General features: G+C 71.2%; 49 protein-coding genes and 1 pseudogene (1 of these 50 running past the window's edge). 36 read left to right on the top strand and 14 right to left on the bottom strand.

Translation table 11 applies throughout. The features are described from left to right. The 3 genes from IE134_RS18495 to IE134_RS18485 all read left to right on the top strand — a co-directional run. Window positions 1-885: the final stretch of an ABC transporter permease/substrate binding protein gene (locus tag IE134_RS18495; RefSeq protein ID WP_030712304.1), read on the top strand. The gene continues 1737 nt to the left of window position 1, outside the view; 885 of the gene's 2622 nt are visible here — the last part of the coding sequence; the start codon falls outside the window, past its left edge; the stop codon is at window positions 883-885. Window positions 886-1049: 164 nt separating this feature from the next. Beyond that, window positions 1050-1595 carry a helix-turn-helix domain-containing protein gene (locus IE134_RS18490; RefSeq protein WP_030712306.1) on the top strand — a complete coding sequence of 182 codons (546 nt, stop codon included), beginning with the start codon at window positions 1050-1052 and terminating at the stop codon, window positions 1593-1595. Window positions 1596-1618: 23 nt separating this feature from the next. Next, window positions 1619-2329: a helical backbone metal receptor gene (locus IE134_RS18485; protein WP_030712308.1), complete on the top strand. Its 711-nt coding sequence runs from the start codon at window positions 1619-1621 to the stop codon at window positions 2327-2329. Here IE134_RS18485 and IE134_RS18480 read toward each other — a convergent pair. Continuing rightward, the gene (locus tag IE134_RS18480; RefSeq protein WP_098020378.1) at window positions 2268-3443 is read right to left on the bottom strand and encodes a TDT family transporter; all 1176 of its coding nucleotides are present in this window, start codon (window positions 3441-3443) and stop codon (window positions 2268-2270) included. The genes IE134_RS18485 and IE134_RS18480 overlap by 62 nt on opposite strands. 70 nt (window positions 3444-3513) lie before the next feature. Between IE134_RS18480 and IE134_RS18475 the strand changes: the two genes are divergently transcribed. Both IE134_RS18475 and IE134_RS18470 read left to right on the top strand, forming a co-directional pair. Further along, complete coding sequence (locus IE134_RS18475; protein WP_030712313.1) at window positions 3514-4449, top strand: LysR family transcriptional regulator; 936 nt, start codon at window positions 3514-3516, stop codon at window positions 4447-4449. Window positions 4450-4497: 48 nt separating this feature from the next. Then, window positions 4498-5567: pseudogene (locus tag IE134_RS18470) on the top strand (DUF2510 domain-containing protein). A gap of 27 nt (window positions 5568-5594) precedes the next feature. Here IE134_RS18470 and IE134_RS18465 read toward each other — a convergent pair. After that, window positions 5595-6797, bottom strand: coding sequence for an amino acid deaminase/aldolase (locus IE134_RS18465; RefSeq protein WP_098020380.1), 1203 nt, complete (start codon window positions 6795-6797; stop codon window positions 5595-5597). A gap of 812 nt (window positions 6798-7609) precedes the next feature. On the opposite strand from IE134_RS18465, the gene IE134_RS18460 reads away from it, so the two are divergent. From IE134_RS18460 to IE134_RS18445, 4 genes are all read left to right on the top strand, one after another. Beyond that, window positions 7610-8479 (top strand): hypothetical protein, encoded by an 870-nt coding sequence (locus IE134_RS18460; RefSeq protein ID WP_097887777.1) that lies wholly within the window; start codon window positions 7610-7612, stop codon window positions 8477-8479. Then, window positions 8476-9657, top strand: coding sequence for a type VII secretion-associated serine protease mycosin (gene mycP / locus IE134_RS18455; RefSeq protein WP_189431104.1), 1182 nt, complete (start codon window positions 8476-8478; stop codon window positions 9655-9657). Before IE134_RS18460 ends, mycP begins: the two co-directional genes overlap by 4 nt. 103 nt (window positions 9658-9760) lie before the next feature. Beyond that, a complete protein-coding gene (locus IE134_RS18450) occupies window positions 9761-10489 on the top strand; it encodes an SseB family protein (RefSeq protein WP_030712332.1) in 729 nt (242 codons plus the stop codon). 118 nt (window positions 10490-10607) lie between these two features. Continuing rightward, window positions 10608-11321 (top strand): MIP family channel protein, encoded by a 714-nt coding sequence (locus IE134_RS18445; RefSeq protein WP_030712335.1) that lies wholly within the window; start codon window positions 10608-10610, stop codon window positions 11319-11321. A gap of 90 nt (window positions 11322-11411) precedes the next feature. Here IE134_RS18445 and IE134_RS18440 read toward each other — a convergent pair whose 3' ends face one another. Beyond that, window positions 11412-11774, bottom strand: coding sequence for a DUF1844 domain-containing protein (locus IE134_RS18440; protein ID WP_010057174.1), 363 nt, complete (start codon window positions 11772-11774; stop codon window positions 11412-11414). 333 nt (window positions 11775-12107) lie between these two features. Here IE134_RS18440 and infC point away from each other — a divergent pair, with 333 nt between their 5' ends. From infC to IE134_RS18395, 9 genes are all read left to right on the top strand, one after another. Next, window positions 12108-12824, top strand: coding sequence for a translation initiation factor IF-3 (infC, locus tag IE134_RS18435; RefSeq protein WP_073779549.1), 717 nt, complete (start codon window positions 12108-12110; stop codon window positions 12822-12824). A 121-nt stretch (window positions 12825-12945) separates the two neighbouring features. Continuing rightward, window positions 12946-13140: a 50S ribosomal protein L35 gene (gene rpmI / locus IE134_RS18430; RefSeq protein ID WP_003970213.1), complete on the top strand. Its 195-nt coding sequence runs from the start codon at window positions 12946-12948 to the stop codon at window positions 13138-13140. Window positions 13141-13247: 107 nt separating this feature from the next. Next, window positions 13248-13631 carry a 50S ribosomal protein L20 gene (rplT, locus tag IE134_RS18425; RefSeq protein WP_003970214.1) on the top strand — a complete coding sequence of 128 codons (384 nt, stop codon included), beginning with the start codon at window positions 13248-13250 and terminating at the stop codon, window positions 13629-13631. Window positions 13632-13745: 114 nt separating this feature from the next. Further along, complete coding sequence (locus IE134_RS18420; protein WP_010057188.1) at window positions 13746-14591, top strand: TrmH family RNA methyltransferase; 846 nt, start codon at window positions 13746-13748, stop codon at window positions 14589-14591. 170 nt (window positions 14592-14761) lie between these two features. Further along, window positions 14762-15919, top strand: coding sequence for a sensor histidine kinase (locus tag IE134_RS18415; protein WP_030712340.1), 1158 nt, complete (start codon window positions 14762-14764; stop codon window positions 15917-15919). 115 nt (window positions 15920-16034) lie between these two features. Continuing rightward, a complete protein-coding gene (gene pheS, locus IE134_RS18410; RefSeq protein WP_030632315.1) occupies window positions 16035-17174 on the top strand; it encodes a phenylalanine--tRNA ligase subunit alpha in 1140 nt (379 codons plus the stop codon). Continuing rightward, a complete protein-coding gene (pheT, locus tag IE134_RS18405; protein ID WP_030712345.1) occupies window positions 17174-19687 on the top strand; it encodes a phenylalanine--tRNA ligase subunit beta in 2514 nt (837 codons plus the stop codon). The genes pheS and pheT overlap by 1 nt, the downstream gene beginning before the upstream one ends. A gap of 416 nt (window positions 19688-20103) precedes the next feature. Further along, window positions 20104-21456, top strand: coding sequence for an NsdA family TPR-like regulatory protein (locus tag IE134_RS18400; protein ID WP_030712349.1), 1353 nt, complete (start codon window positions 20104-20106; stop codon window positions 21454-21456). A gap of 86 nt (window positions 21457-21542) precedes the next feature. Further along, window positions 21543-22073 carry an NUDIX domain-containing protein gene (locus IE134_RS18395; RefSeq protein WP_030712352.1) on the top strand — a complete coding sequence of 177 codons (531 nt, stop codon included), beginning with the start codon at window positions 21543-21545 and terminating at the stop codon, window positions 22071-22073. Window positions 22074-22179: 106 nt separating this feature from the next. On the opposite strand, the gene IE134_RS18390 is transcribed toward IE134_RS18395, so the two are convergent. Further along, on the bottom strand, window positions 22180-23040 hold the full coding sequence (locus IE134_RS18390; RefSeq protein ID WP_189431101.1) for a 3-hydroxybutyryl-CoA dehydrogenase: 861 nt from the start codon (window positions 23038-23040) through the stop codon (window positions 22180-22182). Window positions 23041-23241: 201 nt separating this feature from the next. Here IE134_RS18390 and IE134_RS18385 point away from each other — a divergent pair, with 201 nt between their 5' ends. Further along, window positions 23242-24546, top strand: a complete 1305-nt coding sequence (locus IE134_RS18385; protein ID WP_229823645.1) for a glycoside hydrolase family 10-like protein — start codon at window positions 23242-23244, stop codon at window positions 24544-24546. A 106-nt stretch (window positions 24547-24652) separates the two neighbouring features. On the opposite strand, the gene IE134_RS18380 is transcribed toward IE134_RS18385, so the two are convergent. Together IE134_RS18380 and IE134_RS18375 are read right to left on the bottom strand one after the other, a co-directional pair. Further along, window positions 24653-24862, bottom strand: a complete 210-nt coding sequence (locus IE134_RS18380) for a DUF1918 domain-containing protein (RefSeq protein WP_030712361.1) — start codon at window positions 24860-24862, stop codon at window positions 24653-24655. Between the two features lie 47 nt (window positions 24863-24909). After that, window positions 24910-25809, bottom strand: coding sequence for a DMT family transporter (locus IE134_RS18375; RefSeq protein WP_373296807.1), 900 nt, complete (start codon window positions 25807-25809; stop codon window positions 24910-24912). A 142-nt stretch (window positions 25810-25951) separates the two neighbouring features. Here IE134_RS18375 and IE134_RS18370 point away from each other — a divergent pair, with 142 nt between their 5' ends. From IE134_RS18370 to IE134_RS18345, 6 genes are all read left to right on the top strand, one after another. Beyond that, window positions 25952-27406: an aminotransferase-like domain-containing protein gene (locus tag IE134_RS18370; RefSeq protein ID WP_030712364.1), complete on the top strand. Its 1455-nt coding sequence runs from the start codon at window positions 25952-25954 to the stop codon at window positions 27404-27406. A gap of 61 nt (window positions 27407-27467) precedes the next feature. Next, on the top strand, window positions 27468-28043 hold the full coding sequence (locus IE134_RS18365; protein ID WP_030712365.1) for a histidine phosphatase family protein: 576 nt from the start codon (window positions 27468-27470) through the stop codon (window positions 28041-28043). A 130-nt stretch (window positions 28044-28173) separates the two neighbouring features. Then, on the top strand, window positions 28174-29343 hold the full coding sequence (locus tag IE134_RS18360) for an EstA family serine hydrolase (protein WP_030712367.1): 1170 nt from the start codon (window positions 28174-28176) through the stop codon (window positions 29341-29343). A 75-nt stretch (window positions 29344-29418) separates the two neighbouring features. Further along, window positions 29419-29916, top strand: coding sequence for a peptidylprolyl isomerase (locus IE134_RS18355; protein ID WP_030712369.1), 498 nt, complete (start codon window positions 29419-29421; stop codon window positions 29914-29916). A gap of 347 nt (window positions 29917-30263) precedes the next feature. Then, a complete protein-coding gene (locus IE134_RS18350; RefSeq protein WP_189431095.1) occupies window positions 30264-31373 on the top strand; it encodes a DUF3644 domain-containing protein in 1110 nt (369 codons plus the stop codon). Window positions 31374-32182: 809 nt separating this feature from the next. Then, window positions 32183-36634: an NACHT domain-containing protein gene (locus IE134_RS18345; RefSeq protein WP_229823643.1), complete on the top strand. Its 4452-nt coding sequence runs from the start codon at window positions 32183-32185 to the stop codon at window positions 36632-36634. Between the two features lie 394 nt (window positions 36635-37028). Here the strand turns inward: IE134_RS18345 and IE134_RS34220 are convergent, their stop codons facing one another. Together IE134_RS34220 and IE134_RS18335 are read right to left on the bottom strand one after the other, a co-directional pair. Next, window positions 37029-37406 (bottom strand): hypothetical protein, encoded by a 378-nt coding sequence (locus IE134_RS34220; protein WP_229823641.1) that lies wholly within the window; start codon window positions 37404-37406, stop codon window positions 37029-37031. A gap of 213 nt (window positions 37407-37619) precedes the next feature. Beyond that, window positions 37620-38021 (bottom strand): DUF5997 family protein, encoded by a 402-nt coding sequence (locus tag IE134_RS18335; RefSeq protein ID WP_032788046.1) that lies wholly within the window; start codon window positions 38019-38021, stop codon window positions 37620-37622. A gap of 58 nt (window positions 38022-38079) precedes the next feature. On the opposite strand from IE134_RS18335, the gene IE134_RS18330 reads away from it, so the two are divergent. Then, on the top strand, window positions 38080-38868 hold the full coding sequence (locus IE134_RS18330) for a LysR family substrate-binding domain-containing protein (protein ID WP_189431092.1): 789 nt from the start codon (window positions 38080-38082) through the stop codon (window positions 38866-38868). Window positions 38869-39027: 159 nt separating this feature from the next. Beyond that, window positions 39028-40419: a hypothetical protein gene (locus IE134_RS18325; RefSeq protein WP_189431089.1), complete on the top strand. Its 1392-nt coding sequence runs from the start codon at window positions 39028-39030 to the stop codon at window positions 40417-40419. Here the strand turns inward: IE134_RS18325 and IE134_RS18320 are convergent. The 3 genes from IE134_RS18320 to IE134_RS18310 all read right to left on the bottom strand — a co-directional run bounded on the left by IE134_RS18320 (window position 40330) and on the right by IE134_RS18310 (window position 42691). Beyond that, a complete protein-coding gene (locus IE134_RS18320) occupies window positions 40330-41325 on the bottom strand; it encodes a MerR family transcriptional regulator (protein WP_030712383.1) in 996 nt (331 codons plus the stop codon). The two genes, IE134_RS18325 and IE134_RS18320, sit on opposite strands and share 90 nt — an antisense overlap. A gap of 3 nt (window positions 41326-41328) precedes the next feature. Then, a complete protein-coding gene (locus IE134_RS18315; protein WP_189431133.1) occupies window positions 41329-42006 on the bottom strand; it encodes a HEAT repeat domain-containing protein in 678 nt (225 codons plus the stop codon). 76 nt (window positions 42007-42082) lie between these two features. After that, a complete protein-coding gene (locus IE134_RS18310; RefSeq protein WP_126932263.1) occupies window positions 42083-42691 on the bottom strand; it encodes a GOLPH3/VPS74 family protein in 609 nt (202 codons plus the stop codon). A 223-nt stretch (window positions 42692-42914) separates the two neighbouring features. Between IE134_RS18310 and IE134_RS18305 the strand changes: the two genes are divergently transcribed. The 6 genes from IE134_RS18305 (at window position 42915) to IE134_RS18280 (ending at window position 49243) form a co-directional block, all read left to right on the top strand. Beyond that, a complete protein-coding gene (locus IE134_RS18305) occupies window positions 42915-44273 on the top strand; it encodes a HEAT repeat domain-containing protein (RefSeq protein ID WP_189431086.1) in 1359 nt (452 codons plus the stop codon). An 82-nt stretch (window positions 44274-44355) separates the two neighbouring features. Next, on the top strand, window positions 44356-45384 hold the full coding sequence (gene argC, locus IE134_RS18300) for an N-acetyl-gamma-glutamyl-phosphate reductase (protein ID WP_030712392.1): 1029 nt from the start codon (window positions 44356-44358) through the stop codon (window positions 45382-45384). Then, complete coding sequence (gene argJ / locus IE134_RS18295; protein WP_097974908.1) at window positions 45381-46535, top strand: bifunctional glutamate N-acetyltransferase/amino-acid acetyltransferase ArgJ; 1155 nt, start codon at window positions 45381-45383, stop codon at window positions 46533-46535. The genes argC and argJ overlap by 4 nt, the downstream gene beginning before the upstream one ends. Further along, window positions 46532-47461 (top strand): acetylglutamate kinase, encoded by a 930-nt coding sequence (gene argB / locus IE134_RS18290; RefSeq protein WP_075267256.1) that lies wholly within the window; start codon window positions 46532-46534, stop codon window positions 47459-47461. The genes argJ and argB overlap by 4 nt, the downstream gene beginning before the upstream one ends. Continuing rightward, window positions 47458-48681, top strand: coding sequence for an acetylornithine transaminase (locus IE134_RS18285; RefSeq protein ID WP_189431084.1), 1224 nt, complete (start codon window positions 47458-47460; stop codon window positions 48679-48681). The genes argB and IE134_RS18285 overlap by 4 nt, the downstream gene beginning before the upstream one ends. A 25-nt stretch (window positions 48682-48706) precedes the next feature. Continuing rightward, window positions 48707-49243 (top strand): arginine repressor, encoded by a 537-nt coding sequence (locus IE134_RS18280; protein ID WP_030712406.1) that lies wholly within the window; start codon window positions 48707-48709, stop codon window positions 49241-49243. A gap of 10 nt (window positions 49244-49253) precedes the next feature. Here the strand turns inward: IE134_RS18280 and IE134_RS18275 are convergent, their stop codons facing one another. Continuing rightward, window positions 49254-49958, bottom strand: a complete 705-nt coding sequence (locus tag IE134_RS18275; RefSeq protein WP_030712409.1) for a L,D-transpeptidase family protein — start codon at window positions 49956-49958, stop codon at window positions 49254-49256. 108 nt (window positions 49959-50066) lie between these two features. After that, a complete protein-coding gene (locus tag IE134_RS18270) occupies window positions 50067-51434 on the bottom strand; it encodes a hypothetical protein (RefSeq protein WP_189431081.1) in 1368 nt (455 codons plus the stop codon). Window positions 51435-51613: 179 nt separating this feature from the next. Between IE134_RS18270 and IE134_RS18265 the strand changes: the two genes are divergently transcribed. The 3 genes from IE134_RS18265 (at window position 51614) to IE134_RS18255 (ending at window position 55445) form a co-directional block, all read left to right on the top strand. Continuing rightward, window positions 51614-52810, top strand: a complete 1197-nt coding sequence (locus IE134_RS18265) for an argininosuccinate synthase (RefSeq protein ID WP_032788021.1) — start codon at window positions 51614-51616, stop codon at window positions 52808-52810. Window positions 52811-52943: 133 nt separating this feature from the next. After that, the gene (gene argH / locus IE134_RS18260) at window positions 52944-54371 is read left to right on the top strand and encodes an argininosuccinate lyase (RefSeq protein ID WP_098020515.1); all 1428 of its coding nucleotides are present in this window, start codon (window positions 52944-52946) and stop codon (window positions 54369-54371) included. Between the two features lie 102 nt (window positions 54372-54473). Continuing rightward, window positions 54474-55445, top strand: a complete 972-nt coding sequence (locus IE134_RS18255; RefSeq protein ID WP_030712423.1) for an aldo/keto reductase — start codon at window positions 54474-54476, stop codon at window positions 55443-55445. A 55-nt stretch (window positions 55446-55500) separates the two neighbouring features. Here IE134_RS18255 and helR read toward each other — a convergent pair whose 3' ends face one another. Beyond that, complete coding sequence (gene helR / locus IE134_RS18250; RefSeq protein ID WP_189431078.1) at window positions 55501-57666, bottom strand: RNA polymerase recycling motor ATPase HelR; 2166 nt, start codon at window positions 57664-57666, stop codon at window positions 55501-55503. Window positions 57667-57671 lie beyond the last annotated feature (5 nt).

The raw sequence follows: 57671 nt of genomic DNA, 5'->3' as shown, positions 1-57671 counted from the left end.
GCCGTCCGCACCTGGCTGAAGGACAACTCCGGCGTCGTCGACACGTGGGCCCCCGCCCCGAAGGCCGCCCAGGCCGTGAGCGGTGACGACGAGCGCAAGCGCCCGGTCGAGGTCGCCTGGTTCCCCTGGGAGGAGGACATCGCCGCCACGTACCTGTGGAAGGCGGTCCTGGAGGAGCGCGGCTACAAGATCAACCTCAAGCAGTTCGAGATCGGCCCGATGTACGCGGCGATGTCGCGCGGCCAGATCGACGTCCAGTTCGACGGCTGGCTGCCGTACACCCAGAAGAATTACTGGGACAAGTACAAGGACAAGCTGACGGACATCGGCTCCTGGTACGGGCCGACCTCCGTGGAGGTCGCGGTCCCCGACTACGTCAAGGACGTCAAGTCGCTGGAGGACCTGAAGGGCAAGGGCTCCGACTTCAAGGGGCGGATCGTCGGCATCGAGCCCGGCACCGCCGTCATGGAGAACCTCAAGGAGAACGTCCTGCCGAAGTACGGCCTGGACGGCGAGTACGAGGTCGTCGACTCCTCCACGCCCGGCATGCTGGCCGAGCTGAAGCGCGCGTACGCCAAGAAGGAGCCCATCGCCGTCCTGCTGTGGACCCCGCACTGGTCGTACAACGAGTACAAGCTCACCAAGCTGAAGGACCCGCAGAAGGTGTTCGGTGAGGGCGACCGGCTGCACACCATCGCCTCCAAGGAGTTCCCGGAGCAGTACCCGCAGCTGACCAAGTGGTTCAAGGACTTCAAGCTCACCGAGAAGCAGCTCGGCGGCCTGGAGAACGAGATCCAGAAGCGCGGAGCGGGCCGCGAGGAGGAAGCCGTGAAGGCCTGGATGGACGACAACCCGGGCATCGCGGACACCATGGCGCCCCAGTAGGGCCCACGGGCACAAAGACACAGGTAGGAAAGGGGTGGCCCCGCCTTCGGACGGGGCCACCCCTTTCCGGCTCCCCGCAGGTCGTTTTCCGGACGTCGTGCGCAACCATGTGCGTAAGGTGCTGGCAACCGCGAGGATGGGCGGGTGCGGGAGGGAGCTCGGACATGGACGACAAGGACACACCGCGCGTGGGCGCCGCGGTCCGGCGTCGACGCCGGACCCTCGGCCTCACGCTGGCCGCGGTCGCCGAGCGCAGCGGGCTCTCCGTGCCCTTCCTCAGCCAGATCGAGAACGAACGGGCCCGCCCCAGCGCCCGCTCCCTCGACCGGGTCGCCGAAGCGCTGGAGACCACCACCAAGAAGCTCCACGCCGCCGCCGACTCCGCCCGCGCCGTGGACGTCGTCCGGGGCGAGGAGGGCGAGGGCGTACGCCGCCTGGTGCGCGGCCGCCATCAGCTCAGCGCCCTGGAGTTCTCGGGCGAACCGGACCTGGGACGCGAGTTCCAGCACCGCAACGACGAGCTGATGTACGTCGTCGCGGGCGCCGTCGACGTCGAGGCGGAGGGCCAGGTGCACCGGCTGGAGGGCGGCGACACCCTGTTCCTCTCCGGCGGGGTCCGCCACCGCTGGCGCGCCACCGTGCCCGACACCAAGCTCCTCGTCGTCTCGGTGGCCGAGCACATCGACGCCACCTTCGACTCCCGCCGCTGAGCGTCCTGGCGGCTGGAGTGCCCGTGCGCGTCGTCTCGCTGGTCCCCTCGCTCACCGAGGCCGTCGCCGTGAGTGCCCCCGGGCTGCTCGTCGGCGTCACCGACTGGTGCACCCACCCCGCGGACCTCGCCGCCGCCCGGATCGGCGGCACGAAGAACCCGGACGTGGCCGCGATCGCCGCCCTCGCCCCCGACCTCTTGATCGCCAACGAGGAGGAGAACCGGGCCCCCGACCTCGACGCGCTCCGCGCCGCCGGGCTCGACGTCCTGGTCACCGAGGTCCGCACCCTGGACCAGGCCCTCGCCGAACTCCACCGCGTCCTCGTCGACGGCTGCGGGATCGCCCGGCCCCGCTGGCTGGACGAGGCGGAGGCCGCCTGGGCCGCCCTGCCCGCGCCCTCCGGAAACCCGCGCCCCGCCGTCGTACCGATCTGGCGCAGGCCCTGGATGGTGCTCGGCCACGACACCTTCGCCGGGGACCTCCTCGCCCGCCTCGGCGTCCGCAACGTGTACGCCGACCACCCCGAGCGCTACCCCCGCATCCCCGTCGACGAGCTGAACGCCTCCGGGGCCGAGCTGGTCGTGCTGCCCGACGAGCCCTACCGCTTCACCGCCGACGACGGGCCCGAGGCCTTCCCCGCCCTGCCCGCCGCACTCGTCGACGGGCGGCTGCTCACCTGGTACGGGCCGTCGCTGGCCGAGGCGGCACGGGTGCTGCCGTCAGCGCTCCGCTGACCACGCCGCCCACCGTCCGCGTCCCGGCCGCCGCCCACGCCACGACCAGGAACACGTACAGCGCCACCGCGAGCCAGGTCAGCGCGTCCAGGCCGGTGTGCCGGGCCAGACCGGCCGCCCCCGTCACACACGTACCGACGGGGAAGGTGAACGCCCACCACGTCATCGCGAACCCCATCCCGTTCCGCGCGGCCCGCACCACCATCGCGGCCGCCAGGGCCAGCCACAGCAGTGCGAAGCCCATCACCGGCACCCCGTACAGCACCGCGAACGCACCGAACGCCGAGGCGTAAGGGGCCGCCACCGCACCCGGGGCGACATCGGCCAGCTGGTTGACGGCGGTCGTCGACTGGCCGAGCGGCCCCAGCACCAGAAACAGCGTCGGGGTGAGCGCGAGCGGCAGCGGACCGTGGTGGACCAGCCGGGAGAAGACCAGCGGCAGCACCACCAGCGTGGCCAGCAGCGACAGGCCGAACATCGCGTAGCAGGCCAGCAGCAGCGCCTCGCGCCCCTGCCCGGGCCCCAGGTGCGGCACCAGCAGCGCGCCCTGCGAGGCCGACACCATCGGGGCGACCAGCGGCAGCAGCCAGACCGGCGACGCGGTCCCGGGCGCGGGACGGTGGCGTACGACCATCAGATACGGCACCACGACGGCGGCCACCAGACCGATCACCGTGCCCGCCGCGAACAGCACCACGTCCACCGCGAGCGCCGCCCGCGCGCCCACCACGTCCACGCCCACCGTCAGGGTGGCCCCGCCGACGGCCATCAGCGCCATCGACAGACAGCCGTAGAACGGGGCGACCGCCGGGTCCAGGAGGTGGGCGCGGGCCTGGTCGCGGTGGTGGATCCAGTGCCCGGCCCGCGCGGCGATGACGGCCAGGAGCAGCACGGCCGACAGCGCCCACACCAGCGCGCAGGCCGTGCGCAGTCCGGGAACGTCCACCGGGAGCGCCGCGCCGGCGGACGCGACGATCGCGGTGCCCATCACGCTCGCGTACCAGTTCGGGCCGATGTGCCGCAGGGACGGCAGCCGCGCCGGAACCGCCGTCCGGGGGAGCGCGGCGTCGGAGAACGGCTGAAGAGGTGCCCGGGTCTGCGGAAAGATGGCCATGCCACGATTCTTCGCGGGTGTCTCCCCACCCACCAGAGACCACATTCCTATGAGGTCATAAGCTGACTTTATGACCGGCGATGAACCCCAGACACCCCCCACCCCCCTCGCCCACCGGGTTCCCGACCTCGGGGCGCTGGAACTGCTGCTCGCCGTCGCCCGGCACGGCAGCCTGGGCCGGGCCGCCCGGGACGTCGGCATCACCCAGCCCGCGGCCTCCAGCCGCGTCCGGTCCATGGAGCGGCAGCTCGGCGTCACCCTGCTGGACCGGTCCCCGCGCGGCTCCCGGCTCACCGACGCGGGCGCGCTGGTCACCGACTGGGCGCGCCGGGTCGTCGAGGCTGCCGAGGCCTTCGACGCGGGCACGCAGGCCCTGCGCGACCGCCGCGACTCCCGGCTGCGGGTCGCCGCCAGCATGACGATCGCCGAATACCTGCTGCCGGGCTGGCTGATCGCCCTGCGCGGGGAGCGCCCCGACACCGCGGTCTCGCTCCTCGTCGGCAATTCGGCCGCCGTCGCCCGCCGCCTGGTCACCGGCGAGGCCGACCTCGGCTTCGTCGAGGGCCTGTCGATACCGGAGGGCCTCGACGGCACCGTCATCGCCCACGACCGCCTCGTCGTCACGGTCGCCCCCACCCACCCCTGGGCCCGCCGCCGCACCCCGCTGCTGCCCGGCGAACTCGCCGCCACCCCGCTGATCCTGCGCGAACACGGCTCCGGCACCCGCCAGGTCCTGGACGCGGCGCTCGCCGTGCACGGCGGCCTCGCCCAGCCGCTGCTGGAACTCTCCTCCACCACGGCGGTCAAGGGCGCGGCCGAGAGCGGCGCGGGCCCCTGCGTCCTGAGCGAACTGGCCCTGGGCGAGGAGCTGTCCTCCCGCCGCCTGGTCAAGGTCCCGGTCGCGGGCGTACGGCTGCGCCGCCAGCTGCGCGCCGTCTGGCCCGGGGGCCACCGCCCCACCGGCCCGGCCCGCGATCTGCTGTCCCTGACCGGTCGCGACAGCTGAACCCGGGACTCCCGTGACCGTGTCGGAGGCGGACTTTAGAGTGTGGGCATGAGCTACGCGACGCCGCCCGGCTGGTATCCGGACACGGGCGCACCCGGCCTGGAGCGCTGGTGGGACGGCACGGCCTGACCGCGCACACCCGCCCACTCGCCGCCGAGGGGTCCGCACCGCACCAGCCGCCCGCACCGGCGCAGTCCGGCGCGGCGGGGTTCGGCCCGGGGGAGTTCGGACCGGCCGGGTTCGGCCCGGCGGAGGGCGCTCCGGCGCAGCCCGGCGCGGGGGAGTTCGGTCCGGCCGGGTTCGGTCCGCCGTCGCTTCCGCTCCCGCACCAGCGCGGCCCGCACGACGGAGCCGGGGGCGGCAACCGGACGAAGATCCTGGCGGTCACGCTCTCCGGGGTGCTGGTCCTGGGCGCGGCCGTCACCGGCGCGATCCTGCTCGGCCGCGACGGGGGCGGGACGCCGGCGGCCCCGGCGACGACCACCTCGACGTCGGCCCCCGTCACCACCCCCACGGCCCCCGCCACGGCCTCCGACGAGCCCGACCCGGACGAGAACCCGGCCGTCCTCGTCGACCAGCTCAACGGGGTCACGGTGCCGGTGCCCCAGGGCTGGGAGAAGCCGAAGACCAGCTCGTCCGACGTCCCCACCATCCGCACCGTCCAGTCCTACGACTGCCCCGGCGGCACGTCGTTCTGCTACCACGGCACGGTCACCACCCACACCGCCCGAAGCGCCGAGACCGACCCCAAGTCCCTGGCCGAGACCGATATCGTCACCGCCGCCGACCTGGCCTACGAGGAGGACCGCCTCGGTCGCCGCAACCACGGCGGCATCACCGCGCACAAGGTGCTCAAGGCCGGGCAGCTGTCCGTCGCCGGACGCGCCGGCTATCTCGTGCGCTGGCAGGTCACCACCGGCAAGGGGCCCGGCGGATACGTGCAGTCCGTCGCCTTCCCCTCGTCCGTGGGCAGCGGCACCCCCGTGCTCGTCCGGCTCGCCTTCGACGCGGACGTCGCCGAGCTGCCGCTCTCGCTGATGGACACGATCACCCGGGGCATCCGCCCGCTCGGCGACAGCGCGACGAACGGCGGCGTGGGCGCGTCGATCAGCCCCTGAGCCCGCCGAACCCGCGCGTGCCCCCGGTCAGAGGAAGGTCTGCCCCTCACCCCGGTACGTCGGAACGCTCGCCGTGACCCGGTCGCCCTCGATCAGGTGCAGCGTGTCGAAGCGCTCGCACAGCTCCCCGGCCTTGGCGTGCCGGAACCAGACCTTGTCCCCGATCAGCAGATCGTCGGCGGGGGAGCCCAGCAGCGGCGTCTGCACCTCGCCCGCGCCCTCCTGCGGGTCGTAGCGCAGCCCTTCCGGCAGATACGGCACCGGCGAACGGTCCGCGCCGGCCGCACCGGACGCCGGATAGCCGCCCCCGAGGACCGTCACCACGCCCACGCCCGGCCGGCGCACCACGGGCTGCGCGAACAGGGCCGCGGGCCGGGCGGTGAACGACGTGTAGTTGTCGAACAGCCGGGGCACGTACAGCCCCGAACCGGCGGCGATCTCCGTGACCGCGCTCTCCGCCGCCGTGTGCTGCACGCTGCCCGTGCCGCCGCCGTTGACGAACTCCAGCTCCGGCGCGACCGCCCGGACCGCCCGCACCACCTCGGCCCGGCGCACCGCCAGCTCCTTGCGGGCGGCGGCCTGCATCAGCCGGATCGCCCGGGACCGCAGCGGCCGCCCGGCGACCGCGTCCCCCACCCCGGCCACATGGCCCTCGTACGCCATCAGACCCACCAGCCGGAAGCCCGGCCTGCGCGCCACCGAGCGGGCCAGTTCGGCGAGCTGGGCGGGGGAGCGCAGCGGCGAACGCAGCGCCCCGATCCGCACCCGGCCGCCCAGCATCCGCAGCGAGGTGTCCAGCTCCAGGCAGACCCGGATCTCCTCGCGCCCACCGGCCCGGGAGGCGTCGATCAGCTCCAGCTGGGAGTGGTCGTCCACCATCACGGTCACGGCCGCGGCCAGCTTCGGATCGGCGGCCAGCTCGGCGAAGGCGCCCCGGTCGGCCGACGGATAGGCCAGCAGTACGTCGTCGAACCCGGCCCGCGCCAGCCACAGCGACTCCGCCAGCGTGTACGACATGATCCCGGCGAACCCGGGCCGCGCGATCACCCGCTCCAGCAGGGCCCGGCACCGCACCGACTTGCTCGCCACCCGGACCGGCTTCCCCGCCGCCCGCCGCACCAGATCGTCGGCGTTGGCGTCGAACGCCTCCAGATCCACGATCGCGATCGGGGCGTCGAGATGGGCGGTGGCCCGGTTGTAACGGGTCCGGTCAGCGGCGCGGGCAGTCATGGCCGCAGCTTGCCAGAGAGCCGCTACGGCTGGGTAGGGGGACGATCGGGACAGATCCTCCACCGGCGGGGAGTCCCGTTCCCCGCGGCCCGCCCGCAGCCCGTAGAGTGACCTGCACGCGAGCACCAACGGGCCTGTCAGCGGCGGTGATCCGTGGTCGGTACGAGGATGTGTCAGCAGGGGGCCGGATGAGTACCGAAGCGCAGCGCGCCTCCGTCCCGCCCCGCCCGACCACCCCGCCCGCGAAGCCCCCGACACCACCCCGGCCCGTCACGCCTCCGGCGGCTTCGGCCCCGGTGCCCCCGGCCCCCGCCTCGTCGGCCCCTCCCGTTTCCGCGACCTCGGCCCCGTCGGCTCCCGCTTCCGCGCCCCCTGCCGGTTCGGTCCCGCAGGGAACGTCCGCGCCGGCGGCCCCGGCCCGGCGGCCCTCGCCCCCCGGCCCGACGACCCCGGCAGGGCAGTCCCGCCCGTCGGCCTCCGCCCAGGCGGCTCCCACCGCCCCGTCGGCCGCATCGGACCGCTCCGGCCCACCGGCGGCCTTCACCCAGCAAGGCGCATCGCGCCGACAGACGGCTCCCACGCCCGCCCCGCCCGCCGCGCAGAGCCCGGCGCCCGCCGCGAGCCCCGCCTCCTCCGCGCGTACCGCGAACCCGGCACCCGCGCCGCACCCCGGCCCGCCCGCCGCACGCCCGGCTCCCGCCGCGAGCCCGGCCCCGCCCCCCGCGCACCCCGCCCCGCCCGCCACCGGCCCCAACCCGGGCACCCCCACCCCGCCCCCCGTCACCCGCCGCAGGCCCGTCGGGGCCGTCGATCTGACGCCCGCGCCGGGGGCCGTTCCGCCGCCCCCCGGTGGCTACCGGACGCCCGTTCGCTACGGCTTTCCGGAGACGCCCGTCGAGACCACCACCCGGCTGCGCCCCGTCCGGCCCCGGCAGCGGTGGCGTACGGCAGCGGCCGCTGCCTGCGTCGTGCTCGGGCTCGGGCTCATCGGTGGGGCCGCCACCGGTGCCTGGCTGACCGGTGACTCCTCGGCCGGGACCGCCAAGAGCCCGTACACCGCAGCCCGTGCCGCCTGGCACAGCGTCCCCGTCGACACGCTGTTCCCGCGCACCCTGAAGGGCCGGGGCGCGGGCCCCGGCGGCACCCACCGCACCTGGAACCGGGTCGCCGTCGCCGCCGACAGCACCTGCAAGGACGGGCTCGACCCGCTGCTCCTGACCACGCTCCGGTCCGTCGGCTGCGAGCGGATGGTGCGCGCCACCTACACCGACGCCACCCGCTCCGCCGTCACCACCGTCGGCCTCGTCTTCACCGAGGCCGACGCCTCCGGCATGCAGGCCCTGCGCACCCGGTTCACCGAGCAGAAGCTCGGCGCGCGCAAGGACCTCATGCCCCGCACGTACGCCCCCGAGGGCACCCCCGCGGCCTCCTTCGGCAACGGGCAGCGCGCGAGCTGGACGGTCAACCCGCTCACCGAGATCCCGGTCGTCGTCCTCTCCGTCTCCGGCTTCGCGGACGGCCGCGCCGTCGCCGAACCGCAGCCCGCCGCCGACGCCATGGCCTCCGGCGCCGGGACGGACATCGCCCAGGCCGGGCTCGGCCACGAGGCGAAGGGCGTCGCGGACCGCGTGGAGCGCGGACTGCGCACAGCCGTCGCCGAACTCACGGAGCAGCCCGGATGACCCGACGACCCCGCCGCGCACTCGCCGCGGTCTGCGCCGCCGCCGTCCTCGCCCTCACCGCCGCCGCGCCCGCCCACGCCGACGCCATCCGTGACCAGCAGTGGGCCCTGGACGCCCTGCACACGGACCGGGCCTGGCAGACCACCCGGGGCGGCGGCGTCACCGTCGCCGTCCTGGACACCGGGGTCGACGACGCCCACCCCGACCTCACCGGCCAGGTCCTCCCCGGCAAGGACCTCGTCGGCTTCGGCGCCGCCCGCGGCGACTCCTCCTGGGCCCTGCACGGCACCGCCATGGCCGGCATCATCGCCGGACGCGGCAACGGCCCCGGCTCCACCGACGGCATCCTCGGCATCGCCCCCGAAGCCCGGATCCTGCCGGTCCGGGTCATCCTCGAATCCAAGGACCCGGCCCGCGCCAAGGCCCGCAAGTCCCGGGGCGCCGCCCTCGCCGACGGCATCCGCTGGGCCGCCGACAACGGCGCCGACGTCATCAACCTCTCCCTGGGCGACGACAGCAAGTCCGCCCACCCCGACCCCGGCGAGGACGCGGCCATCCAGTACGCCCTGTCCAAGGGCGTCCCCGTGGTCGCGTCGGCGGGCAACGGCGGCGAGAAGGGAGACCGGATCTCCTACCCCGCCGCCTACCCGGGCGTGATCGCGGTCGCCGCCGTCGACGAGTACGGCACCCACGCCTCCTTCTCCACCCGCCGCTGGTACGCCACCGTCAGCGCCCCCGGCGTCGACATCGTGGTCGCCAACCCCGACGGGCACTACTACATCGAGTGGGGCACCTCCGCCGCCGCCGCGTTCGTCTCCGGCACGGTCGCCCTCGTCCGGGCCGCCCACCCCGGCCTCTCCCCGGCCCAGATCAAGAAGCTCCTCGCCGACACCGCCCGCGACGCCCCCGCCCAGGGCCGCGACGACGCCCGCGGCTACGGCATCGTCGACCCTGCGGAGGCCATCGAGGCGGGCGCCCGGCTGCGCCCCGCGGACCTGGACGCCAAGGCCGCACCGGCCGGGCACCGGGACCGGTACTTCGGCGCGGGCCCGACCCCGCCCCGTACCGCCGACGGGACGGCCAACTGGGCCGCCCCGCTCGCCGGCGGCCTCGGCGCGGCGCTGCTGGCGGCCGCCGTCGTCCTGTGGCGCGGCCGGAACGCCCCCGCCCGCCGCTGAGCACACTCACCCCTTCGGCGTACGCCGGCCCCGGCAGCCGCTGAACACCGACGCCGCGACACCTGCGAGCAGGCCCCCGGACGCCAGGCACTACCCTCGTCCCGTGGAGCTCAAGAACATTCCGGACCCCGGTTTCTCCGACGACGACGGCTCGGCGTCCCCGGCCCTGACCAGCGCGCTCGACGCCTGGTCCCGGGACCGCAGCGCCGTCGGCCCGGTCCTCACGGCCCTGCGGGACGCCCGGCTCCTCGTGCCCGTCGTCGCCGTCCTCGGCGAGGTCGAGGAGGACGAGAACGGTCTGCGGCGCGAGAAGACCAGCGACATGGCCGTCCCCACCCTCAAGGCGGGCGACCGGCGCGCGCTCCCCGCCTTCACCTCCACCGCCTCGCTGGCGCTCTGGGACCCCGAGGCGCGCCCCGTCGCCGTACCGCTGCACCAGGCCCTCCAGGCCGCCGCCCACGAGAAGGCCGACACCGTCGTGCTGGACCTCGCCGGGCCCGTCGCCTTCGAGCTGAGCGGGCAGGCACTCCTGGCCCTGGCCGAGAACCGCACCACCACCGACCCGCTCCAGGACCCCGCCGTCATCGAGGCCGTCCGGGAGACCGTGGCCGCCGACCCCGCCGTCGTACGCGCCCATCTCGGCCCCGGCACCGCGGACGGCACCCTCGCGCTCGTCCTCGCGCCGGACGCGGTGCCCGCCGAAGCGGCCCGCCGCATCGCGCAGGCCCTCTCCGCCAGTGAGGTGCTGCGGGCCCGGCTGGTCAGCGGCCTGGACCTCGCCCTCCTCCCCGCCGGGACGGCCATGCCGGGGGAGCCGCTCTTCGCCCGCTGATCGCCCCCTGCTCGTCGGGCCTGCACCGGCCCGACGAGCGCGAACCGCCCGCCGCCGTGAGAATTGTCGGGAAAATCGGAGGAATCCGACCTACCGGACGACATCGCGAGGTGGTTCCATGCAGAAGCGGATCGTGGCGTCAGAGTTTCTCGGCACTTTGCTGCTGGTGTTCTTCGCCGTGGGGTCCGCGGTGGTCGCCGTCGAATACCTCGGTACGGTGGGCATCGCCCTCACCTTCGGCTTCACCCTCCTCGCGCTGGCCTACGCGCTCGGCCCGATCTCCGGCTGCCACGTCAACCCGGCGGTGACGCTGGGCATGCTCATGGCCGGCCGCATCGACCTCCGTACGGCCGTCGAGCGCTGGGTGGCCCAGTTCCTCGGCGCGATCGTCGGAGCCGCCCTGCTGTTCCTGCTGGCGAAGCAGATCCCCGGTCTGGAGACCAGCGGAGAGTTCGGCACGAACGGCTACGACGACCGGTCGGCCGTCGGCATCAACATCGGCGGTGCGTTCCTCGCCGAGGTCGTGCTGACGTTCCTGCTCGTCTACGTGGTCCTGGCGGTGACCCACAAGGTCGCGGTCACCGGCTTCGACGGGCTGCCCATCGGCCTGGCGCTCGCGGCGATCCACCTGGTGGGCATCCCGCTGACCGGCACCTCGGTCAACCCGGCGCGCAGCTTCGGCCCGGCGCTCTTCGCGGGCGGCGCGGCCCTCTCCCAGCTCTGGCTGTTCATCGTCGCGCCGCTGGTCGGCGGAGCGATCGCGGCCTACGTCCACCGGCTCACCCACCCCTTCCCGAACGTCCTGCCCGAGGAGACCGAGGACGCCATCTGAGGCTTGCGAACGGTCCCGGCGCACGCGCGCGGGAGCCCGCCGCCCCACGGGGGGACGGCGGGCTCCCTGGCGTACGGGGGAGAGGTGCGACTAGCCGTAGACGGGACCGGTGTACTTCTCCCCGGGGCCGTGGCCGGGCTCGTCCGGCACCAGCGAGGCCTCACGGAAGGCGAGCTGGAGCGACTTCAGGCCGTCGCGCAGCGGCGAGGCGTGGAAGGTGCTGATCTCCGTGGCGCTCGCGTCCAGCAGTCCGGCCAGCGCCTGGACCAGCTTGCGGGCCTCGTCCAGGTCCTTGTGCTGCTCGCCCTCCTCGGTGAGGCCGAGCTTCACGGCGGCCGCGCTCATCAGGTTGACGGCGACCGTCACGATCACCTCGACCGCGGGGACCTCCGCGATGTCGCGGGCCATGTCGTCGAAGCCGGGGTTCTCACTGCTGGGGGTCGCGTCGCTCATGCCCACACGATAAGGCCAGGCCACCGCCCTCCCGTCCGCGGGCGTCCCTCCGGCCTCCGTGGTGCGGGCCCCGGGGATCGTGCGGTAGTCTGGAGGAACGACCGGCCGGACACCTATGTGCCCGGCCCACAAGTGGAGGCTCCGATCTCCCACCTGGCTGTCCGTTCAGGACGGCGGGTCACCGGTCAGGCGGCGACCATCGTTCCGTACGGACGATGGGCCCGCCCGATAGCCCCGCGGTTCACCGCGGCGGTGTTCCGGTAGTTCCTGGAGCCTCGCCTTGTGTCCCGTCCGGGGCATTTTTGCGGTTCCGGCGCGGTTGGTCTTGACGTTATAAGACGTTACGCGGCTGTCCGCCAGGCGGTCGCGTGGTGCTACCGAGGAGGATCCATCAGCGCCGAGCCCCGCATCAACGACCGGATTCGCGTTCCCGAGGTCCGACTTGTCGGTCCCAGCGGCGAGCAGGTCGGGATTGTTCCGCTTGCCAAGGCCCTGGAACTCGCACAGGAGTACGACCTCGACCTGGTCGAGGTGGCGGCGACAGCCCGTCCGCCCGTGTGCAAGCTCATGGACTACGGGAAGTTCAAGTACGAGTCGGCCATGAAGGCCCGTGAGGCGCGCAAGAACCAGGCGCACACGGTCATCAAGGAGATGAAGCTCCGGCCGAAGATCGACCCGCACGACTATGACACCAAGAAGGGTCACGTCGTCCGGTTCCTCAAGCAGGGCGACAAGGTCAAGATCACGATCATGTTCCGTGGTCGTGAGCAGTCCCGTCCCGAGCTGGGCTTCCGACTGCTCCAGCGTCTCGCTTCGGACGTCGAGGACCTGGGCTTCATCGAGTCCAACCCGAAGCAGGACGGCCGGAACATGATCATGGTTCTGGGCCCGCACAAGAAGAAGACCGAAGCCATGGCCGAAGCCCGTGAGGCCCAGGCCGCCCGCAAGGCGGAGCGTCAGGGCACGACCGACGCACCGTCCGAGGGCGAGACCGCCGAGGCTCCGGCCGACGCGGCCGAGGCTCCGGCCGAGACACCTTCCGAGGCGTGACCTTCGGGGGCCGCCACCCAGGCGCCCCCGGGTCATCCCGGAATCCCATAGAGATCTGACGCCCCTGCAGTCCGGTGCTCCGCACCGTGAGGGGCGCCACTGACGAGGAGAGAACGGCGCGATGCCGAAGAACAAGACGCACAGCGGTGCCAGCAAGCGCTTCAAGATCACCGGCTCCGGCAAGGTGCTCCGCGAGAGGGCCGGCAAGCGCCACCTGCTCGAGCACAAGTCGTCCAAGAAGACCCGCTCGCTGACCGGCACGGTCGTCGTGGCTCCGGCCGACGCCAAGAAGATCAAGAAGCTTCTCGGCAAGTGAGGCCCGGCCTCCGGCTCGCCCCGGAGGCACGACCTCGATCACACCGGGACCAATTCGTTTCCGGGCCGTGTGAAGACACCCGCGGCCCCGCTACAAGGAGTTAACAAGTGGCACGCGTCAAGCGGGCAGTCAACGCCCACAAGAAGCGCCGGGCAATCCTCGAAGCCGCCAGCGGCTACCGCGGTCAGCGCTCGCGTCTGTACCGCAAGGCCAAGGAGCAGGTCACCCACTCCCTGGTCTACAACTACAACGACCGCAAGAAGCGCAAGGGCGACTTCCGTCAGCTGTGGATCCAGCGCATCAACGCCGCTGCCCGCCAGAACGGCATGACCTACAACCGCCTCATCCAGGGTCTGAAGGCCGCCAACATCGAGGTGGACCGCAAGATCCTGGCCGAGCTCGCGGTCAACGACGCCAACGCGTTCGCCGCCCTCGTCGAGGTCGCCCAGAAGGCCCTCCCGAGCGACGTCAACGCCCCGAAGGCCGCCTGATCCAGGCCCCACCTTCCAGGTACGTGAACCGGACCCGCAGGCGCACGCCGCCTGCGGGTCCGGTGCGTTGCCGCTGACCCCCACCGCCGTACGCAGAGAGGCTCGCCGCCGACCATGGGCACCCCCGAACTGATCTCCCCGCGCTCCCCGCGCGTCGCCGCCGCCCGCCGGCTGGCCCGCCGCAACTTCCGGGGCAAGGAGCGCAGGTTCATCGCCGAGGGGCCCCAGGCCGTACGCGAGGCCGCCGCCCACCGCGGCGGGGACGGTGAGCCGACCCTCATCGAGCTGTTCGCCACCCCCGAGGCCGCCGACCGGTACGCCGACATCGTCGAGGCCGCCCACACGGCGGGCGCCCGGGTCCACCTGGCCGACACCGACGTCCTCGCCGACGTCTCCCAGACCGTCACCCCGCAGGGCCTCATCGGCGTCTGCCGCTTCCTGGACTCCCCGTTCCAGGAGATCCTGGACGCCCGGCCCACCCTGGTGGCCGTTCTGGCCAACGTCCGCGACCCCGGGAACGCCGGTACGGTACTGCGCTGCGCGGACGCCGCGGGCGCCGACGCGGTGATCCTGACAGACGCCTCCGTCGACCTCTACAACCCCAAGTCCGTACGCGCCTCGGTCGGTTCGCTCTTCCACCTCCCCGTCGCCGTCGGCGTCCCCGTCGACCAGGCCGTCCAGGGCCTGCGCGACGCCGGGGTGCGGATCCTCGCCGCCGACGGGGCGGGGGCCGACGACCTGGACGACGAGCTGGACGCGGGCACCATGGGCGGTCCCACCGCCTGGGTCTTCGGCAACGAGGCCTGGGGGCTCCCCGAGGAGACCCGCGCGCTCGCCGACGCCGTCGTCCGCGTCCCCATCCATGGCAAGGCGGAGAGCCTGAACCTCGCCACCGCCGCCGCCGTCTGCCTCTACGCCTCCGCCCGCGCGCAGCGTCCGCGGCGCGCCCCCGACGCGTAACCCAGCGCCGTCCTCACGGTCCCACCACCCGATCCCGGCCATTCCCGCGCCCCCTCCCACCGGCGCACTCCCCTCCGCGCCCCCACAGGGTGTCGCCGGTTCACCGACGGCTAGTAGGGTGACGAACTCGGGGGCCCACTGCACCGGTTCGAGAGGTGGGGTACGGGAAGATGGCTGTCGGCATGAGCTCGCCGCGACCGGCGCGCACCACCGCCGTGCGCGCCGCGGCCGAGGAGCCGGCCGGTCCTGCGGCCGGTCCGGACTCCATCGGAGCGGGCCTCGACCCGGACGACCTTCCCGACGGTCTCGTCGTCGCCGACGAGCGCGGACACGTCATCTGCTTCAACACCGCCGCCGCCCGGATCACCGCCACCCCCCGCGCCGACGCGATCGGCCGGCCGCTGGACGCCGTCCTTCCGCTGGAGGACATCAAGGGCAAGCGCTGGTGGCCGCTGACCGACCCGTACGGCGGTCTCGCCACCCGCAACGGCCAGCCCGAGCGCAATCTGCTGCTGCCCGGCGGCCGCGAGGTGCTGGTCTCCGCCCGTTACGTACGCGAGCACCCGACCGGGCCGGTGCGCCGGGTCGTGGTCTGCCTGCGGGGGACCGAGGCCCGTCGGCGTACCGAACGCAGCCACGCCGAACTGATCGCGACCGTCGCCCATGAGCTGCGCTCCCCGCTGACCTCCGTCAAAGGGTTCACCGCCACGCTGCTCGCCAAGTGGGAGAGGTTCACCGACGACCAGAAGCGGCTGATGCTGGAGACCGTCGACGCCGACGCCGGCCGGGTCACCCGGCTCATCGCCGAACTGCTCGACATCTCCCGCATCGACTCCGGGCGCCTGGAGCTGCGCCGCCAACCCGTCGACATCTCCGCCGCCGTGGCCCGGCACATCCAGGCGCTCATCACCGGCGGCCAGGCCGCCGAACGCTTCCTCGTCCGCACCCGAGGACCGCTCCCCGACCTGTGGGCCGACCCGGACAAGGTCGACCAGGTCCTCGGCAACCTCCTGGAAAACGCGGTGCGCCACGGCGAGGGAACCGTCACCATTGAGATCGCCCCGGCACCCGCGCCGGGCGCCGACGACGAGATGGGAACGGCTGTCACCGTGAGCGACGAAGGGCCCGGCATCCCCGAGGAGTCGATGAGCCGCGTCTTCACCCGCTTCTGGCGGGGCAGCAAGCGCGGCGGCACGGGCCTGGGCCTCTACATCGTCAAGGGCATCGTCGAAGCCCACGGCGGCACCATCACCGTCGACCGGGGACCCGGCGGCGGAGCCGAGTTCCGATTTATTCTGCCCGTGAGCATGCCCGCCTACCTGGTGTGAGCGGCCCACGGGCGCCCCGACCGTCCTGCGGCCCGTAGACTCGACCTTTGGCACCTTTGCGTCCAGCGGTCTCCGGCCGGGTCGCGCCATCAGCCAATCGGAAGCACGGGAAGAGATGTCGGCACCGAACAAGTCGTACGACCCAGTCGAGGTCGAGGCACTGAAACCGGAAGAGATCGAGCGCCTGCGGGACGAGGCGTTCGCCGCCTTCGCCGCCGCCGGTGACCTCGACGCGCTCGCCCAGGCGAAGACCGCGCACACCGGTGGTACCTCGCCGCTGTCCCTCGCCAACCGCGAGATCGGCGCCCTGCCCCCGCAGGCCAAGGCCGAGGCGGGCAAGCGCGTGGGCCAGGCCCGCGGCGCCGTCTCCAAGGCGCTGGCCGCCCGCCAGGCCGAGCTGGAGGCCGAGCGCGACGCCCGGGTGCTCGTCGAGGAGGCCGTGGACGTCACGCTGCCCTACGACCGCACCCCGGCCGGCGCCCGCCACCCGCTGACGACGATCATGGAGCGCGTCGCGGACGTCTTCGTGGCCATGGGCTACGAGATCGCCGAGGGCCCCGAGGTCGAGGCGGAGTGGTTCAACTTCGACGCCCTGAACTTCGTGCCCGACCACCCGGCCCGGCAGATGCAGGACACCTTCTTCGTCCAGGGCACCACGCCCGACGGCAAGGCCACCGAGGGCGACGAGTCCGGCGTCGTGCTGCGTACGCACACCTCCCCGGTCCAGGCGCGCTCGCTCCTGGAGCGCAAGCCCCCCGTCTACGTGGTCTGCCCCGGCCGGGTCTACCGCACCGACGAGCTGGACGCCACGCACACCCCGGTCTTCCACCAGATCGAGCTGCTCGCCGTCGACGAGGGCCTCACCATGGCCGACCTCAAGGGCACCCTCGACCACATGGTCCAGGCGCTCTTCGGGCCGGACATGAAGACCCGGCTGCGGCCGAACTTCTTCCCGTTCACCGAGCCGTCCGCCGAGATGGACATGGTCTGCTACGTCTGCCGCGGCGAGTCCGTCGGCAACCCCGACCGCCCCTGCCGCACCTGCGGCAGCGAGGGCTGGATCGAGCTGGGCGGCTGCGGCATGGTCAACCCCAAGGTGCTCACCGCCTGCGGCGTCGACCCCCAGAAGTACAGCGGATTCGCCTTCGGGTTCGGCATCGAACGGATGCTGATGTTCCGCCACAACGTCGAAGACATGCGAGACATGGTCGAGGGTGACGTCCGGTTCACCCGGCCGTTCGGGATGGAGATCTGATGCGCGTCCCGCTTTCCTGGCTGCGGGAGTACGTCGACCTGCCGGAGACGGAGACCGGCCGTGACGTCCAGGCCAAGCTCGTCTCCGTCGGTCTGGAGGTCGAGACCGTCGAGCAGATCGGCGCGGGCCTCAAGGGCCCCCTGGTCGTCGGACAGGTCCTGACCATCGAGGAGCTGGAGGGCTTCAAGAAGCCCATCCGCTTCTGCACCGTCGACGTCGGCACCGCCAACGGCACCGGCGAACCGCAGGAGATCGTCTGCGGCGCCCGTAACTTCTCCGTCGGCGACAAGGTCGTCGTGGTCCTCCCGGGCGCCGTCCTGCCCGGCGACTTCGCGATCGCCGCGCGCAAGACGTACGGCAAGACCTCGCACGGCATGATCTGCTCCACCGACGAGCTCGGCATGGGCGACGACGGCACGCACGGCATCATCGTGCTGCCGCCGGAGCACGAGGTCGGCACCGACGCCATCGAGCTGCTCCAGCTCGTCGACGAGGTCCTTGACATCGCCGTCACCCCGGACCGGGGCTACTGCCTCTCGATGCGCGGGGTCGCCCGCGAGACCGCGACCGCCTACGGGCTGCCGCTGCGCGACCCGGCGCTGCTGGACGTGCCCGCGCCGAACGCGTACGGCTACCCGGTCCAGATCTCCGACCCGATCGGCTGCGACCGCTTCACCGCCCGCACCGTCACCGGTCTCCAGCCCGAGGCCCGCTCCCCGATCTGGATGCAGCGCCGCCTCCAGAAGGCCGGGATGCGGTCGATCTCGCTGGCCGTCGACATCACCAACTACGTGATGCTGGAGCTCGGCCAGCCGCTGCACGCCTACGACCGCAACCGGGTCGACGGGCCGATCGGCGTGCGCCGCGCCACCCAGGGCGAGAAGCTCACCACCCTGGACGGCACCGTGCGCGTGCTGGACGCCGAGGACCTGGTCATCACCGACAACCGCGGCCCCATCGGCCTCGCGGGCGTCATGGGCGGCGCCAACACCGAGATCGCCGACGCGGACGGCGAGCACGCCCTCACCACCGAGGTCGTCATCGAGGCCGCGCACTTCGACGCGATCTCGATCGCCCGCACCGCGCGCCGCCACAAGCTGTCCTCCGAGGCGTCCAAGCGCTTCGAGCGCGGCGTCGACCCGCAGGCCGCCGCAGCGGCGGCGCAGCGCACGGTGGACCTGCTGGTCCTCCTCGCGGGCGGCACCGCCGAGGCAGGGGTCACCGAGATCACCTCGCCGCACGCACCGCGCACCATCGCGATGCCGGCGAACCACCCGGACAAGGTGGCCGGTGTGGAGTACGGCCGCGAGACCGTCGTCCGCCGCCTCCAGGAGGTCGGCTGCGACGTCTACGGGCAGGACGAGCTGATCGTCACCGTCCCGTCCTGGCGGCCCGACCTGAACGAGCCGAACGACCTGGCCGAAGAGGTCATCCGCCTGGAGGGCTACGAGAACCTGCCCTCCACGCTGCCCACGCCCCCCTCCGGGCGCGGTCTCACCGACCGGCAGCGGCTGCACCGCCGCATCGGCCGGGTGCTGGCCGGAGCCGGTTACGTCGAGGCGCTGAGCTACCCGTTCATCGGTGACGCGGTCCTCGACCAGCTCGGCCTGGAGGCGGACGACGCCCGCCGCCGCACGGTCAAGCTGGTCAACCCGCTCTCCGACGAGGAGCCGGCGCTGCGCACCACGCTGCTGCCGGGCCTCCTCGGCGCACTGCGGCGCAATGACGGCCGCGGCAGCCATGACCTGGCGCTCTTCGAGACCGGTCTCGTCTTCCGGCCCACGGGTGAGGAGACAGCGGCCGTCCGGCTGCCCGTCGACCGCCGTCCCACCGACGAGGAGATCGCCGGTCTCGACGCGGCCCTGCCGCGTCAGCCGCGCCGCGCCGCCGTCGTCCTCGCGGGCGCCCGCGAGCAGGCCGGCTGGTGGGGCAAGGGCACCCCGGCGACCTGGGCGGACGCGATCGAGGCCGCCCGGTCCATCGCGGCCGAGGCGGGCGTCGAGGTCATCGTCCGCGCCGACCAGCACGCCCCGTGGCACCCGGGCCGCTGCGCCGCGCTGTACGTCAACGTGAACGGTGAGGAGACCCTCTTCGGACACGCGGGCGAACTGCACCCGCGCGTGATCAAGGCGCTCCACCTGCCCGAGCGGACCTGCGCCGCCGAGGTCGAGCTGGACGTCCTGGAACAGGCCGTCGACGGAGCGCTCCAGGCGCCCCGGATCTCCACCTTCCCGGTGGCGACCCAGGACGTCGCGCTCGTCGTCGCCGGGGACGTCCCGGCCGCCGACGTGGAGCGGGCGCTGCGCGAGGGCGCGGGTGAACTCCTCGAATCGCTGCGGCTGTTCGACGTCTTCACCGGCGAGCAGATCGGCGGGGGCAACAAGTCCCTGGCGTACGCGCTGCGCTTCCGCGCCGCCGACCGCACGCTGACCGTCGAGGAGGCCTCGGCCGCCCGCGACAGCGCGGTGGCCCTGGCCGCCGAGCGTACGGGCGCGGTGCTGCGCGGGGCGTAACACCCCCTGGGCGTTGAGAAGGGGCGTATCCGGCCACCGGATACGCCCCTTCTCCGTCCCGCCGATCTGCGGAGGGACCACACGCCGGATCCGGAGCGGGAACCGGGAGGAAACGCGGTTCCGGCCGCCGTTCCGCAGCCACCCTCCTTCGTCGTCGGTCAGTGGGCCGTGCGGTCCGGGCGCCGTCCGCACTGCCTCGGAGTGTCGGGCAGGTAGCAGTGCGGACGGCGCGGGTGCGGGTCGTAGGCCGTTACGAGGGGGAGCCGACGACCCGGCCGCCTCTTGCGAGGGAGTTCATTCAACCGAGCCCCGGACCCGCGCGGCAGAGCGCACAGCAGGAGGGTTCGGGCATTCCGTTCACACCCCGTGTGAATCGTGCTCCACTAGGCTCATTGCGACACGCACCTGGGGGGACGATGGAGCCCAATGTCCTGCTCGAATCGTTGATCGAGGAGTCCGGTGTCTCCCGGGCGGGCCTCGCCGGTCACGTCAACCGGGCGGGCCGGTCCCGCGGGCTGAGCCTGCGGTACGAACACACCGCCGTCTCCCGCTGGCTCAAGGGCCAGCGCCCGCGCGGCCAGGTGCCCGACCTCATCTGCGAGGTACTGGGCGGACGGCTCGGCCGGCCCGTCGGGCTCGACGACATCGGGATGGGCGCCTCGGCGGCATCGGGCGGGACGGACACCGGATCCGGGAGCGCCTCCCTCTCCGGCTTCGTCGAGCGGGCCACCGCGCTGTGGCGCTCCGACGAACAGCAGCGCCCGCATCTGGCCACCGTCCCCGCCGTCACGGGGACCTCGGCGGTGATGCCGGTCTGGGAGTGGGAGAACCCCCCGGAGGACACCGACGTCTCCCGTCCCGGTCCCGGGCGGGTGAGCGCCTCCGACATAGCGATGCTCAAGGCGGCCCGCGACCACTACGAGCAGATGTACCGCAAGACGGGCGGCATCGCGACCAGGTCCCGGATCGTCCGCTTCCTCAACGCCGAGGCAGCCCCGCTGCTGCGCGGCGGCCACAGCGACGCGCTCGGCCGGAGCCTGCACCGGGCGACGGCGGGCCTGGTCGCGGTGGCGGGCATCTGCGCCTACGACTCCGACGCCCACGGCCTCGCCCAGCGCTACTTCCACCAGGCGCTGCGGCTCGCCAAGTCCAGCGGGGACCGGGGGCTCGGCGGCTATGTGATCGCCCTGCTGGTCACCCAGTCGCTGTTCCTCGGCGACCACCGCCGCTCCATCGCCTTCGCGGAGGCCGCGCTGCGGGCCGCCGGCGGCCACATCACCCCGGCCCTCGCCGCCGATCTGCACGCCATGCAGGCCAAGGCGTACGCCCAGCTCGGCGACGCGGCGAGCGCCCGCGCCTGCATCGGACGGGCCGAGGCCCAGGCGGGCCGGATCCACACCGGCCGGGAGCCGGACGAGACCGGGTACGTCCAGCCGGGCCTGGTCGACGTCCAGGTGGCCGAGGCGCTGATCGGGCTCGGCGATCTGCCCGCCGCCCGGGAGCACGCGGCCTCCGCGGTGCGCGCCCCGGCGCACGACCGGGGGCGCGTGCACCGGCTCGCGATGCTCAGTCATATCGAGCTGCTCCAGGGCGAGGCCGACCGCGCGGCCACCACAGCTGCCGAAATGGCCGTACGGGCCCGGGGAATGGAGTCCCAGCGGCTGCGCGACCGGCTGCGGCAGGTCCGCGGCGAGCTGGCCGCGAGCGGCTGCGCCGACGCCGTCGAAACCACCGACCTCATCGACGAGGCGCTCCGCGTGCCTCTGTGAGCTCCACCGACGCCCCGCCGTTCGTTCCCCCTGACAGCCGAGCCTGCTGGCATGTTGACCCCAACATGTCGAAAGGCGGCAAAAACGTGCAGTGGACGAACTTAAGCGAACAGAATGTGTATCAGAACCCTTGGTTCCGGGTGAATCTGGCGGATGTCGAACTCCCCGACGGCAGCCACCTCGACCACTTCGTCATCCGGCTGCGCCCCGTCGCGGCCGCCACCGTCGTCAACGAGGCCAACGAGGTGCTGCTGCTCTGGCGGCACCGGTTCATCACCGACAGCTGGGGATGGGAGCTGGCCGCCGGCGTCGTCGAGGACGGCGAGGACATCGCGGCGGCGGCGGCCCGCGAGATGGAGGAGGAGACCGGCTGGCGCCCCGGCGAGCTGCGCCCCCTGCTCACCGTCGAACCGTCGAACGGCCTCACCGACGCCCGCCACCACCTCTACTGGTCCGACGAGGCACACTGGACCGGCCACCCGCAGGACGCCTTCGAGTCGTCGCGCCGCGAGTGGATACCCCTCAAGGTGGTCCCGGACATGATCGCCCGGGGCGAGGTGCCCGCCGCGAACATGGCGGCCGCCCTGCTGATGCTGCACCACCTGAGACTGGGCTGACCCGGGCCCCGCAGCCGCACTCCCCGTACGCGCGAGAAGCCGGCCCCGGACGACCGGGACCGGCTCCTCGACGTGCCGCGTGCGTCAGGCGTACATGCCGGGTGCGTCAGGTGTACGGGTAGAACCCCGACCCCGTCTTGCGCCCGAGGCGCCCCGCGTCGACCATGCGCTGGAGCAGCGGGGGAGCGGCGTACAGCGGCTCCTTGTACTCGGCGTACATCGAGTCCGCGACCGAGGCCACGGTGTCCAGGCCGATCAGGTCGGCCAGCTTGAGCGGGCCCATCGGGTGGGCGCAGCCCATCTCCATGCCGTTGTCGATGTCCTCGCGGCTGGCGATGCCCGACTCGAACATCCGGATCGCGGAGAGCAGGTACGGGATCAGCAGCGCGTTCACGACGAACCCGGAGCGGTCCTGGGCGCGGATCGGGTGCTTGTCGAGCACGTCCTGCACGACGGCCTCGGCGCGCTGGATCGTCTCGTCCGACGTGGTCAGCGCCGGGATCAGCTCGACGAGCTTCTGCACCGGTGCCGGGTTGAAGAAGTGGATGCCGATGACCCGGTCCGGGCGCGAGGTGGCGACGGCCAGCTTCACCAGCGGGATCGAGGAGGTGTTGGAGGCCAGGATCGCGTCCTGCCGGGTCACCACCTGGTCGAGCACCTGGAAGATCTCCGTCTTGACCTGCTCGTTCTCCACGACGGCCTCGATCACGAGATCGCGGTCGGCGAACTCCCCGAGGTCGGTCGTGAAGCTCAGCCGGCCGAGGGTCTCGTCCCGCTCCTCCGCCGTGATCTTGCCGCGTTCGGCGGCCTTCGAGAGGGAGTTGTGCAGACGGGTGCGGCCGATCTCCAGCGCTTCGCCGGTGGTCTCGGCGACCTTCACTTCGAGGCCGCTGCGCGCGCACACCTCCGCGATACCTGCGCCCATCTGGCCACAGCCCACCACTCCGACGCGTGCAATGTCGGCCATAAGGTCCGTCACCTCGTGCCTTTCGCTGTTCTCCGTATCGCAGGGTCCCGTGTGATTCCGGTGCCCGCCTCGACCCCACGACGTTACTCCGAATGCCGACGCGAACGTCCCGCGGGTCACAGCGGCTACGGATGGGCATGATGCGGTTACGTAGAGCCATCGGAGTCGGGTGCGGGACACGGCGGAGAGAGGTGGGCCGCGATGCGGCGTACAGGTGTGGCGAGAAGGGCGTTCGTGCTGAGCGCGGCCGGACTGCTGGCGGCGATGACGACCGCCGGTGACGCGGTCGCCTCCCCGTCGGGGAGGCGGAAGGGCGGCGGGCTTCCCGAGGCGGCGGGGGAGGTGCGCGGCATGTGGATCGCCACCGTCGCCAACATCGACTGGCCCTCGAAGCCGGGCCTCACCGCGGCGAAACAGGAGGCGGAGCTGTTCGCCTATCTGGACCGGGCGGTGGAGCTGCGGCTCAACACGGCGGTGTTCCAGGTCCGGCCGACCGCCGACGCCCTGTGGCCCTCGCCGTACGAGCCGTGGGCCGACTGTCTCACCGGCACCCAGGGCAAGGACCCGGGCTGGGACCCGCTCGGCACGGCGGTGCGCGCGGCGCACGACCGGAGCCTGGAGCTGCACGCCTGGTTCAACCCGTACCGGGTGGCGAATCACACGGACCCGTCCCGCCTGACCGCCTCCCACCCGGCCCGTAAGCACCCGGACTGGGTCGTGCCGTACGGCGGGAAGCTCTACTACAACCCGGGGCTGCCGGAGGTCCGCCGCTTCGTCCAGGACGCGATGCTCGACGCCGTACGCCGCTACGACATCGACGCGGTGCACTGGGACGACTACTTCTACCCGTATCCGGTGGCCGGGCAGACCTTCGACGACGACGCGGAGTTCGAGCGGTACGGCGGCGGCTTCGCCGACCGGGCGGCCTGGCGGCGCGACAACATCGACCGGCTCGTACGCGAGACGGGGGAGCGGATCCGGGCGATCAAGCCACACGTCCGCTTCGGCATCAGCCCCTTCGCGGTCTGGCGCAACAAGGAGACCGATCCGCTGGGGTCGGACACCCGGGCGGGCGTGCAGACGTACGACGACCTGCATGCCGACACCCGCAAGTGGGTCAAGGAGGGGTGGATCGACTACATCTGCCCGCAGATCTACTGGCACATCGGCCAGACCGCCGCCGACTACGCCAAGGTCCTCGCCTGGTGGAGCGCGACCGTCCGGGGCACGGGCGTCGAGCTGTACGTCGGCGAGGCGCTGTACAAGGCCGGTGACCCGGCTCAGGCGGACGCCTGGCAGGACCCGGCGGAACTCTCCCGCCACCTCACCCTCGCCCGGGACCACGAGGAGGCGGGCGGTCATGTCTTCTTCTCCGGGAAGAGCGTGATGGCGGACCGGATCGGCGCGATGCGACGCGTGGTGGCCGACCACTACCAGGACCGGGTCCGGCTCTACCCGGACCGGGGGCGCGCCCGTTCCCACCGCCGGGGCCGGTTCCCGGGCTGAGCCCACGAGGGCGGTTCGCGGGCCGAGCCGCCGGGAACGGCTTCCGGGCCGAGCCGCCTACGCCGGGGACCGGGACCCTTCCGTACGGTCCCGGCCCCCGGCGCTGCTACCGCGCCTGCTCGTCCTTGGGCGCCTCCATGTGCTGGACGACGCTGTCGGGACCCGGTGACATCAGGTGTTCATGGCCGTCGTCGAAGCGGAGCCGGTACGGGGGAGCGCCCCCGTCACCGAGCACCTCGATGATCTCGGCGACCCGGTCGTGCTGTCCCACGGTCCTGCCGTGCATCAGCAGCCGGTCGCCCGTGTGCGCCTCCATCGGGAGCGACCTCCTCACAGGGGAAGACGGTGTCCGTGTCGACAAGTCTATGACCGTGCGGTCCTGGCTTCCCGTCCTGACCGTACGGTCCTGGACCGCAGGCCCGTGCGGCGGCCGGCCCGCTGGGTGGCGGCGATGCAGACGAGTACGGCCACCGCCGCGACCGGAGCCGCCGCCGACAGCTCCTCGCCGAGCAGGAGGAAGGACCATACGAGCGTCAGCAGCGGCTGGGCGAGCTGGAGCTGACTGGCGCGGGCCACCCCGATCGCCGCCATCCCCCGGTACCAGACGTACAGCCCGAGGAAGGTCGATCCGGCGGCGACCCAGACCAGGCCGAGGACGCCGTGGGTGTTCAGGTGCACGGGTTCGAGCGGCAGAGCCACCAGGCTGCCCGCCACCGCGAGCGGCAGGCACAGGACCAGCGCCCAGCCGATCACCTGCCACCCCGGCATCACCCGGGCCAGCCGGCCGCCCTCGGTGTACCCGGCCGCACAGACCAGCAGTGCGCCGAACAGATACAGATCGCCGGTCGTCAGGGCTCCGCCGCTCTGCTGAACGGTGAAGGCGATCACCACCGCCGCCCCGGCGAGAGCCGCGATCCAGAACGCGCGCGAGGGCCGCTCACCGGTGCGCAGGGACCCCAGCACCGCCGTGGTCAGCGGCAGCAGACCCACGACCACGGCCGCGTGCGAGGTGGTGGAGGTCTGCAGGGCCAGCGTCGTCAGCAGCGGGAAGCCCACCACCACTCCGCCCCCGACCACCGCGAGCCCGGCCCAGTGGCGGCGCGCGGGCAGCGGGACGCGGGCGGCCAGCAGCACCCCGCCCGCGACCAGGGCGGCGAGCACGCTGCGCAGCGCCACCAGGGACCAGGGGCCGAAGCTCTCCAGGCCCCAGGCCGTGGCCGGAAAGGTGAGCGAGAACGCCACGACGCCGAGCCCGGCGAGCACGGTGCCGCTCCGGCCGGCCGGAGAAGTGGCCGGAGTGCCGACCGGAGGAACGGCCGAAGAAGTGGCCGCCGGAGGGGGGTGCGGGGTGGCCGGATCGGCGACCGCTATCGCTGAAGACGGGGTAGCGCTATCCTGTGCTCTCATGCAAGAGCGTAGCAGCGTCGCCGAACTGGTCACATCCCTGCGGGCCGAGCTCAACCGCTACTCTCCCGGTGGAAAGCTGCCGTCCAGCCGCGCACTCGTCGAACGGTTCCGGGTCAGCCCCGTCACCGTCTCCCGCGCCATCGCCCAGCTCGCCGCCGAGGGGCTCGTCACCACCCGCCCCGGCTCCGGCGCGTTCCGGGCGGAGCCCCGCGCGGCACTCCCCGCCCCGGGCGACACGTCCTGGCAGGAGGTGTCGCTGAGCGGCGACGGCGGGCCCGAGGTGGTGCCCCGTACGGTCGACGCCTCCGGGGTGCTGGTCACCCTCGCCGCTCCGCCGCCCGGCGTCATCGAGTTCAACGGCGGCTACCTCCACGCCTCGCTCCAGCCCGAACGGGCGCTCTCCGCCGCCCTGGCCCGCGCGGGCCGCCGGCCGGGCGCCTGGAGCCGCCCCCCGACGGACGGGCTGCCCGAGCTGCGGTCCTGGTTCGCCCGCGAGATCGGCCCCGCCGTCAGCGCCGCCGACGTCCTGATCACCGCAGGTGGCCAGGGTGCCCTGGCCACCGCCCTGCGCGCCCTCGCCCCGCCCGGCGCCCCCGTCCTCGTGGAGTCGCCGACCTACCCCGGGATGCTCGCCGCCGCCCGCGCCACCGGACTGCGCCCCGTCCCCGTGCCGATGGACGCCGACGGGGTCCGCCCCGAGCTGCTCGCCGACGCGTTCCGGGCCACCGGCGCCCGGGTCTTCGTCACCCAGCCGCTCTTCCAGAACCCCACCGGGGCCACCCTCGCGCCCGCCCGCCGTCCCGAGGTCCTGGCCATCGCCCGGGCTGCCGGGGCCTTCGTGGTCGAGGACGACTTCGCCCGCCGGCTCGTCCACGACGACTCGGGACCGCTCCCCGCACCGCTGGCCGCCGACGACCCCGACGGGACCGTCGTCCACGTCTGCTCGCTGACCAAGGTCACCTCGCCCAGCCTCCGGGTCGGCGCGCTGGCCGCCCGTGGCCCGGTGCTGGAGCGCCTGCGGGCCATCCAGGTCGTCGACAGCTTCTTCGTACCCCGGCCGCTCCAGGAAGCCGCCCTGGAACTCGTCGGCTCCCCGTCCTGGGGCCGCCACCTGGCCGCCGTCTCCGCCGAGCTGGGGCGCCGCCGTACGACCATGGCGGCCGCCCTCGGCAGCGAACTGCCGGAACTCACGCTGCCGCACCTCCCGGCGGGCGGCGGCAGTCTCTGGCTCCGGCTCCCGGGCGGCGGCGCGGGAGCGGGCGCCGACGAGCCGGCCGTCGTCTCGGCCGCGCTGCGCGCCTCGGTCGCCGTCGCCCCCGGCCGCCCCTACTTCTGCGCCGAACCCCCGGCCGGGCACGTCCGCCTGAGCTTCGCCGGGGTCTCCGGAGCGGCCGAGATCGCGGAGGGCGTCCGCCGTCTCCGTACCGCTTTCGACGGTCTTCTGGAGAGGTGAGGGCGGTACCCGGCGCACAGGCCCTCTTGACCAAACAGGCGTTCGGCACCACGATCCCGCCATGACGCTTCGGGTCACCCTGGTCGCAGCGGCGCGCACCTCCTCCCGGCTCACCGAACGCTTCGACGACGACCGGCCGCTCGACCAGGCCGGCTGGCACGAGGTGCAGCTCGTCGCCCACACGCTCGTCCCGCTCGGCGCCGCCGAGCTGCGCTACTGCTCGCCCACCCCGCGCAGCCGTGCCACCGGGGACGCCCTCGGCTTCGCGCCGATGGCCCAACCGGCCCTGCGCGACTGGGAGATGGGCCGCTGGCGGGGGATGACCCTGGGTGAGGTCACCGTCCGGGAACCGGCCGCCGTGGACCGCTGGCTCGCCGACCCGCGCAGCGCCCCGCACGGCGGCGAGTCGATGCTCGGCTTCATCGGCCGCGTGGGCGGCTGGCTGGACACCCGCCCCGCCGACGACGGCCTCGTCGTCGCGGTCGCCGAACCCGCCGTGATCCGGGCGGCCCTCGTCTACGCCCTGAACGCCCCGCCCGCCACGTACTGGAACGTCGACGTCCGCCCCCTGTCGACGATCACCCTGACCGGTCTGCCGGGCCGCTGGAGCCTGAGTCTGGAGTCGGGCATCCGCTGATCCGCGCGGCGGCAACCGGGACCTTCGCCGCTCCGGGGCACCGGCCCTTTCCTCCGGTCCGACCAGTCGGTACGTTGCGTGGGGCAGCCGGTTCCGCCGCCGGACGCGCGCCCGCGACGAGGGAGGCTCCGTGCCGCAGATCCACGGCCACTGCGACGACCGGTTCGCCGGGGTCCGGGACGCCTTCGAGGAGAACTTCACCGAGCGCGGCGAACTGGGCGCGGCGGTGACCGTCCTGGTCGACGGCGCGACGGTGGTGGACCTCTGGGGCGGCTGGGCGGACGCGGCCCGCACCCGCCCCTGGGAACGGGACACCCTGGTCAACGTCTGGTCCACCGGCAAGGGCCCGACCGCGCTCTGCGCCCATGTCCTGGCCGACCGGGGACTGCTCGACCTCGACGCCCCGGTCGCCGACCACTGGCCGGAATTCGCCGCGAACGGCAAGGAATCCGTCCTCGTACGCCACCTCCTCTCGCACCGTTCCGGAGTGGCCGGCCCCGACACCCCGCTCACCCTGGAGGAGCTGTACGACTGGGAGACGGCCTGCGCCCGGCTCGCCGCCACCGCCCCCTGGTGGGAGCCCGGAACCCGCTCCGGCTACCACGCGATCAGTTACGGATTCCTCGTCGGCGAAGTGGTCCGCCGGATCACCGGACTGCGGCCCGGGGCGTTCCTCCGGCAGGAGATCACCGGACCACTGGGCATCGACTTCACCTTCGGCCTCCCGGAGAGCGAGACCCACCGCCTCGCCGAACTCGTCCAGGAACGCCCCGACCGGGCCGCCCAGGCGGCCCTCCTGGACCGGATGACACCGGTCGCCGTCGCCTCCCTGCTCAACCCGCCCACCGGCCGGGCCGCCGCCAACACCCCCGCCTGGCGCGCGGCGGAGATCCCCGCCGCCAACGGCCACGGCACCGCCCGGGCGGTCGCCGCGCTCTACGGGATCCTGGCCGGACGCGGCAGCCTCGACGGCCGCCGGATCCTCTCCGAGAAGGCGGCCGCCCGCGCCGGGGAAGGACAGGGGGCCTGCCGCGACCTCGTCCTCGGCGACGGCTTCCCGCACGAGACGGAGATCGCCCTCGGCTTCTGGCTGAGCGGCGAGAACCGCTCCTACGGCCCCGACCCACGGGCGCTGGGCCACGACGGTGCGGGCGGTTCCTGCGGCCTGGCCGACCCGGATGCCTCCATCGCCCTCGGCTACGTCATGAACCGGATGGGCTCCCGGCTCGCCGACGACCCGCGCAAGACCGCCCTGGTGAACGCCGTCTACGCGGCCCACCGGGGAGCCGCCGGAGGGTGATGGGAATCCGGACATCCGACGTGCCGAACCAACCCGGGTTTCACCTGCGGTTGCCAGGAATGTGAGGATGTCACCATGACAACCAAGGTCTACTTCGACATCACCATCGACGACGCCCCCGCGGGGCGGATCACGTTCAACCTGTTCGACGACGTCGTCCCCAAGACGACGGAGAACTTCCGCGCGCTCGCCACCGGCGAGAAGGGCTTCGGCTACGCCGGCTCGTCCTTCCACCGCGTCATCACGGACTTCATGCTCCAGGGCGGTGACTTCACCCGCGGCGACGGCACCGGCGGCAAGAGCATCTACGGCGAGAAGTTCGCCGACGAGAACTTCAAGCTCAAGCACGACCGCGTGGGCCTGCTCTCGATGGCCAACGCCGGCCCGAACACCAACGGTTCGCAGTTCTTCATCACCACGGTGCTCACCCCGTGGCTGGACGGCAAGCACGTGGTCTTCGGCGAGGTCGCCGACGAGGACAGCATGAAGCTCGTCCGCAAGATCGAGGCGCTCGGCTCCGGCAGCGGCCGTACCAGCGCCAAGGTCACCATCGCCGAGTCCGGCGTTCTCTGACCCGACCGGCAGACCCGAGCGGTACCCGACGGGCCCGTGGCAGGGCCGTGCCACCGACGTACGCGTCGGCGGGGCGGACCGGCCACGGGCCCGTGGCATGCCTCCGGCCGTTTCCGTGGTGCCCGCCCCAGGCAAAACGCGCCTCGTGGCCCGTGCATGGTCTGGCTAGAAGAGGAGGAGCCGCCCACGAGTCGGGGGCGTGGACAACTGCGTGAAGGTCAACACATCCATCTAAATGATCTTGTGACGCATTATTCCCGCGTCTTTCCTGATGAGTCGTGGGAATCTCGCTTGTCCTGAGGTGGCCGTTGATGTGATCCTTCTTATTAACGCGAAGGGCGCACGACATGGCATACGCCCGTTGGAAGCACATCCTCATCGAGTCGCAGCGGCACGCCCTGAAGGCAGTCGACGAGTGGAACTGTTCAAGCGGCAACTACAGCGACTTCCTCACCCATATGCACAAGGCGTGGCACTACCTGCTTCATGCGGAGTTCCACAAGGCCAAGATCGACTACCACTACAAGGATGCGCAGACCGGCCAGTACAAGCTGATCGACGGCGAGCCGAAGGCGTGGGATCTGGAGTGGTGCCTAAAACAGCGCTACACCAACAGCGCGGACCCGGTGCGCTTGAACGCCGAGCTCTTCGTCGCCCTTCGCAACAAGGTGGAGCACCGTTACGAGCACAATCTCAAGATCGTGACAGGCGGCAAGGCACAGGCGCTCGTCATGAACTACGAACAGGAGATGGTGGACCACTTCGGCCGCTCTTTTAGCCTCGCTGACCGGCTCCGCTTCCCGATCGCCCTTCAGACGCTCACTGCTGAAGGTCGTGAGCAACTCCAGGATGCAGCGAAGAAGCTACCGAAGAAGACCCGCGACCTGGTGGCAAGGTTCGAGGCGTCCATCGACTCGGACGTACTGGATGACCTGAAGTACGACTACCGGGTGCGACTGGTGCCCATCGTCGGTAAGAAGACCGATGCTGACCTGGCGGTCAACTTCGTCAACTTGAACGCGTTGACCGACGACGAGCGTGCGGTCATGACCAAGGCGGGTCGTACCGGCACGGTCATCACCAAGGTGAAGCACGTCGAGACCATGAACCCGGCGAAGCTTCGAGCGTCGGTCGTCGCCGAACGTGTCGAGGCCAATCTGCCGTTCTGCTTCAGTGTCCACGGCGAGCACACCGAGATGTGGCGACGACTGGGCGTCCGTCCAGCTAAGGGAAGTGCTGACCCATGCATCACCGATGCGCGCTACTGCATCTACGACGAGCCCGTCAGCACCTACCTGTACACCGATGCCTGGGTAGCGAAGATCGTCAAGGAGATCGGCACGGTCGAGGAGTATCGCAAGTTCTTCGGCAAGGAACCCCGTATGAAGAAGGTGACCACCTTGCCGAAGCAGGCAGAACCTGCGCACGACGATCGTCCTATCGGGAAGACCGCCTGAACTGGTGAAGGGCTGTGCTTAGTGCGCAGCTCTCCGCTGCGCCAGCACCGGAATCGCCGCGATCTTCTCGGCCGTCAAGTCGTCCACGGAGTAGTAGCTACTTCCTTGAAATCGACATGTGAACGGAACAGGCCGCCCGTATCCGAGAGAAGGTTGACAGGCATTGGCGAGCGGTCGAGGGCAGCACAGAGGACTACTTCCCATACGTGGTCTTCGTGGTGCGGCAGCAAACACGCAAGAACGAGCTTGCTCGCATTTTCCGGCGACTGCGCGAAGAGCGGCAAGAGGTGATGCGAGTCCTTCTTTTTCCTGAGCTGAGACCTGAATTGATGCTCCTCTAAGATGTGTCGATAGTACGGCGTCATCAGGCGTGAAGGGTGTTGATCAACAGAGGCGGAAGGAGGATAATAGAAAGAGAAATAAAATGAGGACACTCATCATGGTTAGACGAGCAAGAAAGCCGCTACTTCCACAGCTGATCTGGGGACCCCAGAAGGCGACGAATCACCGAACCAGGCAATTCACCGTCGTAAGGGTTTCCGCTCAAGCAAGTACCACTCAACGCCTATGCGAGGACACTTTCTTGGTTGCGGCGGGCGCTTGTTTGGGGCTGACTTTAGGTTTCGTTTTGGTGCTGGACCTAGCGTGACCATGCCGACCGTAGACAGCACAGCACAGCACAGCACAGCACAGCACAGCACAGTCAGCCTCCTTGCAGCTGAACACCAGAGTCACTGCACGTGGCAGGATAGTACCATGGCTGCGGTGATTCATCACCCTGGATCGCGCCTTTCAAGGAGGATGTTGACGTGAGCCCTCGCCCAGGCGGAGAGACCGATAAGTTCGGCAATCGATACGAGGGCGCCTGGACCGTCCGCCACCTCCTCTACGTACTTCTTGGGAGTGCTCAGTCCATCAAGGTCGAGGATATCGACGAACTGGGAAAGGGCGCCGAGTTTACCTATCGCCATGGCTCTACTGTCGAGGTCCATCAGGTCAAACGTCAGAATGGGAACGCAAACAGTTGGAGCGTTCAGTCGCTCCAAAATAAGGAAATTTGGGCGAACGCTCGTTATCACGTCGAGCAAGGACGCCACTTCCACTTTGTATCCATGGTCCCGGTACGAGACGTCCAAGAACTGACCGAGAGGGCAAGAAGCGCCGACAATCTTTCCGAGTTCATCAGTGACAGGCTTACGAATGAGCTCCAAGTATCATTCAACAAGCTCTCCTCGTCTGCAATCTACAGCTCCACTGAAGTAGCTTGGAAAGTGCTGCGAGGCATCTGGATTTCCTGCATCGATGAAAATGATGTCGTTCGGATGAACACGGTTCTCTCTGAACTGCTCTTGAACGGTGCGGGAGGCCGGCTTGCGGCTGCCGCCTTGGGTGAACTTGTAAATAACAGCCTTGGCTCCACCCTTGACGCGGCAGGCATCGAGTCCCGACTTGATCAGTATCAACTCAGCCGCTCAACGATTCTATCTGGCGCCGCTATCTCAGGCGCAGTCCGGGAGATCACTACAGCTTGGTCCGCCAGCGTTGAACGGGAGCTTCTTCGGCCGACGATTAAGCGTTCCGAAGCACAAGAAGTCGTTGATCTCGTCGACGCAGGTTCGGACGGGCTAACACTTCTCATGGGAGCTGCCGGGGGTGGCAAGAGCGCCACCCTTCATCAGGCAGTGGAAATCTTCCGTGGTCGTGATACCCCTATCCTGAGCTTTCGACTCGACCGACTTGAGTCTTTTGCATCAACCACGGAACTAGGCAACCGGATCGGGCTGGACGTATCACCAGTGGCCGCCCTCGCTGCTGTAGCAGAAGAACGCCCCTCCGTACTCGTCGTGGACCAGGTTGATGCGGTCAGTCTCATGTCGGGACGAATGCCAAGAAATTTCGATGCAGTCGCTGACCTTGTGCGTGAGGCATCAGCTTTTCCGAGAATGCGGGTGGTGCTGGCTTGTCGAAAGTTCGACGTTGAGAACGATCACCGCATTCGCGAACTGGCCGACGAGAAGCAGTGTGCACGCGTTCAAGTCCAAGAACTATCAGAAACTCAGGTCAATGAGGCAGTTTCAGCTATGGGCCTGGATGCCGACCGCCTCAATACACACCAGAGGAATCTCCTACGATCGCCGCTGAACCTCGTCTTGTTGAGAGGCATTGCTAACGACCCGGAGGCGCTTGCCTTCCAGACCACCAACAACCTGTTCGACGCCTTCCGGGAACGCAAGCTGACCGAATGTGTCCAACGGCGCAACGCAGTTCGCTTTAACGAAGTTATCTCGACAGTGGCAGAGGCTATTAGCACTCGGCAGCGCCTGTCCGTTCCTGTAACCGTTCTCGACCAGGCGAACCTTTCCGTTGACGCCAGCGTGTTGGTTTCAGAGCATCTGCTGGTTCAGGACGGTAAAGAGATCGCATTCTTCCACGAAGCATTCTTTGACTACTCATTCGCACGTGGATGGACGAGCCGTAATGAATCTCTTGTCGACTTCTTGACTAGCGGAGAGCAAGAGCTTTTCCGCCGTGCACAAGTACGGCAGATCCTGAGCCACTTGCGCGACCTTGAGCCCGATCGCTTCGCAGAGGAGGTGGGGGCTGCCCTAGTCAGTGCTGACGTCCGCTTCCATATCAAGGACGTGATTCTCACCCTTCTGAGTGCGCTCCCTGATCCCACACGAAATGAGTGGGACATGGTGGTCGATGTGCTCGACACCCGGCCCTCATTCGAAGAAAGGCTTTGGCGATCCCTGCGGACAGCCCCATGGTTCGCCCGCCTCGATGCAGATGGCATTATTGACGAGTGGCTAGTGGGTAGCACAGACGAACAAGCGCGCGCTGTAGAGATTATGGGAAGCGCCGCGAAAACTAATGCAGACCGACTAGCTGAACTGCTCCTGCCCCATCGGACTAACACCGATTTCCCAGGCTGGCTACAGTGGGTTATCCGTTTCGCGGATGTCTATGAGAGCCGTCCATTGTTCGATCTGCTTCTCAATTCCGTTCGTGACGGTCAATATAGCGGAGAAGCAGAGAACGAACTGTGGTACTCAACCCATGGTCTGGCCCAACATCAGCCGGCCTGGGCAGTCGAGCTATTGGCTGCCTACCTCGTCGACCGCCCCAACGCGATGGCCTTGGAATCAAGCGAAAAGGTCGCTGCGCTGCTAGGCCGGGAGCACAGCGCGATAGAGCTAGCGCGCCATGGAGCGGAAGGAGCTCCAGAGAAATTCTGCACGCTCATGCTTCCGTACATGCTGCGAGTGATGGAGGTAACGGCGTATGAGGATGACAAACTTCCGAAACACGACCGGCACTTCACGCATCGCTACCCGGATCTAGGGACGCACGAACTCGAAGATGCCGTCCTGTCTGGGATGGTTGCGTCGATCCGGCGCCTTGTGAGACAGGAGCCCTCGACAGCTCAACCCATTCTTGAAACTCTAGCAGAAAGTCCCTACGAAGCTGCGCAGTGGCTCTTGTATGAAGGGCTGCGGGAGGACGGAGAGAGGTACGCACAGTGGGCAGCAAAACTTCTGCTAGAAGGAACCCACCGCTTCTTGAGTGGGTACTCGTCCAACGGCGTATGGACAGCTCGCCAGTTGATCCAAGCCGCCAGTCCGTTCTGCTCTGATGACTCATTCCACGACCTAGAATCTGCAGTCCTGGAGCTTCGCTTCCCCTGGGAAAAGCGACGGCCTGGTTGGTACATGTTCAATCTCCTCTCCGCGATGGACGAGTCACGCCTTTCTGATGTAGCTAAGCGTCGTCTCGGTGAGCTGCGGAGGGCTACAGGCATGGAGCAGCCTCCCCAGCCCGAAGGTGTGACCGGGGGAGGTATCGCATCTCCAATCTCTTCAGATGCTGCTCAGCGGATGAACGACGAACAGTGGTTGAAGGCGATCGCCAAGCACAATACGGACAAGACGAACTTGCGGAACTTCACTGGCGGCGCCCACGAGCTATCAAGCGTTTTGCAGCAAGAGGCACAACGCGATCCTGCCCGGTTCTCAACACTCTCCCTAAGATTCGACCACAGCACCCACCCGGCCTATAGCAATGCCATCCTTCTAGCCTTGGGCGCAGCAGAATCGCTCGATGATGGATCAGCGGTCTTCGACGCCCTTCGTCACATCTCCTCGCTGAATCACGATGGTGTTGACCGGTGGCTCGGTCATGCCCTTCGTCACTACTACAAGTCAGTCCCGCTTGATCTCGTTGAGACGATTGTCGGCTACGGAAATCGCTCGGTAGAATCCAATGAGAACGACCCGAAAATTTGGTCCTCTAGCGGCGAAGAGAATATCGGTCGTGACATATACGGGTCGGGGGTGAACTCGTCCTGCGGCGCGGCAGCCGAAACATTGGGAGATCTGCTTATACACGACGCAGATGGAAGCCGCACTGCACTGGTTCTTCCTGTAGTGAGGAAGCTCGCCGAAGATCCGTCTACTCCAGTTCGCTCGTGTGCTGCGCATCTTGTTCACGCCTCAATGCGTCATGCTCGGTCTGATGCTCTGGATGCATTTACGCTACTCGTCACGACACGAGACGACAGCCTCTTCACCACGCACACCGTAATCCGCCTGATTACTTACGTGGGATCTGAGGACCCGAACACAGTGCGTCCTGTCATCGATAGAATGATGAATTCACAGGTCCGCGAAGTCCGCAAAGCTGGAGGGCACCTAGCCGCCATTGCTGCAATCCAGTGGGGTGTGACGGACCTGCTCGATACCGTGCTCGCGGGTAGTGATGGGGCACAGCGAGAGGGTGCCGCACGACTCTGCGCGCATCGGTTGGCGAACACCACCGAAGCGGCACCTGCGCGACGCGCTTTCGAAGAGTTCCTGGATGACCCAGAGGAGTCGGTTCGCAAAGCTGTGGGTGATGCAGCCGCAGCTCTTCGCGGTGAGCGCCTTCGGCCCGTGAAGCAGTCGTTGAGTCGCCTGATCTCATCGGCCTCATTTACTCAATCCTTGCCTCAGCTCTTCATCACCCTGGAGCAGGCGCCTGATCGCGTGGATGATCTGGTCTTGGAATGCTGCCAGCGCTTCATTGAGATCAAGGGTGCAGATTCTGGAAACATCAGGACTGGTGCGGCAGGGGATGCTCGTTACGTTGGTGAGCTTCTTATTCGCGCTTACGTGCAAACGACGGCGCGAGCTAAGCGCAACAAGGTTCTCGACCTGATCGACCAACTACTGGAAGTCGGTGCCTTTGGTGTGGCGGACCTGGTAGCAAAGTCGGAACGCTAAGGTACGCCGGAACCTTCTTCACACACCATCGTTGTCGGCGTGAGATGGGGAGCGGCCACGCCAGCCCAAAACGAGGTGTGCGACCGTAGACGGTCGCACACCTCCATGGCAGTTGCCCCTCCCGGGGGCAACGGGCTCTACACAGCGAGGCCGGCACCGCGTTGATCTTGGAGTTCATGCGCGGGATGGCGTCGACCGTCATTTACTCGTTGGGACGGCGAGGTCTTCCCGAATAATCCGAAAGATCGTCACCGTTCCCAGAAGCGGTGACGGACCGCCCGTGAGGGGGTAGTTGTCTTTCGCCGCCGAGTAGAGAGCAAGCTTCTTTTCCGCAAGCTGCTCCAGGATGGCCGTGAGGCTTCGCTGCGCGTCCCGGACCGAGGCCCGGGAGAACTCAATGTCTCCCGAGATGTCCGTTCCAGTCCCGGAAGCTCTGAACGGCGCTGTCGATGAGGTCCTGCTCCTCGTCGGTGCAGTCCTCTGGTTCTTCATGCTCCAACCAACCGAAGTTGCCCGAGAGGATCGGCCACAGTTCGCGACCCGTCTTCACGTGCTTGAGAATCACGACCTCAAACTCTGGCTCGTTCATCGTGATGACGTCGATGATCTTGTCGATCTGCGCCCGCTTGAGCTTGCTGATCTCGTCGGCAAGCCTCTTGAGTCCCCACACCTCGATGGCGACGCCTCGATACAGCGGGCGAAGCTCGTTGTCGATGAACTGGTCGACCTCGCCTGGCAACGTGTCATTCGTGAGGAAGCGCCACACCTTCACGTCCCGGTGCGCCTGGAGACAGCCCTCCAAGTCACGGCTTCGCCATAGAGCTGCGCGACGCGCGGAAGATCCGGGTGGACACCTTCACCGAGGACGCGCGCGAACTGGCCGCCACGATTCACCGTGCGGTGAGCCTGGGGGAGTTTCCGCAGGGCCGGGGCCGCAGGCCGTAACCGGCGAGCCGAATGCCCTGACGGCCGACCGGGGACCTGCTTACTCCTGATCGTCGGAGCGCGCGGCCCGCTCGGCGTTGCGCTCCTTGATGCGAGCGGCCTCCTTGCGCACCTCGCCCTGCGTGGCGCGCTCCTTCTGGAGCCACTCGGGCATCTCGTCCTTCAGCGCGTCGATCTGCTCGGTGGTGAGCGGCTCGGTGACCCCGCCGCGGGCGAGCCCCGCGATGGAGACGCCGAGCTTCGCGGCGACGACCGGGCGGGGGTGCGGGCCGGTGCGGCGCAGCTCCACCAGCCAGGCGGGCGGGTCGGTCTGGAGGGCGTTGAGCTCGGTGCGGGAGACGGCACCCTCCTGGAACTCGGCGGGCGTGGCCTGGAGGTACACACCCAGCTTCTTCGCCGCCGTGGCGGGCTTCATGGTCTGGGCGGTCTTGTGCGACGTCATGGGTCCAGGGTATCGACCATGGGACATACCTCCGACCACCGACCGGTAGCCTGGTTCCGTGACAGGCTCGGACATCCCCTCATCCTTCCGGCTCGCGTACGTCCCCGGCGTGACGCCCACCAAGTGGGTGAGGGTCTGGCACGAGCGGCTGCCCGGCACCCCCCTGGAGCTCGTCCAGGCCACCGCCGCCGATGCCCCCGGACTGCTGGCGGACGGCGGCGCCGACGCCGGTCTCGTACGGCTGCCGGTCGACCGGGACGTTCTGGCAGCGATCCCCCTCTACACCGAGACGACCGTCGTGGTGATCCCCAAGGACCACGTGGCGACCGCCGCCGAAGAGGTGTCGCTCGCCGAGCTGGCCGACGAGATCGTGCTGCACCCGCTGGACGACGTCCTCGACTGGGGGACCCTGCCCGGCCGCCCCGCCGTCGAGCGCCCGGCCACCACGGCGGACGCGATCGAGCTGGTCGCGGCGGGCGTGGGCGTCCTCCTCGTCCCGCAGTCCCTGGCCCGGCTGCACCACCGCAAGGACCTCACCTACCGCCCGGTCCCGGAGACCCCCGAGTCACGCGTCGCCCTGGCGTGGCCCCAGGCGGAGGAAGCTCCCGACCTGGTGGAGGAGTTCATCGGGATCGTCCGGGGCCGCACCGTCAACAGCACCCGGGGCCGTGCGGCCACCCCGCAGCGCCCCACGGCCAAGGCCAAGGAGCAGGCCAAGGGCAAGCGGGCCGGTACGGGTGGCGGGCAGGGCGGTGCCCGGCACAAGCCCGCGGCGGGCAGGAAGCCCTCACCGGGCGGCCGGGCCGGCGGCCAGAGCGGCAAGCGCGGAAAGCCGCGCGGCCGGTAGCGGGCACCGAGCCCGTCGGGACCGGATCGCGCGCCGGCTCCCGGAAACGCGCCGTGTCCCGGCACGCGCGCCGACTCCCGGAAACCGCCCCGCAACGCCACCCTGCGCCGGTTCTCTCGTTGATGAGGCAACCGCCGTACGCAGGGGAGCGCCCGACCGATGCCGAACATCCGCAAGAAACATCACCTGGGCCTCATCGGGATGCTGCTCATCGCCGTGGCCTTCACCGGACTCCAGCTGACGGCGGTCACCGGACGGGCCTCGCCCGACGCCAAGAACTACCTCTCCTACGCCCTGAGCCTCAGCGGCGAGAGCCGCGAGGAGGCGGGCCGCAGGGCCATCGCCTACTCCTGCGACAGCGGGCAGCACGCGTCCCTGAGCCCCGTCCTCTGGACCAACAGGAAGGCCGTGGGGGAGTCGGAGGAGCAGTGCGTACGCCGGCTGAACGACTCGGTCGCGTACTGGTCCCGGCACGGCAACACCTCAGGGATGACCGCGCCGTTCGCCAACCAGCGGTTCATGGCCATCTTTGAAGCCAGGCCCGGCTATCCGCTGTTCCTGGTCCCCTTCATCGCCGTCTTCGGTATCACCTGGGGCCTCTGGCTGGCGGGGCTCGTCATCGCGCTCGCGGGCAGTGTCTGCGTTCTGCTCACCCTCCGTGCGGCGGGCGCTTCCCGGCGCGCCGGCCTGGCCGGGCAGGCCCTGTACCTCGCCCTGCCCACCGGCACCGTCGCCATGAACCCCCTGAGCGACGGCCTCTCCCTGGCGCTGGGCACGGCGGTGGTCCTCGGCTGTGTCCTGCTGCTGCGGGACCGGCCCCGTACGGACGGGGCATCCGGCACGGGCGGGCGGCCGGGGCCGGGGGCCTGGGCGGCCGCTGCGGGGCCTCGCACGGGCACGGTGCTCGTCACGGGCGGCCTCGTCCTGATGTTCTTCGTCCGCTACTCGCAGGCACTGCTGCTGGCAGCCGCTCTCGCGGGAGTCCTCCTCGTCCGGGCCGGGTGGCTCCGCCGGAAGCGGCGGCAGTTCACTCCCGTACTCCGGGCGGCCGCACTCTGCGCCGGCCTGACGGTGTGCATCTACGCGGGGGCGCACCTGCTGGGGTGGCCCATGGGCCAGGACAGCGCCCAGGACCTGCTGACCCACCATTACCAGCGCCCCGATCTGCCCAACCCCTGGCCCGAGTTCTTCGTACAGGAGGGGGTCTTCTGGTCGGCGTGGCTGCGCCGCCAGATCACCTCCCCCGTCCTCCCCGTCCTGCTCGCGCTCTCGGCCTGGGCGATGCTGAAGCGGCGCTCGGTGGTGCTGCCCATCGCCCTGGCGGCGGGTGCGGCGGGCCTCCTCAACCAGGCCGGCCACCCGAACCTGGGCCAACTCTACGGCTACCGCCTCATCGTGTTCCTCTGGCTGCTGCCCGCCCTGGCGATCCCGCTGCTGCTGGACCGGCCGGCCCGGGGCGCCTCACCCGTCCCCGCGCAGCCGGAGGAGGTAGGCGGCGGTCAGCGCGACGGCCGGGTCGGCGTCGCCCAGCAGCCCCGTGAGGGCGCGTGAGGCCGTAGGGCCCGGGATGCCGGCCAGTGCCTGGGTCAGGCGCCCGCGCGCGGGCGGGCCGGTGGTCCCGTCGCCGATGCGGCCGGCGAGGAGGGACGCGATCCGGTCCGCCGCCGCGTCGTCGGCCAGGGAACTCAGCACATCGGCCGCGTCGGTGTCGTTCCTTCCCGCCACGATCATGTCGACGAGCACCGGGATCGCGGCGGCCTCGCCCTGGGCCCCGAGCGCCAGCGCCGCCCGGCCGCGGACCACGGCGTCGGGGCTCGCGAGGGCGTCCCGGAGCAGCGGGGCGGCCTCGCCTCCGGGCATCTCCGCCAGGGACCGGACGGCACGTTCCCGTACCGCCGCCACCGGGGAGGAGAGCCCCTCCGCGAGCAGCGCGGCACCGCCGCCGCCCGATCGGGACAGGGCCCATCGCAGGGCCCCGGCGACGTACGGGTCGCCCTCACCGAGCGCCGCCTGGGCCAGGGCTTCCACCGGAACCTCGTCGACCGAGGCGAGGGCGGCACGCTGGCGGGTGCCGGCACTCGTGGACCCGAGGGCCCGCAGGAGCGCCAGGACCTGCAGGACGTCCTCCCATGCGGCCGGGTCCGCCGCGCGGACGCGCTGCAGCCGGGTGAGCAACTCGGTCTCGGCGGCGATGCGTTCGCGCGTCCGGAGGATGAGGTCGTCGACGAGCGCCGAGGGTGTGAAGCCGGGATCGTCGAGCGCGCGGCCGATCTCCCGCAGCGACAGCCCCACCGCCCGCAGGCTCTCGATATGGAAGATGCGCCGGACGTCCTCACCGGAATACTCCCGGTAGCCGGACCCGGTGCGGCCCGAGGGCCGCACCAGACCGAGCGACTCGTAGTGCCGGAGCATGCGGGCGCTGACGCCGGACCGCCGGGCGACCTCACCGATCAACACGCGCTACGGCCCTCCCTCGCCGCTGTCCGACCCGCCCAGGGCCACCACGCGCTTCGCCTCCTCCAGGGCGAAGGCGAAGCCGGTGTCCGGGTCGTTCCGCAGCCGCTCGGTGGCGAGCGCGTGCGCGCGTACGTCCGGGTCGGGGGCCCGCTTCGCGGTGTCCAGGGCCGGCACCATCGTGCTCCCCAGATCGACCAGCGCCCTGCTGAGACTCAACTGTGTCTCCTGCCCACCGCGCCCGAGCTGTGTCGCCAGCACCGCGGCCAACGCGGCCTCCTCCCCTTCCGGTACGAGCACGACGGCCGTCCGCCAGGCGGTCCGCGCCACCTCGCCGTCGGCGTCCGTCAGGAGCGCCCGGGTGATCGCGGGCCACGCCCGCGGGTCCCCGACCTTGGACAGGGTGTGCAGCGCCTGGCTGCGGGCCTGCGGACGCTCCGAGCGGACTTCCCGGAGCAGCAGGGGCAGCGTGTCGGCGACCGGGTGGCGGGTGAGCGCCCACGTCAGCATGTCGCGGACGAGGAACTCCGGCTCGACCGCGCACCGCTCGACCAGCGGGCCGACGAACCGCTGATCCGGCGTCGAGCCGATCGCCAGAGCGGCGCCCAGCCGCACCGACGAACGCTCGTCCCGCAGCGCCCGGAGCGCCCGTGCCTCATCCGTACCCTGTCCCGTGACCGCCATCGAGACCACCTCCTCGGCAAGCAGTGAAGAGCTTGTCACCGTGTCAAGGTCAAACCGGGGGAGGCCGGGTGCCGGCTCAGGGGCCGCGCCAGACGTTGGCGAAGGCGGTGTTCTCGATGGTCCGCCGCTGCCGTACGGCCTCCAGCTCCATCACCGCTTCATGGACGGTGGCGACCACGGTGGTCACCGTCTCGTCGCCGAGGGGAGGTTCGTCCTCGTCGGACCGCTCGCCGTCGAGGCCCACGGCCGACGCGAGGGAGGCGAGGACGGGGTCCCCCTCGTCCCGGCGGGCCACGGCCCGGCGGCGGGCGGGCGTGTCCACCAGCTCCACCTCCTTCGGGCCGAACGGCAGCAGGCCGCTCCGCTTCCGCGTGAGCTCACCGTCCTCCTCCAGCGCGTCCTGGTAGGCGGCCGCGAGGTCACGGCCCCGGCGCCACAGCCAGTCCTCGATCCGCTCGTGGGGCGGCTGCCGGGTGATCCCCGCGGCGGCCGCGGCGAGCAGCCGGTCGTCCGGCACCGACGATCCGTCCGGTACGACGAGGTCGCCGTCCACGGTGATGGTCCCCGCGTCGAGGAGGTCGAGCAGTTCGGCACCGGCGAGGGCGAGCGACAGATCGCCCTGCCCCACGGTGTGCTCCGGTGCGGGGTCCATCGCGATGATGAACAGGTCTTTCGCCGTGGTCATGAACGGCTCCCCTCAAAGGCGTCGACCGATGCGTCGACTGGGAATGGGACCTCACCGCCCGAGCCCGCCCGGCGAGGCGACTGCCAGGACCAGTATCGCTCCGCCCGTCGCTCTCCGAGTGCCCCCGCCCCCCGTCCCGACCGCGCCGACCGCCCGCCGGCTGACTACCCTCACGCAGGGGCGTCCGGCCCCGCGGTGCGTTACGGGGCGGGGGCGGCGGAGCATGGGCGCGAGGGATCTGGTGGCGGCGGTTGTGCGCGGGGACGCGGAGAAGGTGACCGCCCTGCTGGCGGCGGGGGAGGACCCGGACACCCGCACGGACGACGGCCTGCCGGTGCTGTGCCTGGCGGTCGCCGCGTACGACGACGCCGTCGCGGGGGCTCTGGTCGAGGGCGGCGCGGACCCGGACCACGGGCTCCCGGACGGAACGACCCCACTGGTACGGGCCGTCGACGGAGGCTCTCCCGCGATGGTGACGGCCGTCCTGGGCCGGGAGCCCGGGCTGCGCCTGGCGGAGTCCCGAAGGACGCACCTGCTCGCCCTCGCCCGGGACCGGTACGAGCGGGGCGCGGAAGCCGTGCTCCGGACCAGGGCGGGCGGGACCGGCGCGGTGCGCGCGTGCCGTGTGAAGGACGACGAGTACGACCACGTGACGCAGCTGACGCTCGGAGACGTCACGGTCCGCGCCGGACACGGGGCGATCCTGACGGACCTGGAGTGGGCCTTCCGCGTCCTGACGCCCGTGGACGAGCTGGTGACCAGGGCCGTGGCACCGCGCGACCGGGAGCATGTCGACCGCTGGTCCGCCCAATGGGTACTCAGCGAACGCCGCAGCAAGGAGACCTGGTCGGCCGTCACGGCGTACCGCCGCAGCCCGGACCCGGAGCACCGCCACTTCGTCCTCGGCGTGCTCACCTTCTACCAGTTGACGGGGTCGAGCAGCCGGAACTCCTACGAGAAGGAGACGGCGGATCTCCTCGTGGCCTGGACCGTGGAGGGGGAGGACGACCCGGACGTTCTCGCGGAGGTGCTCCGCGTCCTGGGTGATTTCGACCATGAGGAGGCGGAGGCCGTAGGGCGCAGGCACGCCGACCACCCGGACCCACGCGTCCGCGCCCAGGTCCCCGGCCTCCTCCTCGACTGGGACGACGCGCGCCTCACCCTCGGCGTGGCGGCCCGGGCCACGCTGCTGGATCTGGCCGGGGACGAGTACGGGACGGTGCGTGCGGCGGCCGGCGCGGTCCTGGCGGCGGCTCACGACGGAAGCCCCGAGTTCACGGACGCCGTCGTCGCGTTGCTCCGGGATCCGATGGCCGATGTACGGGCCCGCACGGCGGAGGCCGCGGCCGACGGCAAGGACGGCACGGCCGCGATCGCCGACGCCCTGATCCCCCTGCTCGACGCGGACGACCTCGGAACCCGCCTCAACGCCGCCTACGGCCTCCTCCGCCGGAACGACCCGCGCACCGGCGAGGCGATCGCCCGCGTGGGCTCGCACACCCGCCCCGGCTACGAGCACGACCACCGGCTCTCCGCGCTCTGGAGCTGGGAGTGGAACAACCGGGACGACCGCGGGGCCTAGGGCCGCGCCCCGAGAGCCGCTGCGGCTTTGCATAAAAGTGCGTCGATGCGTATAGTCATGCCATCGATCAGGAGGGTTACCGATGGTGGTACGAGCAGCAGTGGCAGGGGCGAGCGGCTACGCCGGCGGGGAGCTGCTCCGTCTTCTGCTCGCGCACCCGGAGGTCGAGATCGGCGCTCTCACCGGGCACTCCAACGCCGGGCAGGCGCTCGGTTCGCTCCAGCCGCACCTGCGGCCCCTGGCCGGCCGGGTGCTGGAGTCCACCACCGCCGAGGTGCTCGCCGGGCATGACGTCGTCTTCCTCGCGCTCCCGCACGGGCAGTCCGCCGCCGTCGCCGAGCAGCTCGGGGACGAGGTCCTCGTCGTCGACATGGGAGCCGACTTCCGGCTCAAGGACGCGGGGGACTGGGAGACGTTCTACGGGTCCCCGCACGCCGGGACCTGGCCCTACGGGCTGCCCGAACTGCCGGGCGGGCGGGCCGCGCTCGCCGGGTCGAAGCGGATCGCGGTGCCGGGGTGCTACCCGACCGCTGTCTCGCTCGCGCTCTTCCCGGCGTACGAGGCCGGTATCGCCGAGCCGGAGGCCGTCATCGTCGCCGCGTCGGGCACCTCGGGCGCGGGCAAGGCGGCCAAGCCGCACCTCCTCGGCTCCGAGGTCATGGGCAACATGACCCCGTACGGCGTCGGCGGCGGGCACCGCCACACGCCCGAGATGATCCAGAACCTCAGCGCCGCCGCCGGGCAGCCGGTCACCGTCTCCTTCACGCCCACCCTCGCCCCCATGCCCCGCGGCATCCTCGCCACGTGCAGCGCGAAGGCGAAGCCCGGCGTGAACGCGGAGGGCCTGCGCGCGGTGTACGAGAAGGCGTTCGCCGACGAGCCGTTCGTCGAGCTCCTGCCCGAGGGGCAGTGGCCCGCCACCGCCGCGGTGTACGGCTCCAACGCCGTACAGGTCCAGGTCGCGCACGACCCGGCCGCCGGACGGATCGTGGTCGTCTGCGCCATCGACAACCTCGCCAAGGGCACCGCGGGCGGCGCCCTCCAGAGCATGAACATCGCCCTCGGACTCCCCGAGGACACAGGTCTTTCGACGATCGGAGTGGCACCGTGAGCGTCACGGCAGCACAAGGGTTCTCGGCGGCGGGCATCGCCGCGGGAATCAAGGAGAGCGGCAACCCGGACCTGGCCCTCGTGGTCAACAACGGGCCGCGCCGCGCCGCCGCGGGCGTCTTCACCTCCAACCGCGTCAAGGCCGCCCCCGTCCTCTGGTCGGAGCAGGTGCTCAAGGGCGGCGAGGTCACCGCCGTCGTCCTCAACTCCGGTGGCGCCAACGCCTGTACGGGACCCCAGGGCTTCCAGGACACCCACGCCACCGCCGAGAAGGTCGCCGAGGTGCTGGACGGCCACAGCGCGGGCGAGGTCGCCGTCGCCTCGACCGGGCTCATCGGCATCCTGCTCCCCATGGACAAGCTGCTCCCCGGCATCGAGCAGGCCGCCGCAGCCCTCAGCGAGCACGGCGGTGAGAAGGCCGCCATCGCCATCAAGACCACCGACACCGTCCACAAGACGGCCGTCGCGGGCGGCGACGGCTGGACCGTCGGCGGCATGGCCAAGGGAGCGGGCATGCTCGCCCCCGGCCTCGCCACCATGCTCGTCGTGCTCACCACCGACGCGGATGTGGAAGCCCCCGCACTGGACGCCGCCCTGCGCGACGCCACCCGCACCACCTTCGACCGGGTCGACTCCGACGGCTGCATGTCCACCAACGACACCGTGCTGCTCCTCGCCTCCGGCGCCAGCGGCATCACCCCGGAACAGGGCGCGTTCGCCGAGGCCGTACGGGCCGTCTGCGACGACCTCGCCCGGCAGCTCATCGGCGACGCCGAGGGCGCCTCCAAGGACATCCGGATCGAGGTGATCAACGCGGCCACCGAGGACGACGCCGTCGAGGTCGGCCGGTCCATCGCCCGTAACAACCTCCTCAAGTGCGCCATCCACGGCGAGGACCCCAACTGGGGCCGGGTCCTCTCCGCGATCGGCACCACGAAGGCCGCCTTCGAGCCGGACCAGCTCAACGTCGCCATCAACGACGTCTGGGTCTGCAAGAACGGGGGCGTCGGCGAGGACCGCGACCTGGTCGACATGCGCTACCGGGAGGTCAAGGTCACCGCCGACCTCGCCGCGGGCACGGAGTCCGCCGTCATCTGGGCCAACGACCTCACCGCGGACTACGTCCACGAGAACAGCGCGTACAGCTCATGAGCGCCGCGCGGAAGCACACCGCACTCCCGAAGGCGCAGACCCTCATCGAGGCGCTGCCCTGGCTGACCCGGCACCACGGCAAGACCGTCGTCATCAAGTTCGGCGGCAACGCCATGATCGACGAGGAGCTGAAGGCCGCCTTCGCCCAGGACGTCGTCTTCCTGCGGCACGCCGGCCTCAAGCCCGTCGTCGTGCACGGCGGCGGCCCCCAGATCAGCGCCCAGCTCGACAAGCAGGGCCTGGTCAGCGAGTTCAAGGCCGGGCTGCGCGTCACCACCCCCGAGGCGATGGACGTCGTCCGGATGGTGCTCGCGGGACAGGTCCAGCGCGAACTGGTCGGCCTCCTCAACCAGCACGGCCCGCTCGCCGTCGGCATGACCGGCGAGGACGCCCACACCATCACCGCCACCCAGCACCGGCCCACCATCGACGGCGAGTCCGTCGACATCGGCCGGGTCGGCGAGATCACCGCCATCGACACCGGTGCCATCCAGGCGCTCCTGGACGACGGCCGCATCCCGGTCGTCTCCTCCATCGCCCGCTCCGCCGACGACCACCACGTCTACAACGTCAACGCCGACACCGCGGCCGCCGCGCTCGCCGCCGCGCTGAACGCCGAGACGCTGATGGTCCTCACGGACGTCGAGGGGCTGTACGAGGACTGGCCTCACAGCGACGACGTCATCAGCCGGCTCACCGCGAGCGAGCTGGAGAAGCTGCTGCCCGAGCTGTCCAGCGGCATGGTCCCCAAGATGCAGGGCTGTCTGCACGCCGTGCGCAACGGCGTCGAGACCGCCCGCGTCATCGACGGGCGCGTCCAGCACTCGATCCTGCTGGAGATCTTCACCGACGAGGGCATCGGCACCATGGTCGTGCCGGACGCCCCCATCGACGTACACACAGGTCCTGAACTGGGGGAATCATGACAACCGGCATCGGCATCGGCACCGGAACCGACACCGGGCTCACCGCGCGGTGGCAGGGCGCGCTGATGGACAACTACGGCACCCCCCGCCTGTCCCTCGTCCGCGGCGAGGGCGCCCATGTCTGGGACGAGGACGGCACCCGCTACCTCGACTTCGTCGGCGGCATCGCGGTCAATGCCCTCGGCCACGCCCACCCGGCCGTCGTCGAGGCCGTCTCCACCCAGATCGCCTCCCTCGGCCATGTGTCGAACCTGTTCATCGCCGAGCCGCCGCTCGCCCTCGCGGAGCGGCTGCTCCAGCTCTTCGGCCGTCAGGGCCGGGTCTTCTTCGCCAACTCCGGTGCGGAGGCCAACGAGGCCGCCTTCAAGATCGGCCGGCTCACCGGGCGCACCCACATGGTCGCGACCGACGGCGGCTTCCACGGCCGGACGATGGGCGCGCTCGCGCTGACCGGCCAGCCGGCGAAGCAGGAGCCGTTCCGCCCGCTCCCCGGTGATGTCACCCATGTCCCGTACGGGGACGTGGACGCCCTGCGCGCGGCCGTCACGACCGACACCGCACTGGTCGTCATCGAACCGATGCAGGGCGAGAACGGCGTCGTCGTCCCGCCCAAGGGCTATCTGGAGGCCGCCCGGGAGATCACCCGGGCGACCGGGACGCTCCTCGTCCTCGACGAGGTGCAGACCGGCATCGGCCGCTGCGGCCAGTGGTTCGAGCACCAGGCGCACCAAGGCGTCGAGCCGGACATCGTCACGCTCGCGAAGGGCCTCGGCGGCGGTCTGCCGATCGGCGCGACGGTCGCCTTCGGCCCGGCCGCCGACCTGCTGAAGCCGGGGCACCACGGCACGACGTTCGGCGGCAACCCGGTCGCCTGCGCCGCCGGACTCGCCGTCATCGACACCCTCGCGGCCGACGGCACGCTCGACAACGTCAAGCGGCTCGGCGAGAGGATCCGCGACGGTGTGGAGGCGCTGGGACACCCGCTGGTATTCCATGTCCGCGGCAGTGGCCTGCTGCTGGGTATCGTGCTCACCGGACCCCTCGCACCGCAGGTGCAGCAGGCGGCCCAGGGAGCCGGCCTCCTGGTGAACGCGCCCGCCCCCGATGTCGTACGGCTCATGCCGCCGCTGATCATCGGTGACGCGGAGGTGGACGCGTTCCTGGAGATCCTGCCGGGCGCTCTCGACGCGGCACACGGGGACGGACGATCCGGAGCATGACCCTCCGGAGAATGAGGCGACGACGATGACCGAGGCGCAGGAATCCGAGCACGGCGGGCCGTCCGTGCCGCAGACCCGCACCGCCCGCCACCGCCGGATCGTGGACATCCTGAACCGGCAGCCGGTCCGCTCGCAGAGTCAGCTGGCCAAGCTCCTCGCCGACGACGGGCTGAGCGTCACCCAGGCGACGCTCTCCCGCGACCTCGACGAGCTGGGCGCCGTGAAGATCCGCAACACCGGCGGCGAGCTGATCTACGCGGTGCCCAGCGAGGGCGGATTCCGCACCCCGCAGGCCCCGCTGGGCGGCTCGGCCAAGGAGGAGCGGATGCGCAGGCTCTCGGCCGAACTGCTCATCTCGGCGGAGGCATCGGCCAACCTCGTCGTGCTCCGTACGCCGCCGGGCGCCGCCCAGTTCCTCGCCTCGGCCATCGACCAGGCCGAACTGCACGACATCCTCGGCACCATCGCCGGGGACGACACGCTGATGCTCATCAGCCGCGACGCGGGCGGCGGTCAGGCGCTGGCCGACCACCTGCTGAGGCTCGCTCAGAACGACCGCTGAGCCGCTCCGTTCAGTAGCGCGTGATCGCGGTCGGGCCCGACGAGGTCCCGACCGCGATGTGCGGCCGCCGCTCCGGCTCCGCCCAGGCGAGGATCTCCGCCATGGCGTCGGCGGGTACGGACACACAACCCGCCGTCGCCCCGCGCCCGTTCACATGCAGGAAGATCCCCGCGCCCCGATTGCGAACCGGCTGCTCGTAGTTGAAGCCGATCACCAGCGCCCGGGCGTACTGCGTGCCGTAGGAGACGAGGTGCTCGGCCTCTGCCGCCCGGCAGTGGGAGGGCCGCGGTTCCACCCAGCGGTTGTACGCGACCGAGTCGTTGTCCTGGCACCACCAGGAGTCGTCGTCCACCTTCCGGTACGGATACGTCGTCCCCGCCGGGGCGTCCTCGATGCCGAAGGCGTACGGCAGGTCGTACAGCCCGGTCGGCGTGGTGCTGGTGCCCTGTTCCCGGGTCGCCCCCTCGGCCAGCCCGTTCGCCCCGAACCGCGCGGGCGCGGACCCCGCCTCCGCCCACCGGCCCCCGCGCCGCTCCCACCAGGTCACCGTGCCGGTGGTGGACCCGGCGTCCGGGGCCTCGGCGGTGATCAGCTGCGTGCCGCCGCCGGTGTCCGCCAGCCGGTCGGGCAGGGGCGGTACGTCGGAGGCGGGGGCGGCCCCGAGGGAGCCGGCCAGGGCGAGGAGAACGGCGGCGGTCACCAGTGATCTGCGCATGCTCCGGACCGTACGGCGACCGGGGCCGACGCCCCACCGGACCTGCTCCGTACGGCCCAGCGGCGGGCCCGCCCCGCTCGGCCCGGCGGGGCACCTCGGGCCGCGGCGTCACCGGTACCCGGGGGCCGGGCGCCTCTGCAGCCCCGCCGCCCGCAGCAGCCGGTCCGCCGCCACCCGCACCGCGCGCGGGCGGTCCGCCGCACTCCGCTCGCGCAGCAGGTGCTCCGGAATCCCGGCGGCATCCGGCAGCAGGGCCCGGGTCGCCGCCCGCACCACGGCCGGGCTCGGGTCGTCCAGCAACGGCGTCAGCCGCTCCCGTTCCACCACGTCCAGCGCGCGCAGCCCGCTGATCGCGTGCACCCGTACCGAGGGCAGCGGGTGCCCGAGGAGGGCCCACAGCGTCCCCGCGTCCGTCGCGCGGTCGCCGCATTCGCCGAGCCCGGCAGCGGCAGCCGGGTGCGCGGCCGGTTCGGCACACAGGGCCCGGTAGACGGGGAGCGGGTCGCCGCCGCCCTGCCGCAGGACGTAGCGCGCGCAGGCCTGTACAACGCCCGAGCGGTCGACGAGGAACGGCTTCGCGTCACCGTGCCGCCCGGCCCGCCGCAAGGCGGTCACCCCGGCCGCGCGCACCCGGGGAGCGCGGGCCGCCAGCAGCCGGTCCAGTACGGCGGCCGCGTCCGGGCCCGGCGTCGCGCCCGGCCTCACGGCGGCCTCCGCGCAGAGGTCCTGGAGCGCGACGTCACCGCAGGTCGCCGCCGTGGCGGCCAGCTCCATCGGTGTCAGCAGCCCCCGCTCCACCGCGATCCGGTACGCGAGCCTGTATGTCGCCCGGTCGGGGTGGGCCGTCAGCGCCAGCACCTCGGCTGCCGGCCCCTCGCGCAACGCGCCCTCCAGCAGGGTCCGGGCGAAGTCGCCGCGCGCCCGCCGGGACAGCCGCAGGATCAGCTCGGCCAGCGGGAACAGCGCGTCGCCGGGCAGTCCGGCGAGCAGCGCCCGTGCCTTCTCGCGGACCGGAGCGACCCAGTCCGCGCACCGCACCACCAGGAGCGGCCGCAGCTCGGGGGCGGTGCGGACCGCGTCCAGCGCCGCCTCCCGGACCCGCCCGTCCGGGTGGCACAGCGCGATGGCGGGCGCATCCGGGACCGGCGGTGCGGCCGGGGGAACGGCCCTCGAACCCGCCCGGCCACGCAACCGGTCCAGCAGCGTCCGGGCCGGCCGCCCCGGCTCCCCGCCCGGGCGTCCCAGCACCTCGCCCGGGCGTCCCAGCACCCCGCCCGACTGTCCCAGCACCCCGGCCGGGCGTCCCGGCTCCTCGGACGCGCGGGACAGCAGCCACGGACGGTCGCCCAGATCCCGTACCCCCGCGTCGAACGCCAGCCACTCCCCGGCCGACGCGACATCGAACGTCTCGGCCAGTGCGGCGCCGTCCCGCACCCGCATCACCGCCCGCAGGGTCTCCCCGTAACCGCCGTCCACCGCGGCCCCTCCCCGATCTCCCGTGCTCGGCTGCCGATGCTAGCGGCGCTTCCGGACCGGAAGCGCCGGTATTTCCCCGCCATACGGTCATGAGCACCCCTCTGACCAGCCGCTTTGACAAACAATACGGAGGACCGCATAGTTATACCCATCAGTGATTGCACCGTAAGGAGAAACCCGTGACCGAGCGCGTCGTACTCGCCTACTCGGGCGGCCTGGACACCTCCGTCGCCATCGGCTGGATCGCCGAGGAGACGAACGCCGAGGTCATCGCCGTTGCCGTGGACGTCGGCCAGGGCGGCGAGGACCTGGACGTCATCCGCAAGCGCGCGCTCGCCTGCGGTGCCGTCGAAGCCGAGGTCGCGGACGCCAAGGACGAGTTCGCCGAGGAGTACTGCCTCCCGGCGATCAAGGCCAACGCCCTCTACATGGACCGCTACCCGCTGGTCTCGGCCCTCTCCCGGCCGACCATCGTCAAGCACCTCGTCGCCGCCGCCCACAAGCACAACGCCGGGATCGTCGCCCACGGCTGCACCGGCAAGGGCAACGACCAGGTCCGGTTCGAGGCCGGCATCTCCGCGCTCGGCCCCGACCTGAAGTGCATCGCCCCGGTCCGGGACTACGCGATGACCCGGGACAAGGCGATCGCCTTCTGCGAGGAGAAGAACCTCCCGATCGCGACCACCAAGAAGTCCCCGTACTCCATCGACCAGAACGTCTTCGGACGGGCCGTCGAGACGGGCTTCCTGGAGGACATCTGGAACGGCCCGATCGAGGACATCTACGAGTACACCGAGAACCCGGCCCTCCAGCGCGAGGCCGACGAGGTCGTCATCTCCTTCAAGGAGGGTGTCCCGGTCGCCATCGACGGCCGCCCCGTCACCGTCCTCCAGGCGATCCAGCAGCTCAACGAGCGGGCCGGCGCCCAGGGCATCGGCCGGATCGACATGGTCGAGGACCGGCTCGTGGGCATCAAGTCCCGTGAGGTGTACGAGGCGCCCGGCGCGATCGCGCTGATCACCGCCCACCAGGAGCTGGAGAACGTCACCGTCGAGCGCGAGCTGGCCCGCTACAAGCGGCAGGTCGAGCAGCGGTGGGGCGAGATGGTCTACGACGGCCTGTGGTTCTCCCCGCTGAAGCGGGCCCTGGACGGCTTCATCAACGAGGCCAACCAGCACGTCACCGGCGACATCCGGATGACCCTGCACGGCGGCCGCGCCGTCGTCACCGGCCGGAAGTCCGAGGAGTCGCTGTACGACTTCAACCTCGCCACCTACGACTCGGGCGACACCTTCGACCAGTCCAAGGCGCAGGGCTTCATCGAGATCTTCGGCCTCTCCTCGAAGATCGCCGCGAAGCGTGATCTGCAGGCATAGCCTGACGCGTACCTCGCCTGACCCCTTCTCGTTGTACAGCCGCCTCCCCGTCGTCCCGCGGCAGGGAGGCGGCCGCATATCCGCACCCCGGCCTACGCCTGGGCCTTTGCCTTTGCTTTTTGAGGAGCACGCAGTGAGCAGCAACAACGGTGACGTCCGGCTCTGGGGCGCGCGGTTCGCCGACGGACCGGCCGAGGCGCTGGCCAAGCTGTCCGCCTCCGTCCACTTCGACTGGCGGCTCGCCCCGTACGACATCGCCGGCTCCCGCGCCCACGCCCGTGTCCTGAACAAGGCGGGCCTGCTCACCGAGGACGAGCTGACCCGGATGCAGGAAGGCCTCGACCAGCTCGAAGCCGACGTCGCGGACGGCTCCTTCACCGGCACCATCGCCGACGAGGACGTCCACACCGCCCTGGAGCGCGGGCTCCTGGAGCGGCTCGGCCCCGACCTCGGCGGCAAGCTGCGGGCCGGCCGGTCGCGGAACGACCAGATCGCCACGCTCTTCCGGATGTACCTGCGCGACCACGCCCGGATCATCGGAGGCCTGATCGCCGACCTCCAGGGCGCGCTGGTCGGCCTTGCCGAGGCCAACGCGGACGTCGCGATGCCGGGCCGGACCCACCTCCAGCACGCCCAGCCCGTCCTCTTCGCCCACCACGTGCTCGCCCATGTGCAGTCCTTGTCCCGGGACGCCGAGCGGCTGCGCCAGTGGGACGAGCGCACGGCCGTCTCCCCGTACGGCTCCGGGGCACTCGCCGGTTCCTCGCTCGGGCTCGACCCCGAGGCGGTCGCCGCCGACCTGGGCTTCGAGCACGGTTCGGTCGCCAACTCCATCGACGGCACCGCCTCGCGGGACTTCGTCGCGGAGTTCGCCTTCATCACCGCGATGATCGGCGTCAACCTCTCCCGGATCGCGGAGGAGGTCATCATCTGGAACACGAAGGAGTTCTCCTTCGTCACCCTCCACGACGCCTTCTCCACCGGCTCCTCGATCATGCCGCAGAAGAAGAACCCGGACATCGCGGAGCTGGCCCGGGGCAAGTCCGGCCGCCTCATCGGCAATCTGACCGGTCTCCTCGCCACGCTGAAGGCGCTCCCGCTCGCGTACAACCGGGACCTCCAGGAGGACAAGGAGCCCGTCTTCGACTCCTGCGACCAGCTCGAAGTCCTGCTCCCCGCCTTCACCGGCATGATGGCCACCCTCACCGTCAACCGCGAGCGCATGGAGGAGCTGGCCCCGGCGGGCTTCTCCCTCGCCACCGACATCGCGGAGTGGCTGGTCAAGCAGGGTGTCCCCTTCCGGGTGGCGCACGAGGTGGCCGGCGCCTGCGTCAAGGAGTGCGAGCAGCACGGCATCGAGCTGGACCAGCTCACCGACGAGCAGTTCGCGAAGATCTCCGAGCACCTCACCCCCGAGGTCCGCACGGTCCTCAACGTGCGGGGCGCCCTCGCCTCCCGCGACGGCCGGGGCGGGACGGCCCCCTCCGCCGTCGCCGTGCAGCTCGCCGAGGTGAAGGAAGACCTGGCCGCCCAGCACGCCTGGGCGACCGCCCGCCAGTAAGGGCAGCAGGTGGTGGCGGTGTCGTAAGAGGTCCACGAAGGGTGTCGCGAGCTACGTTCACCGGGGTAGGAGTAACCGAAACCCGACCCCGAGGAGCCCGCGATGCCCTTCGCCGCCCTGGCCGCCGCGACGACCCCGACCGCCCACATCGGACTCGGCCTGGCCGCCGTCGGGAGGCCCGGCTACATCAACCTCCACCGGGACCGCGACCTGCCCGCCGACCGCGATCCCGACGCCCTGCGCGCTCGCACCCACGAGCTCCTGGACGCGGCCTACGCGCAGGGCGTCCGGTACGTCGACACCGCCCGCTCCTACGGCCGCGCCGAGGAGTTCCTCGCCGAGTGGCTGGACGCCCGGCCCTCCTTCACCGACCTCGTCGTCGGCTCCAAATGGGGCTACACCTACACCGCCGACTGGAGCGTCGAGGCCGAGCACCACGAGGTCAAGGACCACAGTCTCGCCACCTTCGAGCGCCAGTACGCCGAGACCCGCGACCTCCTCGGCGACCGGCTCAGCCTCTACCAGGTCCACTCGGTCACCCCGGACAGCCCGGCGCTCACCGACAAGGAACTGCTCGACCGGCTGGCCGCCCTGGCCGCCGACGGCGTCACGGTCGGCCTCTCCACCAGCGGGCCCGCCCAGGCCGACGCGATCCGGGCCGCCCTCGCCGTCACGGTCGACGGCGAGCCCCTCTTCCGTACGGTCCAGGCCACCTACAACGCCCTGGAGACCTCGGCCGCGCCCGCGCTCGCCGAGGCCCACGACGCCGGGCTCACCGTGATCGTCAAGGAGGGCATGGCCAACGGGCGGCTCGCCGGGGACGAGGCCCCCGCCGTGTTCCAGGAGATCGCCGCCGACGCGGGGGTGGGCGGCGACGCGGTGGCCCTGGCACTCGTCCTGCACCAGCCCTGGGCGGGCGTCGTGCTCTCCGGCGCCGCCACGGCTGCCCAGCTCTCCGGCAATCTGCACGCCGCCGTCGTCGACCTGGACGACGAGCAGCGGGCGAGCCTCGACGCCCTGGTCGAGGAGCCGGAGGCGTACTGGCGGCACCGCGCCGGGCTGCCCTGGCACTGACGCCGACCCGGCCGGGCGGCCTGCCGTGCCGCCCCGCCGACCCGGCCCGGCGGCCTCAGGGACGCGTGAGGATCACGAGTTCCCGGGTCGCCCGGGTCATCGCCACATACCGGTCCACCGCCCCCCGGACGCCTTCGCCGAACGTCTCCGGTTCGACGAGCACGACCAGGTCGAACTCCAGGCCCTTCGACAGCTCCGGGGTCAGCGACCGCACCCGGGCCGTCGGCCGGAAGTCCGGGGCGCCGATGACACAGGCGGTCCCGTCCTCGTGCGCGGCGAGCCGGTCGGCGAGGACGGTGTCCAGGTCCTCGGCGCGGCCGTGGGCGACCGGGATGCCGCTGCTGCGGACGGAGACCGGCACATTGGCGTCGGGGAGCGCGGCCCGGACGACCGGTGCCGCCTCCGCCATGATCTCCTCCGGCGTGCGGTAGTTGACGGTCAGCGAGGCCAGGGTGATCCGGTCGAGACCGACCCGCTCAAGCCGCTCCCGCCAGGTCTCGGGGAACCCGTTCCGGGCCTGCGCCCGGTCCCCGACGACGGTGAAGCTGCGGGACGGGCAGCGCCGGATCAGCATCTGCCACTGGGCGTCGGTCAGTTCCTGGGCCTCGTCCACGACGATGTGCGCGAACGGCCCGGCCAGCAGGTCCGGCTCGACCCCGCTCGGCCGGTCGGCGGTGGCCAGGGACTCCCGCAGGTCCTCCCCACGCAGCATCACCAGCGCCCCCTCACCGTCCGCATCGGCGTCGGCCAGCGTCTCGTCGGCGAGCAGACTCTCGACGACCCGGTCCATCTGCTCCCGCTCGGCGGCGGCCGCGGCCTCGTGGCGGCGCCGGCGCCGGGACGCCTCCGGATCGCCGAGCCGCAGCCGTGCCGCGTCCAGGATCGGCAGGTCGGACTCCGTCCAGGCCTGCGCGTCCGCCCGCCGCAGCCGCCGGACCTCCTCGGTGGTCAGCCAGGGGGCGCACCTGCGCAGATACGCGGGTACGGACCAGAGGTCGGCGACCAGGTCGGCCGCCTCGATCAGCGGCCAGGCACGGTCGAAGAGGGCGAACAGCTCCCGGTTCCGCCGCAGCGAGGCGCGCAGTTGCTCCGCCGGGGCGTCGCCGTCGTGCTTGTCCACCAGGATCGTGAGCAGTTCCTCCCAGACCTGCTCGCGCGCCTCGTTGTGCGGCGTGCCCGGATCCGGCGCCCCGAACGCCGAGGCCCAGTCGGCGGCGCTCAGCCAGATGTCCGACCAGTGCGTCTCCACCCGTACGCCCTCGGAGGGCGGCTCCTCGTAGAACCGGACGGCCGGCTCGACCGCCGCCACCAGCTCCGCCGACGCCTTCAGCCGGGCCACCTCCGGATCGGTCTCGGGCTCCGCCGCCGCGCCCTCGGCGACCAGGTCCCGCAGGGTGCACGTCTGCACCCCCTCCTCGCCGAGGCTCGGCAGGACATCGGCGACGTACCCGAGATAGGGCTCGTTGGGCCCGACGAACAGCACGCCGCCGCGGCGGTGGCCCAGGCGCGGGTCGGCGTACAGCAGATAGGCGGAGCGGTGCAGGGCGACGACGGTCTTCCCCGTGCCGGGCCCGCCGTCGACGACGAGCGCGCCCCGGGAGCCCGCCCGGATGACGGCGTCCTGGTCGGCCTGGATGGTGCCCAGCACATCGCGCATCCGGGCCGACCGGGCGGAGCCCAGACTCGCGATGAACGCGGACCGGTCGTCCAGCGCGGCATGCCCGGCGAGCCCCTCCGGCGCGAACACCTCGTCCCAGTAGTCGCCGACCCGGCCGCCGGTCCACCGGTAGCGGCGGCGGCTCACCAGGCCCATCGGGTCGCCGTGGGTGGCGCCGAAGAACGGCTCGGCGGCGGGGGAGCGCCAGTCGACCAGCAGCCGGCGGCCCGTGCTGTCGGTGAGGCCGAGCCGCCCTACGTACAGCGGCCCGGAGCCGTCCGCGGGGACCATGCGCCCGAGACACAGGTCGAGGCCGAACCGGCGCAGGGTGCGCAGCCGGGCGGTCAGCCGGTGGATCTCCACGTCCCGGTCCATCGCGGCCCGGCTCGCCCCGCCGGGCGCCCGGCGCTCGGCCGCGAGCCGGTCGGTCAGCTCGGCGATCGACTGTTCCAGGCAGTGGGCGATGGCCGCGAAGTGCTGCTCGTCCTCGGTGATCAGCGCCGGGTCGGCCTTGGGGGAGAGCCGGTCGGGGAGGTCGAACGCGCTGGTGGTCAGGGGTGTCACGTCGT

Origin of the sequence: Streptomyces rubiginosohelvolus (assembly GCF_014649875.1) — a bacterium.
In the GTDB taxonomy this organism is placed as follows: domain Bacteria; phylum Actinomycetota; class Actinomycetes; order Streptomycetales; family Streptomycetaceae; genus Streptomyces; species Streptomyces rubiginosohelvolus.
This window is presented reverse-complemented; position numbering and strand designations above follow the sequence as displayed.

What these genes read in the sequence shown, in the direction of transcription:
- IE134_RS18440 (WP_010057174.1), bottom strand. Translation starts at nt 11,774, where the DNA reads ATGAGCGACGCGACCCCCAGCAGTGAGAACCCCGGCTTCGACGACATG.
- IE134_RS18335 (WP_032788046.1), bottom strand. Translation starts at nt 38,021, where the DNA reads ATGACGTCGCACAAGACCGCCCAGACCATGAAGCCCGCCACGGCGGCG.
- IE134_RS18490 (WP_030712306.1), top strand. Translation starts at nt 1,050, where the DNA reads ATGGACGACAAGGACACACCGCGCGTGGGCGCCGCGGTCCGGCGTCGA.
- IE134_RS18285 (WP_189431084.1), top strand. Translation starts at nt 47,458, where the DNA reads ATGACAACCGGCATCGGCATCGGCACCGGAACCGACACCGGGCTCACC.
- IE134_RS18280 (WP_030712406.1), top strand. Translation starts at nt 48,707, where the DNA reads ATGACCGAGGCGCAGGAATCCGAGCACGGCGGGCCGTCCGTGCCGCAG.
- IE134_RS18380 (WP_030712361.1), bottom strand. Translation starts at nt 24,862, where the DNA reads ATGGAGGCGCACACGGGCGACCGGCTGCTGATGCACGGCAGGACCGTG.
- IE134_RS18390 (WP_189431101.1), bottom strand. Translation starts at nt 23,040, where the DNA reads ATGGCCGACATTGCACGCGTCGGAGTGGTGGGCTGTGGCCAGATGGGC.
- IE134_RS18420 (WP_010057188.1), top strand. Translation starts at nt 13,746, where the DNA reads ATGGGCACCCCCGAACTGATCTCCCCGCGCTCCCCGCGCGTCGCCGCC.
- IE134_RS18480 (WP_098020378.1), bottom strand. Translation starts at nt 3,443, where the DNA reads ATGGCCATCTTTCCGCAGACCCGGGCACCTCTTCAGCCGTTCTCCGAC.
- IE134_RS18350 (WP_189431095.1), top strand. Translation starts at nt 30,264, where the DNA reads ATGGCATACGCCCGTTGGAAGCACATCCTCATCGAGTCGCAGCGGCAC.
- IE134_RS18475 (WP_030712313.1), top strand. Translation starts at nt 3,514, where the DNA reads ATGACCGGCGATGAACCCCAGACACCCCCCACCCCCCTCGCCCACCGG.
- rpmI (WP_003970213.1), top strand. Translation starts at nt 12,946, where the DNA reads ATGCCGAAGAACAAGACGCACAGCGGTGCCAGCAAGCGCTTCAAGATC.
- IE134_RS18355 (WP_030712369.1), top strand. Translation starts at nt 29,419, where the DNA reads ATGACAACCAAGGTCTACTTCGACATCACCATCGACGACGCCCCCGCG.
- pheT (WP_030712345.1), top strand. Translation starts at nt 17,174, where the DNA reads ATGCGCGTCCCGCTTTCCTGGCTGCGGGAGTACGTCGACCTGCCGGAG.
- IE134_RS18255 (WP_030712423.1), top strand. Translation starts at nt 54,474, where the DNA reads ATGCCCTTCGCCGCCCTGGCCGCCGCGACGACCCCGACCGCCCACATC.
- IE134_RS18305 (WP_189431086.1), top strand. Translation starts at nt 42,915, where the DNA reads ATGGGCGCGAGGGATCTGGTGGCGGCGGTTGTGCGCGGGGACGCGGAG.
- pheS (WP_030632315.1), top strand. Translation starts at nt 16,035, where the DNA reads ATGTCGGCACCGAACAAGTCGTACGACCCAGTCGAGGTCGAGGCACTG.
- IE134_RS18315 (WP_189431133.1), bottom strand. Translation starts at nt 42,006, where the DNA reads ATGGCGGTCACGGGACAGGGTACGGATGAGGCACGGGCGCTCCGGGCG.
- IE134_RS18385 (WP_229823645.1), top strand. Translation starts at nt 23,242, where the DNA reads ATGCGGCGTACAGGTGTGGCGAGAAGGGCGTTCGTGCTGAGCGCGGCC.
- IE134_RS18275 (WP_030712409.1), bottom strand. Translation starts at nt 49,958, where the DNA reads ATGCGCAGATCACTGGTGACCGCCGCCGTTCTCCTCGCCCTGGCCGGC.
- IE134_RS18365 (WP_030712365.1), top strand. Translation starts at nt 27,468, where the DNA reads ATGACGCTTCGGGTCACCCTGGTCGCAGCGGCGCGCACCTCCTCCCGG.
- argB (WP_075267256.1), top strand. Translation starts at nt 46,532, where the DNA reads ATGAGCGCCGCGCGGAAGCACACCGCACTCCCGAAGGCGCAGACCCTC.
- IE134_RS18445 (WP_030712335.1), top strand. Translation starts at nt 10,608, where the DNA reads ATGCAGAAGCGGATCGTGGCGTCAGAGTTTCTCGGCACTTTGCTGCTG.
- IE134_RS18415 (WP_030712340.1), top strand. Translation starts at nt 14,762, where the DNA reads ATGGCTGTCGGCATGAGCTCGCCGCGACCGGCGCGCACCACCGCCGTG.
- IE134_RS18325 (WP_189431089.1), top strand. Translation starts at nt 39,028, where the DNA reads ATGCCGAACATCCGCAAGAAACATCACCTGGGCCTCATCGGGATGCTG.
- IE134_RS18465 (WP_098020380.1), bottom strand. Translation starts at nt 6,797, where the DNA reads ATGACTGCCCGCGCCGCTGACCGGACCCGTTACAACCGGGCCACCGCC.
- IE134_RS18310 (WP_126932263.1), bottom strand. Translation starts at nt 42,691, where the DNA reads ATGACCACGGCGAAAGACCTGTTCATCATCGCGATGGACCCCGCACCG.
- mycP (WP_189431104.1), top strand. Translation starts at nt 8,476, where the DNA reads ATGACCCGACGACCCCGCCGCGCACTCGCCGCGGTCTGCGCCGCCGCC.
- IE134_RS18400 (WP_030712349.1), top strand. Translation starts at nt 20,104, where the DNA reads ATGGAGCCCAATGTCCTGCTCGAATCGTTGATCGAGGAGTCCGGTGTC.
- argC (WP_030712392.1), top strand. Translation starts at nt 44,356, where the DNA reads ATGGTGGTACGAGCAGCAGTGGCAGGGGCGAGCGGCTACGCCGGCGGG.
- IE134_RS18370 (WP_030712364.1), top strand. Translation starts at nt 25,952, where the DNA reads ATGCAAGAGCGTAGCAGCGTCGCCGAACTGGTCACATCCCTGCGGGCC.